Source organism: Brevibacillus soli (genome assembly GCF_044759095.2).
Taxonomy (GTDB): domain Bacteria; phylum Bacillota; class Bacilli; order Brevibacillales; family Brevibacillaceae; genus JBIYSM02.
In genome coordinates, this window is record NZ_JBIYSM020000034.1 from 1 (window position 1) to 52,585 (window position 52,585).

Below are 52,585 nucleotides of genomic sequence, written 5' to 3' on the forward strand. Positions count from 1 at the left end.
CAGGTACTTCTTTTTTCCGTAGTCGCTGGGGATTTTCCTTTGTTTAAGGACATTATTTCATACACCAGAATTTATAAATTTGGACATCCCATACAGCCGCTAGAAAAGTGTTCGGGGCCCCGCCCGGCGAAGAAAGGGACCCCACTCGGCTCAGCGATAGCTAACGCCGAGTGGGTTGAGGATAGCTAATGCCGGGTGGGTTTTCTTAGCCGTCCTTGAGGGCATACTACAGAAAACAGCGAGCGAAAAGGATGGTGTCTTGCGTGGACAAGGAGAAGATAGCCAAGTTTAAGCAGCGGTTGCAGGAGCAAAAGCGGGAGTTGGAAGAGCGTGTGCAGGCGCACTACGGAATGCGGGAACCAATGGCTAGCTCTCTTCAGGAGTTTAGCATGTATGACAACCACCCGGCCGATATCGGAAGTGAAATGTTCGAACGGGAAAAGGATCTCGCGCTGGACAGTCTGGACAGGGAAACACTGAAGGAGATCGACCAGGCCCTAACTCGAATGGAGGAAGGCACATACGGAATCTGTACCGTTTGCGGCCAACCGATTCCCGACGAGCGGCTGGAATCGCTGCCGCAGGCGCAAACCTGCAAGGAACATGCCCCTGCCCCAATCATCAACCAGTCCCGTCCGATCGAGGAAGAGTTTTTGCAGCCGCCGTTTGGCCGTACTTCCCTGGATGAAAAAGAAGGGCAAAACGGATTTGACGGTGAGGACGCCTGGCAAATCGTGGAGGCGTGGGGCACGTCCAGCACGCCGTTTTCCTTTGTAGACAACGACAAAACAGATTACAAGGAGATGTACATCGAGTCGGATGAACCGGACGGGTTCACCGAAGCCGTTGAACAGATCGGTTATACCGACATCCACGGCTACCACGGACCGGACAGCGTCAAATTCATGCGAAGCGGCACGTATGAAGAGTATATGCGAAAGGGGGAGGGAAAAGGAAACTTTCTCTCGTATGAGGACTATCTGGCGGAGCGGGCGGAACGAGAGGGTCGGAATGATCTTCTGTAGGCGAGGAGGCGTTCACTTTTGCAGATCGAGCGAATCGAAACGTATCCGCTGCTTTATCGGCTGCAGCAGCCCTACGGGGACGCCAACGGCTACAAAAAATACCGCACCTGTTATTTGATTCGCATCATCACGCGCTCCGGGGTGGATGGCTGGGGAGAGATTGTCGACTGGTTGCCGACGCTGCACAAAGGATTTGTAGAGCGAATCGTTCCGTATCTCCTGGGCAAACAGGCAACGGCACACTTGCCCCTGATTGACGTCGTCGGCAAATGGCACCAGCGGGCTGCGGCCGGGGTCAGTATGGCATTGACAGAGATTGTCGCCAAGCGAGCCGGTTTGTCTGTCTGCGAGTTGTGGGGGGGCCTGTTTCACGAAACGATCCCCGTTTACGCATCGTTTCAGTCCTACACCGACCAAGCGGACTGGCAGAGGCGCTCCTTGCAGCGGGTAATGCAGCAGGCGGAAGCGGGTTTTACGCAGATGAAAGTGAAGATCGGCGGGAGAGCGATGCAGGTGGATCAAGCACACATCGAGCTGCTCCGTGCCAGCTTGCCAGCGACCGTTCAGCTTGCTCTTGACGCCAATCAAAGCTACGATCTGTCTGCCGCGCGCAAGTGGGAGAGGGTGTTTTCCCGCTATGAAGACTGGATGTGGCTGGAAGAGCCGATGCCGATGGAGCGGGTGCTGGATTACGAAAAGCTGCGCCAAAGCATTTCGGTTGCGGTCGCCGGCGGAGAAAATCTGGTTCGCTGTGCGCAGTACCTGCCGCTGTTGAAACATGGAGCCGTGGACATCATCCAACCGGATCCGATGCACGCGGAGGGGATGGACGGCTTTCGGGCCAATTTGCAGTTGGCAAGACAATTCGGTTTGCGCGTATCTCCCCACGTGTTTGACGGGTCTTTGGCACGTTTGTACGCGCTGTTTGCCCAGGCTTGCCTGCCGCCATGGAGCAAAATGGACGCGGAACCGGTTGAACCGGTTGAGTGGGATGTGATGGAAAATCCGTTTACACAGCTGTTTGAACTTACCCCCGAAAACGGAAGGGTAAAAATACCGCAGGGTCCGGGAATCGGAGTGGAACCGAATTGGGACATCATCAACGCGACACGCTGGGACGGCAGTTCATACACGTAAGAAGTAAGGAGTAAACGATGGCACAAAACACGAAAAACCTAATTGGATTGACGGGTGTGCCGTTAGTCATGGTGCTCGGCAACTCCATGCTGATACCGGTGCTCCCAACAATGAAAGCAAAAATGGATTTGACGGGGTTCCAAACCAGTTTGCTGATCACTGCCTTTTCCATCGCAGCCGGTATCGTCATTCCTTTGGCGGGGTATTTGTCTGACCGCTTTGGGCGCAAAATCGTCGTGACACTGGCGCTCGGGCTGTACGGAGCAGGGGGATTGCTGGCCGGACTGGCGGCGCTGTGGTGGGACGACCCGTATTTCATGATCATGGCAGGCCGTGTTTTGCAGGGGATCGGAGCAGCCGGAACGGCCCCCATTGCGATGGCACTGGCGGGAGACCTGTTTAACGGGGCGTCGGAAAGCCGGGCGTTGGGATTGATGGAAACGTCCAACGGAATCGGCAAAGTGCTGAGCCCCATTATTGGCTCGCTGTTGGCTTTGATCGCCTGGTACATGGTATTTCTCGCCTTTCCCGTGATATGCGGAGCGGTTCTGCTGCTGTTCCTGTTTCTCGTAAAGGAAAAAAAGCAGAACAAGGAACCAATGCCGGTCAAACAGTACCTTCAATCGATCAAACAGGTATTTAAGCAGCACGGCAAGTGGCTCGTTCCGGCGTTTTTCATCGGCAGCATCTGCTTGTTTACCCTGTTTGGGGTCCTGTTTTACCTGTCCGATCTGCTGGAGGAAAAGTACAAAATCGACGGCGTGGCAAAAGGCGGCGTCCTGGCCATTCCTCTGCTGGCGATGAGCATCACGGCGTACCTCACCGGTATCATTATCAAGAAAAAGCTGAAATTGATGAGATTCTTCGTCATCATCGGCATGTTTCTTCTGGCTGCCTCGTACGTAATCGCCAGTTTTGTGAAGGGGGCGTTTCTCCTCATCGGCATTTTGGTGATAGGAAGCACAGGTACAGGGATGATTCTGCCCTGTCTCAACAGCATGATCATCGGGGCGGTGAAAAAGTCGGAGCGGGGGATGATCACTTCCCTGTACAGCGGTGTCCGCTTCATCGGCGTGGCGGTAGGTCCGCCTGTCTTCACCTGGCTGCTTGATTTTTCCCGCGACGTGATGTTCTACTCCATTGCCGGGTTGTCCGCCTTGTTTGGAGTGATGGCTGTTCTTTTTCTGAGACCCAAGCAGGCTCCTGTGGAGGAAGGCGCCGAGCAGGGAGGGGGCAGCGGACAATCAGCGGAGACGAACGCGTTTCATCAGATTGCCGAAATACTGGGAGTTAAGAGCGAGACCCAGGAAGAGAAACAGCGGGAAAAAGCTGTGGATACCTATGGTTTTGATCCCAACGCTCTGATTGATCGGCTGATGAACGGCAAGAAAAAAAAGGAGAAAAGCTGACAGGGCATCTCACCGCTACGGGTGGATGCCTTTTCGTGGTGTCGGGATTACGGGGTGACAAAGCGGTGGTGACGGAGATGAGCGAGTGTGAGCGGGTACACGTCATCGTACAGGTACCGGCTGAAATGCGGGTTGTCTTTTACGTATTGAGGAATGACGTCAAAAAGCAGCGCTTCTTCCACGTCTGCGCCCGCCGGCTCGGCCACCTGACGATCAACGCGGGCCACATAGATATCTTTCACAATCACGTCGTTTATGACATATTGGCCGATTTGCTCGATGGCCGACAAGGAGTAGCCTGTTTCTTCAAACGTTTCCCGCACCGCTGCCGCCAAACTGGTTTCACCCGGCTCCACTTTTCCGCCAGGGAGCTCGATGCCGCGCTGGCGGTGGCGGGTGAACAGCAATTTTCCTTCCAGAAAGGGAAAGACGAGGACGTGCCGTGCCGTGCGCTGACGAAAAACCTTCGGATCAAAGGTGAGTGTGACGGGCAGGCCGAAATCGTCGAAAAACGAATACATGAACTATGACTCCTTTGCTTGAAGGGATATGTGTTTCACGGCCTTCATTGCCTGACCTGCCGCCAGGGACAAGCTTGCATATGCGGCTCCGTTGGTCACGTCCCCGATGGCGTAGATCCAACCGGAGGCGGTCGCCTGACAAACATCCGTCACGACGTAACCGTCACCATATGTAGCCAAGCCATCCAGCCCCTCACTGTTTCCGCGAACGCCGATACGCGGCAGAACCCAATGAACGGCCAGTGTTGCCGGCGTTTCAGGCAGGCTGGAGCGGAGGACGAGAACGGCTTTGCCGTCTTGTTCTGTACATGCGGCAATTTCTGTCTCAAACAGCACCTGTACGTTGGAACAGGAGTTCAGGCGTTCCACCCATTGCGGCCGGGCACGGAAGCTGTTTCGCCGCACGAGCAGGTAGATGTTGCGAGCATATGGTGCCAGATTGCAGGCGCTCTCAACGGCCCTGTCCCCGCCGCCGACGATGGCGACGTCCTGACCGGAAACGGTCTCTCCCTGAGCCGTGGTGGAAAACCAGGGAACCAACACCTGCCCGCACGATTCAAGTGCCGGAATCGTGTTGGGGCGCACACCGGTGGCGACAATCAGAAAATCCGTCTGGTACGTCGCCTTGTTAGTTTTTACCTGGCGGTTGCGGGCGTCGACCGCCAGCAGTTTTTCCCCCAATCGGATGTCAAAGGAATGCAGGGTCCGGTGTCCCAGCAATTCTTTCAGAAGCGCAGTCCCATTGGGGTAAACGCAAGGAGGAAAATCCCATATTTCATTGTGGATCTGAAGCAGTTGCCCGCCCAGCTGTTGCGACTGTTCCAAGAGGACCGCGGACAGTCCGAGCCGATCGCACCAGATAGCGGCAGACATCCCGGCCATACCGCCCCCGACAATCAGCACCTGTACATGTTCCACATTTGTTTCCCCGCTTCCCAAATCGTTCCTGTATTGTTTGGTAACAGTTTTAGACTACCGTTTCCGGCTGGCAAGTTCAAGTGCGCGCTGTGCAGCTGGAATGAGGAAAAACAACCATTCCGTCAAGACGGAATGGTTGCATCTGCATGCTGTTTTTGTGACAGACGGCTGCACTCCTGGAACGCGTTGTGCTTGCAGCCGATGCACAAGCATGGATCCAACTTGGTCAGTGCGCTGTCAATGGCTTCAGCAGTGTGTTCAAACAGGTTTTCCTGTCCGATTTCCTGCAGCAGTCCCGAGCGTGTCAACAGTTTCCGCGGCTGATCTCTCAGGCCGGAGATCAGTATCTTACCCTGCTTTTTCTGTAGCCTGTTGAAAAAGCTGGAGAGGATGGATTCACCCGTCGTATCGATATAAGGCACCTTTCCCATGCGAAGCAGGACAATCCTGGGTTCTTTGAGGGAGGCCTCGGCTATCGCTTTCTCCAACATCCCGGTTGCCCCAAAAAATAGCGCTCCTTCTAAATTGTATATGGCGATTTGCGGACAGTCATGGTTTTCCGATACCACGTGGGGAACAACGCGTTTGTGCGCATCCGACAAGTCGGGGAGCGCCTTTTCCACATGAATTTCACTCATTTTTTTCGTAAACAGCAGAACGGCTAAAAGCAATCCTACCTCGACTGCCACAGTCAAGTTGACGAACACCGTCAGAAAGAATGTGACCAAGAGCAGGATCGTGTCGGTGGAGCGGGTTTTCAAAATGTGTACAAACTCTTTGCGTTCACTCATGTTCCAGGCCACGAACATCAGGATGGGCGCCATTGCGGCCAGTGGAATGAGAGAGGCGTATGGTGCAAACAAAAGTAAAGTGAGCAGAACGACAAGGCCGTGCACAATGCCGGAGACGGGGGACGTCCCGCCGTTTTTAATATTGGTGGCGGTGCGGGCAATGGCGCCAGTGGCTGGGATTCCGCCGAAAAACGGCGTCACGATGTTGGCGATGCCCTGTCCGATCAACTCCCGGTTGCTGTTGTGTTTTGTGCCGGTCATTTTGTCCGCTACCACCGCTGACAACAGGGATTCGATGCCTCCCAATGCCGCGATAATCAAAGCAGGTTTCCACAGAAGCACGATCTTTTCCCACGTGATCGCCGGGATGTGCAACTCAGGCAGCGAGCTTGGGATCGAACCGAACGTAGAACCGATAGTCGCCACCTGTCCCGAGAACAGATAGGAGGCTGCCAGGCTTGACAAAAGCAGCCCGACAAGGGAACCGGGTATTCTCGGGAAAAAACGGGTAAATAGAAGCAGTACGGCAAAACAAATGAAGGCGGTAATGACACTGTAAGGATTAAACAGAGGGAGGTTGATCGCGATCTCTTTCATATTGGCCAGAAATGACTCATGCTTGGGCAAATTCTCCAACCCCAAAAAGTTGCCCAGCTGTCCGGTAAAGATAATGACGGCAATACCGGCGGTAAACCCTACGGTTACGGGACGGGGAATGTAACGAATCAACGAGCCCAAACGAAAGATTCCCATCAAAAGCAGCATCACTCCGGCCATGAGACCGGCAATCAACAGGTTTTCATAACCGTAGGTCATCACGATGGACAGCAAGATGGGGACAAACGCCCCGGTCGGTCCCCCAATCTGGTATCGAGATCCCCCGAACATCGAGATCAGGATTCCCGCCACGATTGTCGTATAAATGCCGTACTCCGGTTTCACACCCGAGGCAATGGCAAAAGCCATCCCCAAAGGAATGGCAATGATACCGACGATGAATCCGGAAATCAGGTCCTTGCGCAGATGCCCCCAGGAATAATCTCGAAACCTGCTTTGTGAGTTGTCCCTTTTCATGAAGATTCCTTCTTTTTATGAGAATTGTCGATCGCTTTCATTATAATTTTTGTGCTAGGAAAATTTCAATTCAATCCTGCCGTTCTCCAGTGTCAGCTGAGCCTGAAACTTTTTCCCCTGCTTGGACACGAAGCCTTTTATCATGCCGGTCTGTCCCTTGGTAAGCAGGGTTTTGATCTGATTTTCTGTCAACGTCTTGCCGCAGATTACCGGCCAGATGGTGAATGAGCAGCGTTTTGCTTTCTTGTTGCTGCACTCCCAGCTTTTATAGGCCTTGATTACCGATCCGCCGCACAGGGGGCAGCTTCCGATTGCCAGTTCCGTCCTGGCCAATCGCTCCGGCTCTGCTTTTTGCACGTGCTCGACGATCACATGGGTCAGTTTTTTGATGTTTTCCATAAAAGAGCCGGGCGTGTAGGTTCCTTTCTGCACGTCGGCAATCCGTTTTTCCCACTGCCCTGTCAGCTCGGCAGACAGCAGCAGCTGAGGGCCGTTTTTTTCAATTAATCGGATCAGTTCTTTCCCTTTCTGTGTGGGGAGCAACGCCTTGTTTTTCACTTCAATGTAGCCGACCTGTTTCAGCCGTTCGATGATCCCTGCACGAGTGGCAGGTGTACCCAAGCCGTGTTCCTTCATCGCCTGCTTCAATTCGTGGTCTTCCAGCTCTTTTCCTGCGTGCTCCATCGCAGACAGCAGACTGTCTTCCGTATGCGGTTTCGGCGGCTGTGTCTTTCCCTGCTTGCAGAGGGTATCCGCACAGGTTACACGCTGGCCTACCGAAAGCTTGGGAATCGGGTCGTCACTCATCTCTTCGTCGGGATCGCGCTGCTTCTTTCTTTTCCTCGTACCGCTCTCCTGCTGCCAGGGTCCCTGCTCCACCAATCGCCATCCGTGGGAGATCAATTGTTTGGACTTGGACTGAAACGTTTCCTCGGCAACCACTGTCACGACGCTTACCTCCCGATAGACGGCAGGCGGGTAGAACTGGGCGAGAAAGCGGCGGGCGATCAAGTCGTACACCTTTTGCTCCAGATCCTTCAGCTGCTTGGCCGGTTCCGGGGTTGGGATAATCGCGTGGTGATCGCCGATCAGATCGTCCCGGACCACCCGTCTGTTGTTTGCCGTGACGAGAGAGCGGTTTGCCTGTTCAACCAGGGGCGAATAATGTGAATGCCGTCCCAGCTCTGCAAGAATGCTCGGAAGCGTCCGCACCAGATCGGAGGAGAGATAGGGTGAGTCGGTCCGCGGATACGTAATCAGTTTTCGCTCGTACAGCGTTTGGGCAGTTTTCAGCGTCTGCGCTGCGGTAAGATCGAACAGCCGGTTGCAGGTTCGCTGCAGCGAGGTGAGATCAAACAAGAGCGGAGGCCGTTCATTCGTCTCTTTATCTTCATACTGTAGGACAGAGCCGAGCTGCCCCTTCACTTTGCTTTCCAGCCGTTTCGCAGCTGCTTCGTCGTCGAAACGGCTGCCTTCCGGACAAAACCACTTGCCGCGATACCGATTTGCCCCGTCTGAAAATGTTGCATACAGCTCCCAGTACTCGCTGGATTCAAACTGATCAATCTCCTGCTGTCGCTTGACCAGCAGGGCAAGGGTGGGGGTCTGGACACGTCCGATGGAGAGCAGGTCCCCAAATTTGCAGGTGTATCCCCGCGACGCGTTGATCCCCACCAGCCAATCGCCTCGGGACCGACACTCCGCGGCGTAGTACAGGTTGTCGTATTCGCTTGCCGGCTTGAGTGCGGCGAATGCCTCGCGAATGGCTTCCTTGGTCAAGGAGGCTGTCCACAGACGCTTGGTCGGAAGGTGGGCCATCTTCAGGTAGTTGACGATGTAGCGAAAGACGAGCTCGCCTTCCCGCCCGCTGTCGCACGCATTAATCAGTCCGACGCTCTGCTTCATCAACTGTTCCAGCACTTTCAGCTGCTGTCTCGTTTTGAAATTGGCCTTCAGACGGAAGGAGGGGATGATGGGCAGCTGCCCAAGCGACCAACTCTTCCATTTTTTATCGTAGTCTTCCGGGTCGCACAGCTGCACCAGGTGACCGATGGCCCAGGAAAGGTAGTATCGGTCGCTTTCCAGATAGTTTTCACGTTTGCGAAAACCGCCCAGTGCATCGGCGATCGCCCTGGCTGCACTCGGCTTTTCCGCTATGATCAACACTTTTCCCATCCATGTTCCCTTTCTTCTGTATCTTTCAACTGTTTCACAGCGAAACATCCGTTCGCCAGCATATCTGTCATCGTAACGGGTTTCACTTGAATTGGCAAGAGGCCGATCACTCGACAGGCATCGTCGGCGGTGACGAAAAAGAGAGTGATCCTCGACAAAAGAACAAGGGAAGCACCCCCAGCGTTCGACAGTCTTCACTCAAAGCTTTAGCTATACTGAACCTGATCATGGGGAGAACAACTTCAGAGAGAAAAAGAAAGGAGCGCTTGACGTGTTAGAACGAATCCTACAGCTACGCTCACAGTCGATGCCCATCGCACAGATTGCAAAGGAATGCGGTCTTACTGTCGGTCAGGTAAAGTACCAGTTGCGCAAAACCAAGCGTCTTTCGTCAATCGAACGGGAGAACCAAAGCAGAAAGCTGCCCTCGTTTTATGCCAGGGATCGAATGAAGCTGATGGTTCAAGGCCCGTCGGTTCTCTATGTGTACTGGGAAATCACCTGGGCGCGGATGCGCATGGTTGCCTCTTATCTTCAGGCGGATTACCGCCAGATTCAGAAGGGCATCCGCCTCTACGATGTAACAGACCGGCTGTTTGACGGAGCCAATGCCCATCATTACCGCGATGTGACTGTATCGGATGAAGCGAGCTCCTGGTACATTTACGACGTCCAACCGGGCCGTACCTATATTGTCGATTTTGGGTTGTTTCACGATGGGAGATTTTGCCCCATCCTCCGTTCGGAGCCGGCAGCCACACCGCGCAACCAAAGGGCCGGCTGGGGAGAGCCGCTCATCGAACCGGCTGGCGATACGCGATATCCGGCGTGGTTTGAGAACTTTTCATCCTATTCTCTCTATACCAAATGAGATGAGGTGTCCTTCGTGCAGAAAGGCTATCTCTCCCTGGTGCTGCATGCCCATCTGCCTTATGTGCGGCACGAGGATCGAGACGATTACTTGGAAGAGCGCTGGGTGTATGAAGCGATGCTGGAGGCGTACATTCCCCTTCTGCTCGTGTTTGAAAGGCTGAAGCTAGACGGAATCGACTTTCGCATTACGCTGGCCGTTTCCCCGACACTCCTGTCTATGCTGGCAGATCCGTTGATTCAGAACCGCTTCAAAACGCACCTGGCAAAAACCGTGGAACTGGCCGGAAAAGAAGTAAAGCGGACGGCTGGCAAGCCACAGGAACATCGTGTAGCGAGAATGTATCTGGATCGTTTACGCGAAATCGCCTCGTATTTAAGCCGGCTGAACGGCAATCTGGTGCCTGCGCTGCGCCACCTGCAGGAGGGCGGACATGTCGAGTTGATTACCTGCGCGGCGACGCATGCCTTTCTGCCTCTTGTCGAAACGGAAGAAGCGATTCGGGCACAGCTGCTGGTGGGAATGGACACGCACGAACGGATTCTGGGCCAGCGCCCTCTGGGAATCTGGCTGCCGGAATGCGCGTACACCCCGGGTCTGGACCGTTTGTTGAAAGATTGCGGTCTGCGTTACTTTTTCGTCGACAGCCACACCTTTGAACACGCCACACCGGAACCGCGCCGCGGGCTGTACGCACCGCTCTTTACTCCCTATGACGTGGCGGCTTTTGCCAGGGACGCGGAATCTTGCCGACAGGTGTGGAGCTCGGCGGAAGGGTATCCGGGTGATTTCGATTACCGGGAATACTACCGCGACATCGGGTTTGACCTGGAGGAAACATACATATCTCCTTATATCCATCCGTCCGGTATCCGCGTACACACTGGTTTGAAATATCACCGAATCACGGGAAAAGACGTACCCAAAGAGATTTACAACCCCGACCGGGCACGGGAGAAGGCAGCGATCCACGCCGGCCATTTCATGTTCAACCGGGAGCGGCAGGTGGAGCGCGCTGCCGACTGGCTTGATCGCAAGCCGCTGGTCGTGGCCACGTATGACGCAGAGCTGTTCGGTCACTGGTGGTACGAGGGACCGCAGTTCCTTGACTTTCTCCTGCGCAAAGTGACAGGCGACTCCGAGGTGCTCAAGCTGATCACGCCGTCAGAATATTTGGCAGAATTTGAACAAAATGACCGTGCCCGCTTGCCGATGTCCTCGTGGGGGCGGAACGGTTACGCAGAAGTCTGGCTGAACGAGCGGAACGACTGGATCTACCGGCATCTCCATCAGGCGGAGCGGGAGTTGATTGAGGCGGTGGAAATCCTTGACACCGCGGATGACCCGTTGGAAAAAAGAGCGCTTAGGCAGGCTGCACGCGAACTGATGCTGGCGCAGAGCAGCGATTGGGCGTTTATCATGGACAATCAGACAATGGTGGATTACGCCGTCCGAAGAACGCACGACCACCTCGTCCGCTTCCGGGACATCCTCATACGCTTTGAGGCGGGGTCGCTTGAGGAGAACTTTATTTCTGCTCTGGAACGGGCTTATCCCATCTTCCCGGATCTGGATTTGGCGTACTATTTGCCGAAACGGGCGCATAGAGTGAATCTGTCGCGCAATCTCGTTGCTGCCGGTCAGGCAGAATTTCCGCAGTTGCGTGTATTGATGCTGAGTTGGGAGTTTCCTCCCCAGGTGGTGGGAGGATTGTCAAAGGCTGTTTACGATCTCTCCCGACATCTTGTCAGACAGAATGTGGAGGTGCACGTGCTGACCGGATACGCGCACGGTGCCCCAGAGCGGGAGGTGGTGGAAGGCATTCATGTCTACCGTCTATGCACATACCAGCCGGGTAATCAAACCGATTTCCTTGACTGGGTGTTTCAGCTGAACATGGCGATGCTTGACGAGCTGGACCACTTGATGCGGCTGGGATTTGAGCCTGATGTGATTCACGCCCACGACTGGCTGGTCGGATTTGCCGCTATGGAAGCGAAGCGCCGTTACCAGCTGCCGCTGGCTACGACGATCCATGCGTTGGAGCACGGCCGAAATCAAGGGATTCACACGCCTCTGCAGCAGCGGATCCACCAACTGGAAGGAGACCTCATCGCTATGTCCGATCACGTTTTCGTCTGCAGCCGGTATATGGCGGATGAACTCCGGCGGCTGTTCGGATTTCCGGTGGAGCGGACGCTGATTGTTCCCAACGGGATGGAGCTTCCTGACTGGAATACGGCCGAGGAGGAGAAGAACTTGCGAAGGCTGCGAGAGCAGATCGGCGCAGATTCGGGCAGGGTGGTCTTTTTTGTCGGACGCATGGTTCGCGAAAAAGGGGTGCAGCTGCTGCTGGAAGCGGCGCCGCACATTCTCCAACGTCACGGAGATGTCACCTTTGTCCTGGCCGGCAGAGGACCCATGCTGGAGGAGCTTGGCCGTCAGGCGCAGGAACTGGGAATCGCCGACCGAACCCGATTCCTTGGTTTTGTGGACGACGAACGCCGCAATCAGTTGTTCCGTCTCGCTGACGTGGCTGTCTTCCCCAGCTTGTACGAACCATTCGGGATTGTTGCCTTGGAAGCGATGGCCTTCGGCACACCGCTTCTGGTCGCGGATACGGGAGGGCTGCGCGAAATCGTTCGCCACACAGAGAACGGGGCGACGATGTATGCAGGCGACGTGCAATCGCTGATCAACCAGCTGTGCTGGTTGCTGGAACACCCGGAGCAATGCAGGAGCATGGCAGAACGGGCGCGACAGGAGATAGAACAGTACTACAACTGGGCTCATTTGGCGAGTCAATCGATAACCGCCTATCGTTCTTTAGGGCAGCAACGACTTTCCGCTATGAATAAAGGAGGAACTTGGTGATGAAGGCAGTAATCATGGCCGGAGGTAAAGGTACCCGTCTGCGTCCGTTGACAGCGAATACCCCCAAACCGATGGTACCGCTTCTCAATCGACCTTGCATGGAATATACCATTGACCTGTTAAAGCGACACGGTATTACGCAAATTGCCGTTACCCTCCAGTACATGCCGGAGATCATTAAAAACTACTTCGGAGACGGATCCCGCTTCGGTGTCTCCATCACGTACTTTGAAGAAACCACCCCGCTCGGGACAGCGGGAAGCGTGAAAAACTGCAGTGAGTTTCTCGATGAGCCGTTTCTGGTGATCAGCGGGGACACACTGACGGATATCGATTTGTCAAAAGCGATTCAATTCCACCAGGAGAACCGGGCGCTGGCCACGTTGATTTTGACTCAGGTGGAAACGCCGCTGGAATTTGGAGTCGTGTTGACGGACGAGGATGGCCGCATCGTCCGGTTTTTGGAAAAACCGAGCTGGGCGGAGGTCTTTAGCGACACGGTAAGCACCGGTATGTACGTATTTGAACCGGAAGTTCTCTCCTATATCGAAGAGGACAAGGAAACAGATTTCAGCAAGGAAGTATTCCCCGCTTTTCTCGCTGCCGACAAGCCGCTCTACGGCTGCAAGGCTGACGGGTACTGGTCGGATATCGGTTCCCTTGAGGTGTACCGGCAGGCACAGTTCGACATGCTGGACGGACGCGTACAGGTGGAGATCAAGGCTCGGGAGATTGCTCCGCGGATTTTCCTCGAGAATCACGTTCGCATCGACTCTTCGGTGCGGCTGGAGGGTCCCACCTACATTGGAGAGAAGACTCACCTGCAGGCAGGGGTATCTGTCGGTGCCTATTCCGTTCTCGGCAGAAACACTGTCATCTCCAGCGGAACCAGGCTGTCTCAGACGATTTTGTGGGAAAATGCGTTTTTGGCCAAAAAGGTGGAAGCGAATGGCGCAACCGTATGTCGCAGTGTCATCCTTGACGAGAGTGCCATCCTTGATGAAGGAGCGGTCGTCGGCGACCACTGCCGCATCGGGGCCAAGGCGATGTTGAAGGCAGGCGTAAAAATATGGCCGAACAAGGAAATTGAAGAAAACGCCACCGTAAACACGTCGTTAATCTACGGAGCGAAAATGACGAAAAGTCTGTTCAGCAGCCAGGGAATCAAAGGTACGGGCAATGTCGACATCACACCTGAGTTTGTCACCCGATTGGCGGCAGCGTACGCCTACCTGCTGAAACCAGGCAGCAAGATCGCGCTCTCTGCATGTTCCCATCCGTTTGCCCAGCTGCTGAAGCACAGCATCATGACCAGTCTGTGCTCCTCCGGAATCGATACGATTGACTTTGGTATCGGGCTTGCTCCGATTACCCGCTACGGCGTGCGCAGCTTCCAATGCCACGGCGGCATTCATGTCTGCATGAAGGAACCGCCCGAAGACAAACAGATTGTCATCCAGTTTGTCGATCACCTCGGTCTGCCGGTCTCCCGCGACTATGAGCGAAATATCGAAAATGCCTACTGGCAGGAGACGTTTGTGCGCTCACTGACAGATAATCTGGGACAACTCCATGTGGAACATCTGGTAAAGGAAGCGTATCAGCGCGCCCTGCTGAGTCAGGTCGATGCCAATCAGATTCAGCGCAAGCGGTTCAAATTGTTGATCGAGTGCGAACAGCGGTTTTTCCCGACGTTTTTGGCGCCGCTGTTTCACGCGCTGGGGGTGAGCGTTCAGTACGGAGCCATGCACGAAGGAGTTTTCAGGCAGCGTTCCGATCTGGGCATCCAGTTGGACAAAAACGGGGAGCAGTTCTATCTGTTCTCCGATAGCGGGGAGAGGCTGACGAACGAGCAGCTGCTGGCCCTACAGCTTATGGCCTGGAGAGGCAAAAGGCGGAGGATCGGACTCCCGGTGAGCGCTCCCATAGAGCTGGAGCATTTGGCCCGACTGCTGCAGATGGAGGTCGTGCGTACCAAGGTATCCCAGCGGGCGATGATGGAAGCGGCAGTGGACGAGCGATTCCATCCCTTGTTTGATGCCGTTCACAGCCTGGTGAGCATCCTGGCCTATCTGGCTGGTGAAGAAAAGCCGCTCAGTCAGGTATTGCAGCAGCTGCCGAACTGCCACATGGAGAAAAAGACCGTGTTCTGTCCATGGTCTTCGAAGGGAAAAGTAATGCGCAAGGTGTTGGAGGAGAGCAAAGGGAAGTCGCTTGAGCTGGTTGAAGGCATCAAGGTGTACGACTCAAACGGATGGGTGCTGATTTTGCCGGATACAGAAGACTCCCATGTCAAAATCATCTCACAGGGGTCAACTGCAGAGACGGCAGCGACACTTGCCTCTTCCTACGCGCAGCGGATAACGGAGTTTCAATAGAGGGGGTGAGGACATGCCGAGACCTCTCGTCGTAGGCAACGGAAAGCTGCTGATCAATTTTGACGACAAGCTGCATATGCGCGATCTCTACTATCCCTATGTCGGACAGCTCAACCACGTGGGCGGTCACTTCAGTAAAATGGGGGTCTGGGTACAAGGCAGATTCTCGTGGCTGGATGAAGACGGATGGACACGCAAGCTGGGATATAGGAAGGAATCGCTGGTCACCGATGTCGTTGCTCGCCACGAGCATCTGGGTCTAAGCCTGCACATGGAGGACGGCGTACACCAACGCGACACGATCTATCTGAAAAGAGTCCGTGTGAAAAACGAGTATTCCGAACGACGCGAGGTGCGGTTGTTTTTTAACCATGATTTAAGCTTGAATGAAACCGAGGTGGGGGATACGGCCGTGTACGATCCCCTGCTTCACGCGGTTTACCATTACAAGCGCAACGTTTACGTCATGGTAAACGGGAAGACCAACGAGGAGGGCATATTCCAGTACAGCGTGGGGATCAAGCGCTTCAACTACGCGGAAGGAACCTGGCGAGACGCGGAGGATGGCCTTTTGGAAGGAAACCCGATTGCCCAAGGGTCCGTGGACAGCACGATCTCCTTTAGGCTCATGCTTGAGCCCCAGGAAGAGAAATCGCTGTTTTACTGGATGTGTGTAGGGGCCTCCTTCCCGGCCGTAAAGGAATTGAACCGGTACGTGCTGGATAACGGCCCCGACCGGCTGCTGACGCGTATCGGCGTCTATTGGCAGCGCTGGGTCAACAAGGAGGAGCGGGACTTTGCGGACCTGCCGTCCGATATTGTTGCCCTGTTCAAACAAAGCCTGCTGGTCGTCAGCTCGCAGATCGACCACAACGGAGCGATTATTGCGGCCAACGACTCTGACATCCTGCAGTTCAACCGGGATCATTACAGCTACATGTGGCCCCGCGACGGCGCCCTGACCGCCTATGCCATGAGCACGGCGGGGTATTACGGTGCGGTTCAGCCATTTTACCAGTTCTGCCGCGACGCCTTGACGGATGAAGGATATCTGCTTCACAAGTACAATCCGGACGGCTCTGTAGGCTCCAGCTGGCACCCGTTCATTCAGGACGGAGAGGCCCAGCTGCCGATTCAGGAGGACGAGACCGCGCTGGTCCTGTACGCCTTGTGGGAACATTACAAGAACAGCAAGCAGATCGAATTTTGTCAGTCTCTCTATCCGTCTCTCATCCGTCCGGCAGCCCGTTTTTTGCTTGGCTATGTGCACCCGGATCTTCATCTGCCAAAGCCAAGCTACGATTTGTGGGAAGAGCGGCGCGGAATTTTTACCTTTACGTGCGCCACGGTGTTCGCCGGTTTGAAGGCGGCTGCCAGCTTCGCCAAGCTGTTCGGTGACGATCATCGTTTTTCGCGGTACAACGACGCTGCGGAACGGATCAAGAGCGCGATGCTGAAGCATCTGTACGACCCCGCCATCGGGAGATTCCTGCGCGGCATTTATCTTGACGGGGACGGACACATCCACAAGGACCAAACGGTGGAAAGCAGTTTGTTCGGATTGTTTTCCTTCGGCGTTTTGCCCGTCGACGATCCTCGTGTAGCAAACACCATGGAAGCGGTCAAGCGCAGCCTGCAGGTGCAGACTCCCGTTGGCGGCATTGCCCGGTACCAGGGGGACCACTATTTCCGCAAAGCGAACGACATAGGCAAAATCCCAGGCAACCCGTGGATCATCTGTACGCTTTGGATAGCCGAGTGGGAAATTGCAAAGGCAAAGGAGCCGGGGGAGCTGGCGGAACCGCGGGAATGGCTGGCTTGGGTGGTGCGTCATGCGCTTGAGAGCGGGGTCCTGCCCGAACAGGTGGATCCCTTTTCCGGCGGTCCCGTATCCGTTGCCCCGTTGACCTGGTCTCACTCCACTTTTGTTTTGACGGTGCTAAAATACCTGGAAAAAGTACGGTTGCTACAGCAGGATATAAAGAGGTGAAATGACGTGAGAAAAATAGCTTTTGGCACCGACGGCTGGCGTGCTGTGATGGCCGACCAGTTTACGGTGGAAAACGTGCGCATCGTGGCGCAGGCGATTGCCAGCTACACGTTGGAACAGCAGCAGCAGGAACAGGGCATTATCGTCGGGCACGACACCCGTTTTTTGGGACGCATGTTTGCGCAGGAAGTGGTAAGCGTCCTCGCTGCCAACAGGATCCGCGCCTATCTGGTGAACGAAGCCACGCCAACCCCGGTGGCTGCCTTTGGCGTAAAGCACTTTGCCGCGAGCGGCGCGGTGATGATAACCGCCAGTCACAATCCCCCCGAATACAACGGGATCAAATACATTCCGGATTACGCCGGACCCGCAACGCCGGAGATTACCGCCCGACTGGAAGAGTTGATCGCTCTGGTACAGGCGTCTGGAGATGTGCGGACGATGCCGCTTGATGAGGCGGCCAGCCGCAAAATCATGCAGTACATATTTCTGCGCCCGCACTATGAGGCGCACGTACGGAGAATGGTCAACTTCGACGTGCTGAAGCGGTCGGATTTGCGAGTGGTGGTCGATCCCATGCACGGGGCCGGCATCGGCTATGTCTCCAGTCTGCTGAGTGAGGCAGGTGTCAGCGTCAGCACCATCCGCGACTACGAAGATCCTTTGTTCGGGGGAGATTTGCCGGAGCCAAACGACCAGCATCTGTCCGAATTGAAGGCGAAAGTCGTCAAAAGCAAAGCGTCTCTAGGACTGGCCAATGACGGAGACGCCGACCGCTTTGGAGCCGTAGACCGATTCGGCCGGTACATCAGCCCCAATCACGTCCTGGTTTTGCTGGCGCGCCACCTGGTGAAAAACCGCGGACTAGAGGGAAGGATCGTGCGTACAGTAGCGACGACCCACATGCTGGACCGCATCGCCGAACGGTTTGGTCTGGAATTGACGGAAACACCCGTCGGCTTTAAATACATCGGTGCGGAGATGCTTAAAGGAGACGTACTGATTGGCGGAGAGGAAAGCGGCGGTGCCAGCATTCTCGGTCACATTCCTGAGAAAGACGGCATCCTGATCAACCTGCTGCTTGCGGAAATGTGCGCGTGGGAGCAAAAAGGGATCGATCAAATTCTGCCGGAAGCGCTGGATGAGTTCGGGGAGCTGTTTCACACCCGTCTGGACATCCGCTTCCCCGAAAAGGATCGCTGGATGGAGCAGCTGCTGGCAGAACCGCCCGCTCAAATCGGATCGTTTCCGGTGGAGGCTGTCGGTCGGAAAGACGGGATCAAACTGCTCTTGAAGGACGGTCACTGGGTGTTGATTCGTCCGTCGGGCACCGAGCCGCTCTTGCGAATATACTGCGAAGCGACGGCTGCGGCTGCGCTCGAAAAAATCAAGGAAGCGATTCGCGACTGGTTTATCGAGATCAATGTGTGACAATTAGCCGACCGGGATTGAACCGGTCGGCTGTTTATTCGTACAAGAGAGGTTGCAGACGGGGTCCGCAGATATTACTCGCATCGTTTGGAAATAACTGAAAAAGAGACATACGTATTTCCTTTTGTTAGAATGGAGAGAAAGTCTTTCTGAAGAGAGAAGATGAACGATGCGCATCCGAGATGATATCATGCAGTCCTTTTTGCATGAGGTAAAGATTGAGAGCATGTCTCCTGACGATCCGGTTGTCGTCCATGTAACTCCGGAACCATGGGAGCTTGTAGGCACGGGAAATTACGCTGCCGTCTTCGGTCATCCCGATTATCCCGATGTCGTGGTCAAGCTCTATGCTCCGGGTCGTCCGGGCTGGGAACAGGAAGTGGAAGTGTATCAAAAACTGGGTGAGACACGGTACTTTCCGGTCTGCTACCAGACTGGCCCGCGATACCTCGTGATCAAGCGGATGCGCGGCATTCCTCTGTTTGATTGCGTCCGGTACGGCATTCCCATTCCCCCCGAAGTGATTGAGGATGTGGAAGCAGCCTTGAAGGAGGCGCGGGCAAAAGGGTTGTTCCCGCATGATGTACATGGAAAGAACGTGCTGATGTATCAGGGGCGGGGATACCTGATCGATGTGTCCGACTATTACAAGGATATTCCCGATACCAAGTGGCGTGATTTGCGGAGGGCGTACTACCGGTTTTACCTTCCCTTCCTCAAGGACCGCGGGTGGAAGGTGCCCTTGTGGGTATTGAATGGCGTGCGAAAAGGATACCGGTACTATAAAAAGCTGAAGCGATTGTTTTGATCCTGAAGAGGGACTGTGGTAATATTTTGATTTGGTGTTTGATTTGCGTCGCTGGAAAGAGGAGGAAACCCGATTGATTTACTATGTAATCGCCTTGGCTCTCGTCGCACTGGATCAGTGGACCAAATATCTGGTCGTAAAACATATGGAGCTGGCAGAGTCCATCCCGCTCATCCCCGGAGTGTTTCATCTGACGTCCCATCGCAACATGGGAGCGGCGTTCGGCATTTTGCAAAATCAGCGTTGGCTGTTCGTCCTGATCACTGTTGCGGTGGTGGTGGGCATTGTCATTTCCCTGATGCGAATCGGCAAAACCCAGCCGCGTGTTTCACTGGCGCTTTCGCTGGTATTGGGGGGGGCAGTCGGCAACTTTATCGATCGTCTGCTGACCGGAAAAGTGGTCGACTTCCTCGACTTTACCTTGATCAACTTTCCGATCTTCAACGTGGCGGACGTTGCCATCACCGTAGGTGTAGCCCTGCTGCTCCTTGATATTGCCCTGGAGGGAAAGCGAAAGCCTATAGGTCGTTAATGGAATGACCGAGTCCTGACCATACTAGCCATACTAAGTGATATGAGGAGTACCCGATGAACGATACACAGCTGTTTGAACGTTACGATTGGATCGTGGAGACCCCGGATGCAGGAGAGAGGATTGACAAGTTTATCACCCTGCAAAATGAAGACTGGTCCCGTTCCCAGGTGCAAACCTGGATAAAGGAAGGTCGGGTGACCGTCAACGGGGACGCTGTCAAAAACAACTACAAGGTGGCGTCTGATGACGAGATCACACTGCGCGTGCCGCCGCCAAAAGAAATGCAGATCAAGCCGGAACCGATGCCGCTTCATATCGTGTATGAGGATGCGGACGTGGTGGTCGTCAACAAGCCGCGCGGGTTGGTCGTGCATCCGGCTCCCGGTCATTACAGCGGCACGCTGGTGAACGGACTGCTCGCCCACTGCAAGGACCTGTCCGGCATCAACGGTGTGTTGCGGCCGGGCATTGTTCATCGGATCGACAAGGACACTTCCGGTCTCTTGATGGTGGCGAAGAACGACAAGGCTCACCTGAGCTTGGCACAGCAGCTGAAGGATCATACCGTCGATCGGAAGTACGTGGCCATCGTGCACGGCGTGATCCCGCATGAGATGGGAACGGTCGACGCTCCGATCGGCCGCGATCCGAAAAACCGTCAGCAGATGGCTGTGGTGTTTGAAAACAGCAAACCGGCAGTGACCCATTTTATCGTGTTGGAACGGTTCAAGGAGTACACGCTGGTGGAATTAAAACTGGAAACAGGCCGCACTCATCAAATCCGCGTTCACATGAAGTACATCGGATATCCGTTGGCGGGCGATCCGAAATACGGTCCGAAGAATACCTTGGAGCTGAACGGGCAGGCGCTGCATGCCAAGACGCTCGGCTTCACTCATCCGAGAACGGGCGAGCGCCTTGTATTTGAAGCTCCGTTGCCGCAGGAGATGCTTGACGTGCTTCACGTGCTGCGGATGATGGAATGATGCGGGCAAAGAGTTTGCGACTCATCGGCGTCGTCGCGCTTGCTTTGCTTTGGGGACATCCGGGCGGGACGGTTCTCGCTTCGGAACAATCAGAGGCACCGCAGCGTGTCCATGCGGCCCCGTTCCCGGCACAGATTGCCTTTACAAACAACCACCACCTGTGGATCGTGGATGGAAGGAAACCGCATGCTGCTCCCCGGCAGTTGACCAGGCAGGGTTCCGTGGAAATCGTCGGCTGGTCGCACGATGGAGAGTGGCTGTTGTACCTGCATCACAGCACGGTGGAAGCCTACCAATCGCCCGGCTATTTATGGGCGGTGAAGGCGGACGGCACGGGAGCGTTTCAGGTTGACAGCCGTCCCATACAGGATTTGCCCGTATGGTCGCCAAACACTTTGCAAGTTGCCTATCGGGTGCAGGGAGAAGGCCCTGCGGATGCAGCGAAGTACACTTTTCGCGTGGTTGAAATCGCACCGGGTAAAGCGACAGAAGTCTTGACCATTTCGAATGAACCGATTGGTTTTAGCTGGATGCCCGACGGGAAAAGTCTGCTGATCTCCACGCCTGCGGCACGAAATCGGCCAATGCGGCTGGAGCAGGTGGACCTGGAAGGCAAGCGCTTGGCAGCATATCCGCTGGGCGATCCGCCAAAGGTTGAAGAAGGCATATACGGCTGGGCTGCAGACGGCCTGAAGCTGTCGCCCGACGGCCGGTACGTGGCTTACTACGTGTTGACGAACGCCGCGTCGCTGAATGCCGACGGTGTGGCGATCCAGCTGTTCAAACTGGATCCTGCCGCCAAACCGATTGACATAGGTGTAGGACTTGCCTATCCCGAATGGCTGGCATGGTCGCCGGACAGCAGGCAGCTCGCCTATATTTCCGGCGGGGGCAGGGAGGCTATGGCCAACAAACAGCTGAAGGTGGCTGTCATCGAAGGAAAAGTGACCGCTATTGGCCAGCCGGGAATGGTCGATTCCCTGCCGATCTGGCAGAGCGAAAATGCCCTCTATTTCGCCCGTGGCACCGCAACGGAATACAACTACCAGCCGCAAAAGCCGATGGTGCCCGGCCAGCGAATCTGGATGCGCACGTCTGAACGGGAACAAGTGGTAACGGAAGGCTCCAGCCAAACTGCCGACACCTATCCGAATCCTTCCCCGGACGGAAAAGCGCTGCTCTTTTTGCGCTTGGACCGGGCCGAGCACGGTTCACTCTTTGTAAAAACAACACAGGCCGGCGAGGAAGCGGAAGTGCTTTGCCATGTCACGGGCGGTATCGGGTATTACGGCAACTATTTGCCTGCGTGGATCCAAGTGTACTGGACAAGGTGAAAGTTGCAGTTGACACCGTTGCTTCATCGTGGCATAATCCTTATCAGATGAATGAGAACCTTTAAATCCAGTCCAGAGAGGCTGGCAAGGGCACGGAACTCAATAGTGAGGGGCAGACAATCAGTCTGATGCGTCTGCAGGCTTTTCACGGTTGAAGAACAGTGGCTTCTTGTCGGTTGGACAAGGAGCCTTACCTTTTTTCAGGGTGGTGAACTTACGAGCGTGATCGAAAAAAGTGTCATTATGGACGAAGCTGCGATACGACGTGCCCTAACCCGTATCGCCCACGAAATCATCGAGAAGAACAAAGGCGTGGAGAACTGTATCGTAGTCGGAATCAAAACCCGCGGCGTTTACCTCGCGGAGCGGCTGGTTGAGCGCATTGAACAGATTGAACAAGTGAAACTGCCCGCTGGCGAACTGGACATCACCTTCTACCGGGACGACCTGAAGCACAAGGCGGAGGACGCCGTGGTGCAGGGAGCGCAGCTGCCTGACGACATCACCGGCAAGACGGTGATTCTGGTGGACGACGTTCTCTACACGGGTCGGACGGTGCGAGCCGCCCTGGATGCGCTGATCGATCACGGCAGACCGATGATGATTCAACTGGCGGTACTGGTAGACCGCGGACATCGCGAACTGCCGATCCGACCTGATTACGTCGGCAAAAACGTACCTACCTCCCGCAACGAAATTGTGGCGGTTGAGCTGGTGGACGTGGACGGAGTCGATCAGGTGACGATCAGACAGATGACCGATTCATAACGATAACAACAGGGCAAACAGGGCGGAGAAGTTCGAGGCGTGGAAGTCGCGAGTAGCGGAGCGTAGTCAACCTACGTGAGCAACGGAGCGGCGACACAACGAAGAAATTCGACCACCATGTTTGTCCTGAAGATCCCTTTTAATCGTGATCCCGTGAGGTCACCAAGGGGAGCCATCTTCTTCCTGCAGAAGGAGTATGCCTCTTTGTGTCCTCACAAAGAGGTTTTTTTTTTCGCAAACATCCACGCAAACAAAAAAGAAAGCAGGGGGAACCCAATGAGTCAAAAAAAATTTGTAGATGTGCATGAAACACCTTCACTCGCCCGGCTGCTGCCGCTCAGCATCCAGCACCTGTTTGCGATGTTCGGCGCGACGGTCCTGGTGCCGATCCTGACCGGCCTCGATCCGGCGACAGCGCTCTTTTCCAGCGGGTTAGGCACGCTGATCTTCCTCGCGATCACAAAAGGGAAAATTCCCAACTATCTGGGATCGTCCTTTGCCTTCATCGGCCCGATTATTACGGTAAGCGCAGCCTACGGGGTAGGAACCGCGCTCCTGGGCTGCTTTCTCTCCGGTCTGGTCTACATCATTGTCGCGGCGATCGTGAAAAAAGCCGGGGTAACTTGGCTGGATCGCGTACTGCCGCCTGTAGTGATTGCCTCTGTGATCGTGGTCATCGGCTTGAGTCTGGCAGGAGTCGCTGTCGACATGGCAACCAAGGTAACGGTTGAAGGCAAGTCGGAAATCTCGCTTGCCTCCATCGAACTCTCGCTTGTCACGATGGTGGTAACGGTTCTGGCTGCCGTCATGCTGCGCGGATTCTTTGCACTCATTCCCATCCTCATCGGAATTGCCACCGGTTATGTATATACGCTGCTTCGCCATCCTGAACTAATCGACCTGAAAAAGGTGGCGGATGCACCCTGGATCATCGGTTTGGGCGACATGTTCACCCAGCACTTCAAGGTGAATGAAGTGGCTGCCGCCATCAGCAGCCCGTCTGCATGGGTGGCTGCCCTGATCATCGCACCGGTTGCTTTCGTGACATTGGCAGAGCACCTGGGTCACCTGCTGGTGACGAGCAAAGTAATGGACCGCGACCTGATGAAAGATCCCGGTCTGCACCGCAGCCTGCTCGGGGACGGTATCGCCACCGCGCTGGCGGGGTTGATCGGCGGTCCTCCGGCGACGACATACGGTGAGAACATCGGCGTCCTGGCCATCACTCGTGTGTTCAGCCGCGCCGTAATCGGTCTCGCAGCCGTGATGGCGATTCTCTTCGCCTTCGTCGGCAAAATCAGCGCGCTGTTGATGACCATTCCGGTCCCCGTGCTGGGCGGTGTCTCCATCATCCTGTTCGGAATTATCGCAGCGCAGGGTCTGCGCATGTACGTGGAAAACAAGGTGGACTTCTCCAACAAACGAAACATGATCATCGCAGCGGCGATCCTGGTCACCGGGATTGGCGGTTACAAAATCAGCTTCGCCGGAGTCACCTTCTGGCAATCCTTCCTGACCAACCTGACCATTGACAACATCGCCTTCTCCACCTTCCTCGGCATCCTGCTGCACGTCGTTCTGCCAGGAAAGGAATCGGCGATGGGAGAAGCGCACAAGGAACAAAAACAAATCGCATAATCGTTCCAAACGTCCTTTAAATCGGTCCCGTGAGGCTGGCAAGGAATGTAGGGAGTTTTCGTCCTGCAAAGGGAAGCTGTCGTGTAGCTTCTTGCCTGCCAGCCTGTGCACACGGGTTTTGATAGGCAAGAAGCTTTTTTGATGACTGTTTGGGGATGAAAATACGGAGGGTGAGCATCGTGAAGCATGTAATCGGGATGAAAGAGATGAGCAAACAACAGATCGAGTCACTGCTGGCGCGCGCCGCCGAGTGGGCGAAGCGGCCAAAGGCGCAAGCGGATACGCTGTCCGGCCGGTTCGTCGCCAACCTCTTTTTCGAAGCGAGCACACGGACGCGCTTCTCTTTTGAAGTGGCGCAGAAACGCCTGGGCGCACACGTCCTGAACTTTACAGCGGAAGCATCCTCCACAACCAAGGGAGAAACCATCTACGATACGCTGCGCACTCTCGAAGCAATGGGAGTCGAAACGGCAGTGATTCGCACCAGCCAAAACGGACTGTTGGAGGATCTGGTCGGGCGGGTAGGACTGCATCTGGTCAACGCCGGTGACGGTACCAATGAACACCCGACGCAGTGCCTGCTTGACCTCTTGACGATGAAGCAGCATTTTGGAAAAATTGCCGGCCTGCGGGTGGCGATTATCGGCGACCTGCGTCACAGCCGGGTGCTGGGTTCCCATCTGCACGCGCTGCCAAAGCTGGGAGCCGAGCTGGTGCTGGCCGGACCGCCCGGGATGATGCGCCGTGCGGAGGAGATTCCAGCGGGGGTAAGCGTGGTCGACATTGACGAGGCGGTGCGTACAGCTGATGTCGTGATGATGCTGCGGGTTCAGCTGGAACGGCATGCGGAAGCGGTGTTTGACTCAGCGGAATCTTATCATCAGATGTATGGCCTGACGCTGGAGCGGGCGAGGGCAATGAAGCCCGGAGCCGTGATCATGCACCCCGCACCGGTGAACCGCGGCGTGGAAATTCACACCGATCTGGTGGAATGCGAAAAATCGCTGATTTTTACACAGGTAGCAAACGGGGTAGCAGTGCGCATGGCCGTGCTGGAACAGATCATGGAGGGGAGAGAGAGCAAATGGGAATCATCCTTGGTAACGGTAAATGGTTAAATCAAGCCGGCGAGCTGACCAACGCAGAAATGCTGGTGGAGGACGGACGCATCACGGCGATTGCAACCCGGGTGGAGCGAAGCGGTCACGAGGTCATCGATTGCAACGGCGGGCTGATCTGTGCGGGCTTTATCGACATGCACGTCCACTTGCGCGAGCCGGGGTTTGAACACAAAGAGACGATCGCGACCGGAGCGGCGGCAGCCGTGCGCGGCGGTTTTACCACGATCGCCTGCATGCCGAACACGCGCCCGTCGATCGACAGCGCAGAGACGGTTCAGTATATTCTGGAAAAAGCCCGCGAAGCCGGATTGGCCCGCGTCCTGCCGTACGGGGCGATTACGGTTCGCCAGCTGGGCAAGGAGCTGACTGACTTTGCCGGATTACAGGAAGCGGGCATCGTCGGCGTAACCGATGACGGTGTGGGCGTACAATCCGCCGCGATGATGAAAAAGGCGATGCAGCGTGCGCATGAACTTGGCTTGTCCGTGATTGCACACTGTGAAGACGACGATCTGATTACGCCTGGAAGCGCCCTGCACGACGGTGTAACCGCGGCTCGCCACGGACTGCCGGGCATCCCGTCCGAATCGGAATCCATTCACGTCGGCCGCGACATTTTACTGGCGGAACAAACCGGGGTACACTACCACGTCTGCCATATCAGCGCCAAGGAGTCGGTCAGACTGGTTCGCGACGGGAAACGTGCCGGTATCAACGTGACGGCGGAAGTCACCCCCCATCACCTGCTGTTGTGTGACGAGGATATTCCCGAAGATCTGAACACCAACTGGAAAATGAACCCGCCGCTGCGTTCCCGCGAAGACCGGGCGGCACTGATTGCGGGATTGAAAGACGGCACCATCGACATCATCGCGACCGATCATGCGCCCCACACTGCGGAAGAAAAGGCAAACGGAATGGATCGCGCGCCGTTTGGTATCGTCGGTCTGGAGACAGCCTTCCCGCTCCTCTACACCAACCTGGTGCTTACAGGAGAAATCACCCTGGCCAAACTGATCGAGCTGATGACCGTAAAACCGGCCGAAATTTTCGGTTTGCCATACGGACGGCTGGAAGCAGGCGCAGTTGCCGACATCGTCGTACTCGACCTGGATACGGAGCGCACAATCGATCCGAACACATTTGCAAGCAAGGGGAAAAATACGCCGTTTGCCGGCTGGATCTGCAAGGGCTGGCCCACTGTCACAATGGTTGAAGGAAAAATTGTACATCGAGAAGGGGTATAAAGGAGGACGTGAAGATGCAAGCGAGACTCATCCTGGAAGACGGAACGGAATGCGTAGGCACAGCATTTGGAGCCACGACGGAAACGTTGGGAGAAGTGGTGTTCAACACCGGACTTACCGGTTATCAGGAGGTGTTGTCTGACCCGTCCTACTGCGGTCAAATCGTGACCATGACCTACCCGCTGATCGGCAATTACGGCATCAACCGGGACGACTTTGAGGCGGTCCGTCCGTTTATCCACGGGTTCGTGGTTCGGGAGCACTGCGACATGCCGAGCAACTGGCGCAACACCCAGACACTTGATGAACTCCTGAAATCGTACGACATACCGGGGATCGCCGGTGTCGACACGCGGATGCTTACGAGAAAAATCCGCTACCGCGGCACGATGAAGGGAATGATCACCACGAGCGACGCGCCGCTTATGGAATTGGTCTCTTCGCTGCGGGCTTCCTCGCTGATGACCGACCAGGTGTCCCGCGTCTCCACAAAAAACGTCTTCAGCTGTCCGGGCACAGGACACCGCGTCGTGCTGGTTGACTTCGGCTCCAAACACGGGATTCTGCGCGAGCTGGCCAAACGCGGCTGCGATGTTGTGGTTGTACCCTACCATGTAACCGCTGATGAGATTCGTCGCTTGCAGCCGGACGGCATCCTGCTCTCCAACGGCCCTGGGGACCCGAAAGACGTCCCGCAGGCGATCCGGATGATCCGCGAGATTCTCGGCGAGTACCCGCTTTTCGGCATCTGTCTGGGTCATCAGCTGTTCGCACTGGCATGCGGTGCCGACACCGAAAAAATGAAATTCGGCCATCGCGGTGGCAACCATCCGGTGAAGGAGCTGACTTCCGGCCGCACCTACATTACCTCCCAGAACCACAGCTACGCAGTCAAGGAAGAGTCGATCAAGGGAACGGAGCTGGAAATCACCCACACCGCCCTCAATGACGGTACGGTAGAAGGTTTGCGCAACGTGAAAAAACAGGCGTTTTCCGTCCAGTATCACCCGGAAGCGGCACCGGGTCCGTACGACTCCGGCTACCTGTTTGACCAATTCATCGAACTGATTGAAACCGCCAAGGAGGAGAAGAACCATGCCAAAACACGATAACCTGAAAAAAATTCTCGTCATCGGTTCCGGTCCGATCGTCATTGGTCAAGCGGCTGAGTTTGACTACGCAGGCACCCAGGCGTGCCAGGCTCTGAAGGAAGAGGGACTGGAGGTGGTCCTGATCAACTCCAACCCGGCCACCATCATGACCGACACCAACATGGCGGACAAAGTGTACATCGAGCCGATTACGACCGAGTTTGTGGCGCGCGTCATTCGCCAGGAAAAACCGGACGGCCTGCTGCCGACTTTGGGTGGCCAAACCGGTTTGAACATGGCAGTTTCACTGGCGGAGGCGGGTATTCTCGAGCAGGAAAACGTGAAGCTGCTCGGTACCAGCCTGGACTCCATCAAGCGCGCGGAAGACCGTGAACAGTTTCGCGCCCTGATGAACGAGCTTGGCGAGCCAGTACCGGAGTCCACGATTGTCAGCACAGTGGAGGAGGCAGTCGATTTTGCCAATGAAATCGGCTACCCGATCATCGTTCGTCCCGCCTACACCCTGGGCGGTACAGGCGGCGGTATTTGCGAGGACGAAGAAAGCCTGCGCGAGATCGTGGCGAGCGGACTGAAATACTCGCCCATCACCCAGTGCCTGATAGAAAAAAGCATCGCCGGCATGAAAGAGATCGAATACGAAGTCATGCGCGATGCAAACGACAACTGTATCGTGGTATGCAATATGGAAAACATCGACCCGGTCGGTGTTCACACAGGTGACTCCATCGTCGTGGCGCCGAGCCAAACGCTTTCCGACCGCGAGTACCAGATGCTTCGCTCGTCCGCGCTGAAGATCATCCGCGCGCTGGGCATCGAAGGCGGATGCAACGTACAGTACGCGCTCGACCCTAACAGCTATCAATACTATGTCATCGAAGTGAACCCGCGCGTGAGCCGCTCCTCTGCGCTGGCATCCAAGGCGACCGGCTATCCGATTGCGAAGATGGCGGCGAAAATTGCCATCGGCTACACGCTGGACGAATTGAAAAACCCGGTTACCGGCCAAACCTACGCCTGCTTCGAGCCGACCATCGACTACGTGGTAAGCAAGATTCCGCGCTGGCCGTTTGACAAGTTCCAATCGGCCAACCGTCGCCTGGGCACACAGATGAAGGCGACAGGGGAAGTAATGGCAATCGGACGGACTTTTGAAGAGTCCATCATGAAGGCCATCCGCTCACTCGAAGTCGGTACGTACCACCTCGAGCTGAAAGGGGCGGGCGCCATTGCCGAAGAGGAGCTGGAAGCACGCCTGATCGCGGCGGACGACGAACGTCTTTTCCTTCTGGCGGAAGCGCTGCGCCGCGGGTGGGGAATCGAGAAGCTGCACCAGTTGACCAAAATGGATCGGTTCTTCCTGCACAAACTGGAAAAACTGGTCTCCTTTGAAGAGACGCTCCGCGCAAAAGGCGCGACACCGGCTGCGCTGTACGAGGCAAAGCGCCTCGGCTTTACCGACCGGAAAATTGCCGAATTGACCGGACACAGCGAAGAGGAAATTCGCGCCATGCGCAAACAGCAAGGGTTGACACCTGTATACAAGATGGTAGACACCTGCGCGGCTGAATTTGAAGCGCAGACGCCGTACTACTATTCCACCTATGAACAGGAAGACGAGCGCATCGAGACCGGCAGGAAACGGGTGGTGGTGCTCGGTTCCGGCCCAATCCGCATCGGACAGGGCATCGAGTTTGACTACGCCACGGTGCATGCTGTATGGGCTCTGAAGGAAGCGGGGTACGAGGCGGTCATCGTCAACAACAACCCGGAGACCGTATCCACTGACTTCAACACATCCGATCGCCTTTACTTCGAGCCGCTGTACATCGAAGACGTGATGAACATCCTCGATGCCGAGAAACCGGAAGGAGTCATTGTGCAATTCGGCGGTCAAACCGCGATCAATCTGGCAGACAAACTGGCAGCGCGCGGCATACGCATCCTCGGCACCAGTCTGGAAAGTATCGATGCAGCGGAAAACCGCGAAAAGTTTGAAGCGCTGCTGCGAACTCTGGACATCGCGCAGCCGCCGGGCAAAACCGTCACCTCCGTGGAGGAAGCGGTAGTGGCAGCAGAGGGCCTCGGCTTCCCGGTGCTGGTTCGTCCATCCTACGTTCTCGGCGGCCGGGCCATGGAAATTGTGTACAACCAGGAAGAACTGCTGGAGTACATGGAAAAAGCGGTTCGAGTCAACCCGGAGCATCCGGTTCTGGTAGACCGCTACATGGTAGGTACCGAAGCGGAGGTAGATGCGATCTGCGACGGCGAAAACGTGCTGATTCCGGGCATTATGGAACACATTGAGCGGGCAGGGGTTCACTCCGGCGACTCGATCGCGGTATACCCGCCGCAGTCTCTCTCAAATGAGATCAAACAGGAACTGATCGAAATGACCGCCAAGCTGGCACGCGCCCTTAAGGTCAAAGGATTGATCAACATCCAGTTTGTCATCTCCCGCAACCGTCCGTATGTGATCGAGGTAAACCCTCGTTCGTCCCGCACGGTGCCGTTCCTGTCCAAAGTAACCGGCATCCCGATGGCAAACATCGCGACCAAGGCGATCCTCGGACATTCGATTGTCGAACAAGGCTTTACGCCAGGCTACCATCCGGAAGACGAGATGGTGTCCGTCAAAGTCCCGGTCTTCTCCTTCGCCAAGCTGCGCCGTGTAGACATCACGCTGGGGCCGGAAATGAAATCGACCGGGGAAGTGATGGGCCGTGAGCGTACGCTGGCCAAGGCTCTCTACAAAGGATTGCTGGCAGCCGGCATGAATATCCCGACTCACGGTTCGCTGCTCGTCACCGTCGCCGACAAGGACAAGGAAGAGGCACTGGATATCGTCAAGCGTTTCCATCTGCTGGGCTTCAAGCTGTTGGCTACCTCCGGCACTGCTGATTATCTGGAGCAGGCCGGACTGAGTGTGATACGCGTGAACAAATTGTCCGAAGGCACGCCGAACCTGCTGGACATGATCCACAAGGGCGAAGCCAACATTGTCTTGAACACATTGACGAAAGGCAAAACACCGCAGCGAGACGGCTTCCGCATCCGCCGCGAAGCCGTGGAAAACGGAGCGGTCTGCCTTACCTCGCTGGATACGGCAAAAGCGCTCCTGCACGTGCTGGAGACCATCACCTTCTCCACGGACGCGATGCCTAAGCAGCGTTTGGGGGCGAAGGTTGCCGTAACCGTATAGCGATGCAGACAAAAGGAGAGAGGGCCGTGCAACAGCAGATCACAGATATTCGGGAGCGCATGATTGTGGCGCTGGACTTTTCGACGATGGAGGATGTGAAGCGGTGCCTGGGGCAGCTGGAAGGGCAAGTCCGCTACGTAAAGGTAGGGATGGAACTGTTCTACGCGGAGGGGCCGGCCGTCGTTCGCTTCCTGAAGGAAAAAGGGTTCAAGGTCTTTCTCGATCTGAAAGCACACGACATCCCCAACACGGCCAAAGGGGCGATGAAAAGTCTGGCGCGCTTGGGCGTTGACATGGTGAACGTCCATGCCGCCGGCGGTGTCGCCATGATGGAAGCGGCTCGGGAAGGACTGGAGCAGGGGACGGCAGCGGGAGCGCCCCGCGCTTTGCTGATTGGTGTCACCATGCTGACGTCTACCAGCCGGGAGATGATGAATCAGCAGTTGGCCATTCCGGGTACAGTGGAAGACGTCGTGATCCACTATGCGATGATGACCAAGCAGGCCGGTTTGGATGGCGTGGTCGCCTCTCCGCTGGAGGTGCCGCTGATCAAACAGGCGGCCGGCGAATCATTCGTCACGGTTACTCCGGGGATTCGCCCCGCCGGAACGGACAACGGGGACCAAACCCGTGTTGCCACACCGGAACAGGCGTTTCGCTTGGGCAGCGACTACATCGTGATCGGCCGGGCCATCACCGCTGCCGACGATCCGGCCGCAGCCTGGCAGAGGATGGTTCATAGAGTGGAAGCCGACCAATAAAGGAGAGGATGGGGTCTTATGACAACGACAACGATCGCAAAACAAATTGCCGCACATCTGCTGGAGATTGGTGCCGTTCACCTGCGTCCGGAACAGCCGTTCACCTGGACGTCCGGCATCAAATCGCCGATCTACTGCGACAACCGTGTTACCATGTCGCATCCAGCGGTGCGCCGCCAGATCGCAGAAGCGTTTGCGGCTGCCATCCGTGAACGCTTCCCGCATGCGGAAGTGATTGCCGGAACGGCCACGGCTGGCATTCCCCATGCGGCATGGGTGGCGGAGTTGTTGAACCTGCCGATGATCTATGTACGTGACAAGGCAAAAGGACATGGCCGTCAAAATCAGATCGAAGGTGTGCTCGGTGAGGGACAGAAAGTAATCGTCATCGAAGACCTCATTTCCACCGGCGGCAGCTCGCTCAAGGCAGCCGAAGCGGTCAAAGCGGAAGGGGGCGACGTGCTGGGTGTCGTCGCCATCTTCACCTACCAGTTCGCGGCCGCAGAATCCTTGTTTGCTGATGCCGGTGTGCCCTGCACGACCCTGTCGAACTATTCGGCCCTCTTGGAGGTTGCCCGCGAGCGTGGAATGATCACCGCCGAACAGGAGCAGCTCCTCGCCGAATGGCGCAAGTCGCCGAAGACGTATTTTGCGTAAAAGGAAAGAGAGCACCGCGTGTGCTCTCTTTTGGTTGTATGTATAGTAGGTGCGGTTGTTTATGTGTTTACGCTGTTTTGAATGGCGTGTTCCCAGCTAGGAAAATAATAGAGTGCGTTCTTCATCAATTTGGGATGGGACTGCTTCACGGCCTTCTTGCTCAGGGTTTTACCGCTCTCTTTCATCTGCTTGATCTGGCTCACCACATCCGCAATGCTCATATCCGCTTCCATACCAATCATTCCTTTCCAGTAGGGTTATCCCTATTGTATCCACAAAGGAGAAAAAATTTACATTTTTCACCTGAATTTGTATCATTTGATCCATTCCTTGGAAACATCCTTCCCCTCCGCGTCGTCCCAGAAGTAGAACCTACAGGGGGGATTCATTTGAAACAGAGAACAAGAAAGAGACTTCTGTTCGTGACCAGTCTTTTGGTAGTACTGTGCATCCTCATGGCTGCCTGCAGCGCTCCTCATTCTCAGAGCGGAGCAGCCAAGACATCCAATCAAGCGGAAACGGAGGTATCGCATGACAGTGCGGCACCCGGTTCCAGCCACGCCAACTCAGCTCCCGCTCAACCGACCGCTGAAAATCCTTCCGTACCGAGCTCAGGTGTCATGTCTTCGCCCGCGATCTCCTCGCGCAAAATGATTTACAAGGCCAACGTTCAGGCAGAGGTTGAGAATTTTGCCAAAGCCCGTTCTTCGTTAACGTCACTCGTGACACGCTTTCAAGGATACATCCTCTCCTCGTCCGAATATGAATCGGATCAGGAAAAAGGCGGAGACATTGTCGTTCGCATCCCGCAAGCCGGTTTTTCTTCCTTTCTGGAAGAGCTCGACAAGCTGGCGACAAAAATCCCCGTCCGTTCCATAGAGGGGCAGGATGTGACGGAAGAATACGTCGACCTTTCCTCCCGCCTGAAAGCCCGCCAGGCAGTGGAAGCCCGTCTGCTGCAATTCATGGCGGATGCGAAGAAAACGGAAAACCTTTTGAAAATTTCAAGCGATTTGGCCGGTGTTCAGGAAGAAATAGAACGAATCAAGGGCCGCATGCGTTATCTTGATAAAAACGTCGCCTACTCTACCATTTCTCTCGTACTCGTGGAGAAGAAAGTCATTGCCAAGCTGGACGATGTGACAGATGCAAGCACCTGGGAGCATGCATGGCTCTCTTTTCATCAAAGCTTGCTGGCCATTCTCTCCTTCCTGAAATGGCTGATTGTGTTTATCGCCGGTTCCATTCCCGTCGTTCTCTTTCTCGCCATTCCAGGCATTCCCGTGATTCTCTTTTGGATGCGTCTCCGAAAACGAAATCAAACCCCGCCGCCACCACCATCCATCGATGAAACGCCATGAAAAAGGAAGTCCCGAATGTCACCATTTTTCAATCCATGATAAAGGAGGAGTAACATGGGTATGGAATACGATCCCTTCTTTCTGGGAGACATGCACGAGGTCCCTTTGCCTTGCCTAAATGGACAAACGGCGGAAGATGCGCTGGATGGCGGCAAGGTGTATCACTTTACCCACTTCTCGATCGTCATGAACAAACGGCGGAAATTTGCGGTTTATTCAGCTGCATGTGTGGATGAAAGCAAACGGGTTGACGTGCAGAGAGATAACAAGTCATGGCATTTTGATGAACGCATCGGTGCTGAGAATCAGGTCGGCCATGAGTTTTATGCGAAGAATGATTACGACAAAGGGCATTTGACGCGAAGAAGAGATGTCTGCTGGGGAGAGAGGGGAGAAGCGGAGAGGGCCAACTATGATTCGTTTTGCTACGCCAATATTGTGTTGCAGCACCATAACTTCAACACGGGAATATGGAATTGCCTGGAGGACTGGATCCTGGAAAGGCTGGACCATGATAAAAAAATGATCGTGATAACGGGGCCGATTTTCAAGGAAGAGGATGAAGAGTACTGCGGTGTTCACGGTTTGCCCGGATGCAAGATTCAGGTTCCCTACGGATTCTGGAAAAGCGTGTTTTATGTCGAGCCTAAGAACCGGTTAAAAAGCTTGTCGTTTTTAATCCGGCAGAGCCCGGACCCTGTAACCGAAGCGTGTGAGTACCGGCGGTTTGAAACCTATCAGGTACCGCTCGCGACCATCACCAAAGAAACGGAACTGCAATTCAAGCACAGCTTCTATGAGAGGAGTCCGTTGCAATGGATCAACCGGCCCTCCGCCATCATCATGAACAGCGAGTGAGTGGTCTTGCCATGGACATCCCATACAGCCACTAGGAAAGTGTTCGGGGCCCCGCCCGGCGAAGCGTTAGCTCATGCCGGGTGGGTTTTCTTGCGACGGATACAGTCCGCCGGTGTAAATCGCCGTCAAAGTCATCGCGATGTCATCGAGCGAAACCGTGTGTTCGTTTCGAACAATGTCCCACAGATACATCTCATGCGCATAAAACCAGCCGCGTGCAACCAGTTCCGGCTGAACATCGCTGCGAGCCAGGCCGTTTTGCTGGGAGTAGGTAATATCCTGAGCGATGCGTTGAATGAATTTTTCCCGAATTTCCGTCCACTTTTGCCGGGCCGCGGACGAGACGCCGATTGCCTCGGCAAACACCTGCAGCATGTTGCGCTCCGATTCCGCCATTTTTAAAAAGGTTGTCGTCTGGTTCAGGATCATTTTCTGTGCTTCTGCTTTGGAAGCGGGGAAAAAGGGCAGTTCGGCAATGGAGTAAAACGCCGCCATTACATCTTCCATCAGCACGATCAAGAGGTCGTCTTTTCCGGTGAAATGGACGTAGGCGGTGCCATAGCCTGTTTTCGCCCGCTTGATGATCTGGGAGATCGTCGATTTTTGAAATCCTTCTTCTAAAAACACGTGCCGCGCCGCCTCCAGCAGCTTTTGCCGCGTTTGCTGCGAGCGCAGGTGACGTCCGTCTGTCATCGTTTTCGAGTGTTCCACGGAATTCCCCTCCATCTTACTAGGATACAAGGAACGAAGGGAAAAAGAAAGGCGGGACGACCCGTAATGATAGAATATTGACACAATGTCAACTTTTCAGTAAGATAGCCTCAGTTACCTGTTGTGCCATTCAAAAAAGGAGGATTTTCATGCAGAGCGCTTCCTTCTCGCCGACGATTGAATACGCGCGGGAGCTAGACAGCCGGGATGATCTGGCCCGCTTCCGTGAAGAGTTTTATTTGCATCCCCACACCATTTATCTGGACGGGAATTCACTTGGTCTGTTGTCCAGGCGGGCTGAGCGGGCTTTGCTGAACGCGCTGGACGATTGGAAGCTGTTGGGTATCGACGGATGGACGCAAGGAAACCATCCGTGGTTTACTCTCGCAGAGAAGCTGGGAAAATGGAGTGCTCCGCTGGTCGGCGCCTTGCCGGATGAGGTAATTGTAAGCGGTTCCACGACAACGAACCTGCACCAGCTGGTTGCTACCTTCTATCAGCCGGTGGGAAAGCGGACAAAGATTCTTGCAGATGAGCTGAACTTCCCGTCCGACATCTATGCGCTGCAAAGTCAGCTTCGGCTGCACGGGTTTGACCCTGAGGAGCACCTGGTTCGGGTGAAAAGCCGCGACGGCCGTTTTCTTGAAGAAGAAGACATCATCGCAGCGATGACGGACGAAATCGCCCTGATCGTTCTTCCCACGGTCCTGTATCGCAGCGGACAGCTTCTGGACATCGAGCGCCTGACGAAGGAAGCGCATGCCCGCGGCATTCTGATCGGCTTTGACGGATGCCACTCTGTGGGCGCGATTCCCCATCGCTTCGATGAATGGGACGTGGACTTTGCCTACTGGTGCAATTACAAGTATCTGAACAGCGGACCGGGCGGAGTAGGGAGCCTGTACGTAAATCGCAAGCACTTCGGCACGCTACCCGGTCTCGCCGGCTGGTTCGGATCCCGCAAAGACAAGCAATTTGACATGGAGCACGTGTTTACGCCGGCAGAAACGGCCGGGGCGTATCAAATCGGCACGCCGCACATCCTGAGCATGGCGCCGCTGCTCGGTTCGCTGGAGATGTTTGCCGAAGCCGGCATGGAAAACATCCGCAGCAAATCCTTGCAGATCACACAATATCTGATGGATCTGGTCGACCACGAACTGGCAGGCATGGGCTTTACCATCGGCAATCTGCGGGAAAACAACCGCCGGGGCGGTCATGTCAGCCTGGAACACACGGAAGCCGCCCGCATTTGCAAGGCATTGAAGGAAAACGGCGTCGTCCCTGATTTTCGTGCTCCGAATGTCATCCGTCTGGCACCGATTGCCCTCTACAACTCATACAGTGAAGTGTGGAACGCCGTGCAGATTTTGAAAACCATCATGGTGGAAAAGAAGTACGAACAGTACGAAAACAAGCGCGGTGTTGTCGCATAGGAGGCGCACGATGAAGGTGATCGATATTTCCCGCCGCCTGGAAAAAGGCGTTCCCACCTGGCCAGGCGATACGACATTCGCCTATGAGGTCAGCTGGTCAAAGGAACAAAGCGGCTCGGTAAACGTGGGGAAGCTTACCATGAGCATCCATACCGGGACGCATATTGACGCCCCGTTTCACTTCGACAACCAGGGAAAAAGAACGCTCGACCTTCCTTTGGAGGTATACATGGGGCCGGCACGGGTCATCGACGTGTCCGGGAGACCCAGCATTGGGGCTGAGGACTTGGCTTCCTATGATCTCGAGGGGGTTACGCGGTTGCTGCTTCGCACCGGTTCCTGGGTGAATCCGGGGGAATTTCCGGCAGAGATCTGCTATTTGCGGGCAGACATTGCGCCGTTTCTGGCGGAAAAAGGCATCAAGCTGATCGGAGTGGATGTGCCGTCCGTCGATCCGCTTACCAGCAAGGAACTCTCCGCCCACCACGGGCTGCATGCTCACGACATCAACATCTTGGAAGGGATTATCCTGGACCATGTAGAGCCCGGTGACTACGAACTGATTGCCCTGCCGCTTCCGCTTGCCGAGGCGGACGGAAGCCCGGTTCGCGCCGTCCTCCGGTCACTGAATCCTGCGTAGAAGAGGGAGAGATTATGGAAAAAAAACAACTGACCGATTATGAAAAATACATTCGCACGGAAGAACTTTTGGCATTGCAAAAGGAAGAGGGGCATCTGGCTTGCGAAGACGAGCTGACTTTCCAGATGATTCACCAGATTGCCGAACTGCATTTCAAGCTGATCATCCAGTACTTAGGGATAGCCAAACGGCAGATGCTGGCAGGCGACGCGCAAGGAGCCGCGAATCAGTTGAGACGGGTCAACATGCACCTCAAACACTTGCCGGAAGTGTTCAACATGGTGAAGGTGATCAGCCCGATCGACTATCATACGATCCGTCTGGCACTTGGCCGAGGCAGCGGGCAGGATTCTCCCGGATTCAACCAGATTCTGCAGGCGGGACCGACCTTGTGGGAGCCGTTTGAACAGCTGCTGAGCGCGCAAAAACGGACGCCGCTTGCCGTTCACCAAAAGCCGCAGGAAAATATCGAGTTGTACCAGTTGATGCAGCAGATGATTCAGTTTGACGAAAGCTTCCAGAGCTTCCGTTACCAGCATCTCCAACTGGTTCGCCGAATGATCGGCCTCGAGACCAACAGCCTGAAAGGAGTGCCGGCTCAGGCGCTGCAAAAAGGCGTTCGCTATGAATTTTATCCGGTTTTGTGGAAGGCGATCAGCGAGCTGACCGACTGGACGGGCAGCAGCTACAACGCGCAGCCTTTGCAGGACTGATGTGGAGTGAGTCCTCTCATGTAGATTCGTCTACGTGGGAGGTTTTTTATAAGAATTTATAAATTTGGACATCCCATACAGCCACTAGGAAAGTGTTCGGGGCCCCGCCCGGCGAAAAAAGGGACCCCACTCGGCTCAGCGATAGCTACCGCCGAGTGGGGTGAGAATAGCTAATGCCGGGTGGGTTTTCTTATCGTGTAGGAAAGTTTAAGGGCTTCACCGTGTGAAAGCGTCCTGAAATAAACTTTCCGGAACGCATAAAAAGTTTCCTCTAACGAAGAACCAGCTTCTTCGAGAGGGCTTCAATCGAAGCTTTTTTTATCGCGATCAGATGAACGGCACGAATGACTGGATTGCCCAATATGATACAGGAGAGGAGGGAACGAAACGGATGCAAAAATTCTTTTTTCAACAGTATTTTCAGGGATTTACACATAAATCGTTTCAGGTTGCGTATTGGGACAACACGACAGAAGCTTATGGCGAAGGTGATCCCGAATTTACCATCAAGTTTACACAGAAAGTGTCGGTTGCAGATTTTCTGAAGAACCCGGTTCTATCCTTTGGCGAGGCGTACATGGATGGCATCATCGAGATTCAGGGCAAGATTGAGGATGTGATTGCCGCTGCTTATTCAAATAAAGACAAGTTATGGAGCGAAACCATCTCCAGGCTGCCCAAACTGACTTCCCTGCGCAAGCAAAAAGAAGATGTCCGGCACCACTATGATTTAGGCAACGAGTTTTACCGACTCTGGTTGGATGAGACCATGAGCTATTCCTGCGCGTATTTTCATCAGGAAGATGATTCGCTGGAGAAAGCCCAGCTTCAGAAAATCGATCACGTCCTGAAAAAGCTTCAGCTTCGTCCCGGAGAAAAACTGCTCGACATCGGCAGCGGTTGGGGATGGCTGATCATACGCGCTGCCCAGCAATACGGTGTAAAAGCAAAAGGGGTCACAGTAAGTGAGGAGCAGTATAAAAAAACGAAGGAACGGATTGCTGCCCTTGGCCTTAACGAAAGGGTGGAGGTGCAGCTGATCGATTATCGGGAACAGGCAGATACTCAGGAGACATTCGATAAAATATCGAGCGTAGGCATGTTCGAGCACGTGGGGAAGGAAAACTATCCCCTGTTCATGAAGGCAGTGGAAGTCCTGCTGAAAGACAAAGGGCTGGCGCTATTGCACACGATTACGCATCAAAAAGAAGAGCCGGCTGATCCCTGGATTGAAACATACATTTTCCCTGGCGGATACATCCCTTCCCTGAGAGAAATCGTCTCATTACTGCCGGAATACCGTTTCCATCTTCTTGATGTAGAGAACTTGAGCATGCATTATGCGAAAACGCTGGACTGTTGGTCGGAGCGTTTTGAAAGCCGTCGGGACAGCGTCCAAAGCATGTTTGACGAGCGCTTCGTTCGGATGTGGAGGCTTTATTTGCAATCGAGTGCGGCATCATTCCGCTTGGGGAGCCTCAGCATCCACCAGCTCCTTTTCTCAAAAGGGGTGAACAATGCCCTGCCGCTCACCAGGGAGTATCAGTATCGTTGAAACAGACCCGGACAGGGTCTAATTTTTTTGCTGTCACGGTATGGACGGCATATTCCGCAGCAGGCTGTATATGATGAATTATTGGTAAATTTTCTGTTCATTTTTTGTTCATTTTACCTGAGGAAGTGGACGACTTGTATATTGTCACGCTGGAAGCCGCCCGGCATGAACAAAGGATGCGAATCGGGTCAAAAGCCCTGCACCTGGCAGCTCTGCTGGCAGAAAATATCCGCATCCCTTCTGGCTTTGTCATCACGAGCACCGCGTTCGAAACTTTTTGGGCTGAAAACAATTTGTCAGCAATTACGGAAGAAGCGCATTTTCCGCAGAAGATCCTCCAAGCGAAGATCCCGGAAGCAATTCACGAGCAGATCGCCGTTTCATTAGAGGCGCTCCGCCGTTTCGCTCCCAAATTATCCGTCGCTGTCCGATCCTCTTCCTCCGCGGAAGATTTGCCGGATGCTTCCTTCGCCGGACAATACGAAACCATTTTGAACGTAACCGATCTTCCCCATTTGCTTGACAGCGTGAAACTTTGCTGGAGTTCGCTGTTCTCTCCGAGTGTAAAGCAGTATGTTTCCCGAAGAAACAATCGCATCGGGTCTGTTCCGATGGCGGTCTTGGTGCAGCAGATGATTTTTCCCGACGTATCGGGCGTCATTTTCAGCGTCAATCCGGTGAGCGGGAACCAAAATGAATTGGTACTCAATGCAAGTTACGGTTTGGGAGAAGCGATTGTGTCCGGACTGGTTACGCCGGATGCGTTTTTTGTAGACAGAAAGAGCCTGCAGATTCACAAGGAGCTGGGGGGAAAGGAAGTGAAAGTGGTAGCGGACAGCAGGGAGACGAAAACGGTGCAGACCGCGAGCGAAGAGCAGCAGCGCTTTTCCCTTACCGACGAACAGGTATCGTCGCTGGCAAAAGAGGCGCTATCCATCGAAGCGCTGTTCCGGTATCCCGTCGATCTCGAATTTGCCGTCAAGGACGGACAAATCTACATCCTGCAAGCAAGACCGATTACGACCTAAGGGGGAAGCGTGAACATGGATCTGGCAAACTTCCAAAGCAGGATCTGCTTGAGCGAAGAGGAGAAGCAAACCGGTTTTTGGGTGCAGGACGACGTCCATCTGGCCCATGCTGTCAGCCCTCTGTTTGCTTCGTTTCAACTGCCGGCGATGACAGAGGGGACGAAGATCGCATTTGAAAATCTGAAAATGCCGATCAGTCAATTTGTGATGAAGTTGTCCGACGGGAGAATCTATCAAGCGACGCTGCTCCATGAGGGAAACTTGGAGCAGCGCGTAAAAGAACATCAAGCCATCGTGGAGCCGTTACTGCCTCGGTTAAAGCCGCGTATGCTCGACTATGTGGAGAGTGAATTCATGCCGTTTTACGCTCGGCTCGAACAGTGGCGCAGCCAGCCGCTCACCTTGGCGGAAGCGCGGGAAAACGTGGCGGAGCTGTTCCAATTTTACCAGCGGGCATGGCAGCTTCATTTTGAGATTGTGATTCCCCGTGGATCGATTTCCATGGCGCTTGAGCAATCGTACGGCCAGCTTGCCCAGGATCCCGAAACGACGGCTGTCTATCGTCTGCTGACCGGCGTAATGAACAAGACTCTGGAGACGGATCAAGCTCTGTGGAAGCTGGCTGTACAGGTACAGCAGTCAGCGGCGCTCGCTCCTCTCTTTTCTGCGGTGCCGGCTGCAGAACTCGCGGAGCATCTCACGAGGAGTGAGGAAGGGAGAGCGTTTCTCTCAGAACTGTACGCGTTTCTGGAAGAATACGGCTATCGCACGGCCAACTCGCATGAATTTGTGGAGGAGACCTGGGTGGAAAACCCCGCCCATGCGCTGGCCATCATCTCCGCCTACATCGAAAAAGAATTCAATTTCGACCAGGAATTCGCGCAGACGGTTGCAGAGCGGGAAGCGAAGGTGCGTCAGGTCTTGGCCCGTATGCCGGAAGGGGAGGGGAAGAAAGCTTTCATCCAGCTCCACCAAGATGCGTTGGATTCATGGGGATTGGATGAGGATCACCACTTCTACATCGATGCCATGCTGCCGGCGAAAGCCCGCCTGTTCCTGCTTCATGTTGGAGAAATGCTGGCGGAGCAGGATGTGTTCAGGCAAGGGGAAGACATCTTTTTCCTTTATCTCGATGAATTGATGCAGGCATTGAGCCAACCGGTGTACCTATATGACAAGGTGAAACAGCGCAGGGAAGAACATGAAGCAAACAAGCGAAAACAAGTTCCTCCCTTCTACGGGACGCCGCCGCAAGGAGTCCCGAACGACCCGATGCTGGAGCGGGTGTTCGGCTCCAAGACTCCGGAAGTGAATGAATCAGAGCGGAAATTTGCGGGATATGGGGCTTCTCAAGGTGTGTATACGGGCGTGGTGAAAGTGGTTCGCGGGCCGGAGGATTTTGCCAAGATCGAAAAAGGGGACGTACTGGTCTGCAAGACGACGACTCCGCCGTGGACGGTGCTTTTTTCCGTGGCCGGCGCGGTGGTGACGGATGCGGGCGGAATTCTTTCCCATGCCGCCACAGTCGCACGCGAATACAAGCTTCCGTCTGTGGTGGGAACGAAGGTAGCCACCGCCATTTTGCGGGATGGAGACGTCGTGACGGTGGACGGCTCCAACGGGGTTGTTACCTTTGGAGAAAAGTAGGTACGGGATCGTGCTGCTTTCGATTCTGGCAGGGACTTTTCTGATCCCTGTCAATTCTACGATGATCGCGGTCGGGCTACCCACTATTACGGAGTCTTTACACAGCAGCCTGCCCCTTGTTTCCTGGGTAGTCACCGTCTATCTGATCGTAATGGCCGTGGTGCAGCCGATCGCTGGCAAGCTTGGCGATCTGTACGGCAACCGCAAGATGTTCTTGCTTGGCATGTCGCTCTTTTTGGGAGCGTCGGCAGCGGCCATCTTTTCCATGAATCTGTTCTGGCTGATTGGTTGCCGGGCGATTCAGGCGATGGGCGGCGCTCTGGCTGCCCCCAACGCGAGCGCAGTTGTTCGCTATGTCACGCCGAAAGAGAAGTTGGGAAGAACGCTTGGCCTGTTTGGATTGTCCATGGGAATCGGGGCGGCCCTCGGTCCGCTGGCAGGCGCTTTTCTCATCAGCCACTGGGGATGGCCCTCGATTTTTTGGGTGAACATCCCGTTTGCCCTGGTCTCTGTGATGGCCTCCTTTGCTGCCCTTCCCAAAGTGAAGAGCAAGACCACGTCATCCCTGGATGTGTACGGCTGCATCCTGCTGGCTGTCAGCCTGGTCACGCTGATCTTGCTGGTCACCCATCCCGAATGGCTGCATGTCGGTACGATTGCTCTTCTGCTTTTGGCCATATGGTTATTTATCCGGCAGGAGAAGAAGTGCGAGTCGCCGTTAATCCAGTTTGATTTGTTTAAAAACGGCATGTTTACCAGTGCCAATGTATCGATTTTGTTGGGCAACGGCATCATGTACAGCACAATCCTGGTCATGCCGATCCTGATGCAAAGGGAATTTGGGCTATCCATGCAGACGATCGGCTTTCTGCTGTTCCTCTTCTCGCTGTCCATGTCCCTGTCTTCCTGGATCGGCGGATATTTTTCCGACCGGGTGGGGCCGCGGCAGGCGGTCATGCTCTCCTTTATCGTCACGGCAGCGGGGCTGATAGCGTTTTGGGGAATGTATTGGGTACCGTCGTATTCCTATAGGGTGTTGGCCATGGTGATCGGCGGAATCGGCTGCGGAATCGGTTCCGCTCCCATGCAGGCCGCTTCGCTGCAGGCCGTACCGAAAGAGATGTCCGGCATCGCCTCCGGTATTTTTTCCACCTCCCGCTATCTGGGCGGGATAATCGCTACCGTACTGGTCAGCCTCTTGGTCGACTACCGCATCCTGTTTGCCATCCTGTTAGGGTTTGCAGCAGCGGGAATCCCCGCTTCGTTGGGATTGGGGAAACCGACAGCAAGCCGGCTCAAGGGAATACAGTGAAAAGAGGGTGTCCCGAAAGTAGATAAGACTACTTTAGAGGACACCCTCTGACGATTGCTCGCAAGAGAGATCCGGTTACGAGGAGGAAAATATTTCTAGGCGTAGCGACTAGCGAAGATTAGAAATGTTTTTCTCCCCACTTGCTAAGTCTATCTGAATTACGTCCTACCTCAGCTACAGGAGAGGTGATGTCTTTTCAATCACGTGCCAGGCCATCCCGCGTGCCTTCAGCCGTTCCAAAAACGGGATCGGATCGATCAGTTCGGGCGGGATGCAGCCCGTCATGGTCAGCAATCCCTCCGCCATCATATCCACCGCGACGACCGGCGGGATCCCTGTCTGCCAAATGGTTGCCTGAAATTCGGTCTGTTCGAACACCTCGTCATGATTGGCCATGGTGTAGACGTAAAGTTCTTTTCGCTTGTTGTCCTTGCGCCCTTTTACCAGCGCTCCCACGCAGGAATATCCGTGGATTTTGCCCGCCAGATCGGCCGGTTTCGGCATCGTCGTCACGACGACGTCGCGCGGTGCCACTTTCACGCCTTTCACAAGAATTTCTTCATCGCTGTCGAGTCCCAGGTGGCGCAGCACCTGCAGGGTATTGACAAAATTGGGGTGCAGCGCGTATTTGAAGTCGACGTATTTGCACCCTTTGGCTATACCGATCGTCTCGCCCAGGGTCGTCGCTTCTTCATGTTCCACGTTGTAACAGTCGAGCCAACCGATCGGCTCGGGGAATTCAAACTCTTCCTTGTTGGCAAAAGGCGTCGGGAAATACTGTTCTCCCAAGTCTTGCGTCCAGTAATTGGGTTTCGCCAAACATTCCTGAATGGCGGTTTGCGGGCTGAAATAGGAGCAAAAACCGTCGTAGTCGACAATGGAATTGTCCCCATCCCTGATGAGAATGGCATCCACTTCATCCAACTGGTCAACGGCATAGCGGGCGGCGATGTTGGAGAAACCGGGATCGCACCCCAGCCCCATGATGCCCAGAATGCCCGCCGCTTGAAACGCATCGTTCCATGCCAATTGTTTTCGGAGCCAGACCGGTCCGCTCGATGCGGTATCAATGTAGTTCGTTTTGGTATGGAGGCAAGCCTTCATGACCTGAAAGTTGTTTTCCGGCAGTCCGATGTGCAGCAGTACGTCAATGTCGCCCAGGATGGACTGCACGCTGGCAACGTCACCCGCGTCCACGCGCCTGACCTTTATTTCGGCGTCCGTTTCCCGCCGAAGCTCCGCGGCCAGCTCTTCCGCCGGTCCGATGGAGATATCAGCCAGGACCAGCTTTGTCACGTAACCCTTTTTCACCACTTCGCAGGCGCTTACTTGTCCAACTCCGCCAACACCTACAATCGCGACTCTCATAGAGTCCTCCTTCCATGATCGTGAAATCGCTGCGCGGGGCTTTGGCAAACCGGACCGAATCAATGGGTTCGCGCGGATTCATGTGAAAACCTCCCTTCCACTATGTGAAAAAATGGTATATTACATGTGTATTCACGTGCCCATCTGTCTCATACGTGGGAGACGTGGCGGCTTTTTTTGCCGATCTGGTCAAACCTTATAAAAATGAAGGAGAGAGGTAACTTGGGGAAACAGTATGTCATGGCCATAGACCAGGGTACGACCAGTTCACGGGCCATTCTCTTCAATCGGGAAGGAAACATTGTGAGGATCGCCCAAAAGGAGTTTACACAGATTTTCCCCAAGCCGGGCTGGGTGGAGCACGACGGGATGGAGATCTGGAGTTCCGTTGTCGGCGTCATCGGCGAAGTGCTGGCCAGCCACAACATCTCCGCCAGGGAAGTTGCAGCGATCGGGATCGCCAACCAGCGGGAGACGACAATGGTGTGGGACAAACACACGGGTTTGCCGGTTTACAACGCTATCGTCTGGCAGTCCCGTCAAACGGCAGAAATCTGCGAGCAGTTGAAAGGGAAAGGATTGAACGAACGGTTCCGCAGGAAAACCGGTCTCTTGATTGACGCCTACTTCTCCGGCACAAAAGTGAAGTGGATTCTCGACAACGTGGCAGGGGTGCGGGAGAGAGCAGAACGAGGCGACCTTTTGTTCGGCACCATGGATACATGGTTGATCTGGAAGCTGTCAGGCGGAAAGGCGCACGTCACCGATTATACCAATGCCTCGCGGACGCTCCTGTACAACATCTACGAACTGAAGTGGGACGACGAACTCCTCGAGCACCTGACCGTGCCGAAAACCATGCTGCCCGAAGTCCGCTCCAGCTCTGAGGTCTACGCGTACACGGAAGAGGACCTGTTCTTCGGCGAAGCGGTGCCGATTTCCGGGGCGGCTGGGGATCAGCAGGCGGCACTGTTCGGTCAGGCGTGCTTCGAAGAGGGCATGGCGAAGAACACGTATGGAACCGGCTGCTTCATGCTGATGAACACCGGTGAAAAAGCGGTTCGCTCCGAACACGGCCTCTTGACGACCATCGCCTGGGGCCTAGAGGGAAAAGTGGAGTACGCCCTGGAGGGAAGCATTTTCGTTGCGGGTTCCGCCATCCAGTGGCTGCGTGACGGACTGCGCATGCTGAAAAGCGCGTCCGACAGTGAGCGCTATGCGACGGCCGTGGAATCGTCCGATGGGGTCTATGTCGTGCCGGCCTTTGTGGGATTGGGCACACCGTATTGGGACAGCGATGTACGAGGCGCGATTTTCGGCCTGACGCGGGGAACGAGCAAGGAGCATTTTGTCCGCGCCACGCTGGAAGCGCTTGCGTACCAGACGAAAGACGTCCTGACGGCGATGGAAGCTGACTCCGGTATACGCTTGAAAAAACTGCGTGTGGACGGCGGCGCTGTGATGAACAATTTCCTCATGCAGTTCCAAAGCGACCTGCTGGGCGTTCCGGTTGACCGTCCGAAAGTAAACGAGACGACCGCTTTGGGCGCTGCCTATCTGGCCGGTCTTGCCATCGGCTTCTGGAAAGACAAACAGGAGATCGCCGACAACTGGGAAGTGGAACGCGCATTTGACGTTCAGATGGGCGACGAGCAGCGCGAAAGGCTCTACGCAGGCTGGAAAAAAGCAGTAACGGCGGCAATGGCCTTTACATAATCGGGAAGCTGTGATACTGACAGGAGTGATCACCATGAATCGTGAACAACAGATTGCCCGGCTGCAGAACCAACAACTCGATCTGCTGGTTGTCGGCGGAGGAATTACCGGAGCGGGCATTGCCCTGGACGCGCAGGTGCGTGGAATCCAAACAGGTCTCATGGAGATGCAGGACTTTGCGGCCGGTACCAGTTCTCGCTCAACCAAGCTGATTCACGGAGGCTTGCGATATCTGAAACAACTGGAATTCCGCCTGGTGGCCAAAGTGGGAAAAGAGCGCTCCATCGTATATGAAAACGCGCCCCATGTAACCCAACCGGAATGGATGCTGCTGCCGTTGATTGAAGGCGGCACCTACGGTCGGGTTTCCACGTCCCTCGGGCTTTACCTGTACGATCTGCTAGCCGGGGTCAAACGAAGCGAACGGCGGAAGATGCTGAACCGGGCGGCTACGCTGACAAAAGAGCCGCTTCTGCGCCGGGATAAGCTGAAGGCGGGCGGCTATTACGTGGAGTACAAAACAGACGACGCGCGCTTGACGCTGGAAACGATCAAGGAAGCGGCTGACAGAGGGGCGCTCGCGGTCAACTATGTCAAGGCGGAGGATTTTCTGTATAAAAACGGCAGGGCAATCGGCGTGCTCGCCAAGGATATGACCAATGGCCGTACCTTCGAGATTTTTGCCAAACAGATCATCAACGCGACCGGTCCCTGGGTGGATCAATTGCGGGAAAAGGACGGCTCGAAACAGGGGAAACAGCTGTACCATACCAAGGGGGTGCACATCGTCTTCGACCAGAAGCGCTTTCCGCTGAGGCAGGCGATCTATTTTGACACCCCGGACGGCCGGATGGCTTTTGCCATTCCACGGGGAAGGAAAACCTACGTGGGCACCACCGATACTCACTACACAGGAGATCTCGCCCATCCCGTCATGACGGCGGAAGACCGTGACTACCTGCTGGCGGCCATTGACTTCATGTTCCCTGATTTGGCGATCAAGGCGGAAGATATGGAAGCAAGCTGGGCCGGCATTCGCCCGTTGATTTACGAAGCAGGCAAATCGGCTTCCGAGATTTCGCGAAAAGACGAAATCTTTTTCTCGCCGACCGGCCTGATTAGCATCGCCGGGGGAAAACTGACCGGCTATCGCAAAATGGCCGAGAAAGTGGTCAACATCGCTGCCAAAAACCTCGGCGTATCTGCCAAATGCACGACAGACAAAATCGCGCTGTCTGGCGGGAAAGTGGGCGGGTCCAAAGGTTTTGCCGGATTTGTCCCAAAAAAGACGGCTGAAGGAATGGCGCTTGGTCTCTCACAAGAACAAGCGGAACGCCTCGTAAAACGGTACGGAGGGAACGCGGATCACCTGTTTGAGATCCTGCGGACACGGGGAAAAGAAGCGGCTGCCCATCAACTTTCGCTGGAGGTGTTTGCCTCGCTGGTCTACGGCATGGAAGCGGAGATGGTGGTGACGCCGGTTGATTACTTCCTGCGCCGCACCAGCAGCCTGTTGTTTGACCTCGGGTGGGCCAAACGCTGGAAGGAGCCCGTCCTCGCTTTCATGCAGGTGAAGTGCAAGTGGAGTCCGGATCAAGCTCGGCGTCATCGCCGCGAGTTGGAAAAAGAGATAGAGCAGATGCTCCCATAATCCCGTTCTTTACGTTTTTATATTGACTTTTCTGTTAAGTAAGCGTTAACATTTCGTAAAAATATGTAAATTTGATAAGGAGGATTTTATGGCTCAAGTGGCGGTTTCCAAACAAACCGGAACCAAAGCGTTGGTGGCCAGCCTGATCGGCAGCTCCATCGAATGGTTCGACTATTTTCTCTACGGGACAATGGCATCTTTGGTGTTTAACAAGTTGTTTTTCCCCAATACGGACCCCGTCGTAGGGTTACTGCTTTCATACCTGTCCTTTTCTCTGACTTTTTTCATTCGTCCATTGGGGGGAATCTTCTTCAGCCATATCGGTGACAAAATTGGCCGCAAAAAAACACTCGTGCTGACGCTCTCCCTGATGGGAACGGCAACCGTGCTGATCGGCTTGTTGCCGGACTATAGCACCATCGGCATCTGGGCCCCGATCCTGCTGTTTATCCTGCGTTTGATTCAGGGATTGGGGATCGGCGGCGAGTGGGGCGGCGCCCTGCTCTTGGCGGTGGAATACTCGGGCAAGAACGAGCGCGGTTTCTACGGCAGTGTACCGCAGATGGGCGTCACCATCGGGATGCTGCTCGGTACCCTCTCCGTCTCGTTGATGAGCCTGCTGCCGGAAGACCAATTCCTCTCCTGGGGCTGGCGCGTACCGTTTATTCTGAGTGCCATTCTCGTGTTTATCGGTCTGTGGATCCGCAATGGCATCGATGAAACCCCTGCGTTTCAGGAGGCGAAGCAAACCGGCCATATCGCCAAGGTTCCACTGGTCGACACGTTCCGTTACCACTGGAAGTCCGTGCTGATCGCGATTGGAGCCAAAGTGGTGGAAACAGGTCCGTTCTACATCTTCTCGACGTTCGTCATCGCATATGCCACAAAATATCTCGGCTATGACAAAGTGACAGCCCTCAATGCCGTCACCATGGCAACACTGGTTACCACCATCGTGATTCCGTTTATGGGCAAGTGGTCCGATAAAATTGGACGCAAGCCGCTATACATTGGCGGCACCATTGCGATGATGCTGTTTGCCTTCCCGTACTTTTACCTGCTTTCACTGAAATCGGCCGTGTGGCTCACCGTGGCGACCGTCATCGCTCTGGGTATTCTCTGGGCTCCTGTAACGGCCGTACTGGGAACACTGTTCTCGGAAATTTTCAGTACGCAGGTACGCTACACCGGTGTAACGGTCGGCTACCAGCTGGGCGCAGCGATTGCCGGAGGAACGGCTCCGCTGATTGCGACAGCCCTGCTGAGCGCCTACAACAACTCCTGGGTACCGGTGGCGCTGTACATCATCTTGACCGGTGTCATCTCGCTGATCGCGATTTCCGCTACCCGTGAAACCAAGGACGCCAACTTGTAAAGGTTTTCCGGAATCGCATGCATCGCCGCGTGCGATTCTTTTCTTTATCGTGTAGGAAAGTTTAAGGGCTTCACCGTGTGAAAGCGCCCTGAAATAAACTTTCCGGAACGCATAAAAAGTTTCCTCTAACGAAGAACCAGCTTCTTCGAGAGGGCTTCAATCGAAGCTTTTTTTATTGAAAAAATTCACTTCATAGCAGGAGTTAGGGGCACCGCCCGGCGAAGCAAATGGGGTCCCGCTCACATACCGGGCCCCACCCGACGCAGCGTAAGCTATAGTCGGGTGGGTGGAGCCTAGCTATGGCGGGTGGGTAAAAGAAAGGTGGGAGAGGGCATGCTGGTATTGTCCAGAGAGGAAATTCAAAAGCTGTATACAATGAAGGAGTGCCTGCAGGATGTGGAGGCGGCCTTTCGCTTTGCTGCCGAAGGCAAAACAGAGACTCCGGTTCGCACATCCGTTCCGCATGAGAAGCATGGAGCGACCACGCTCTACATGCCGTCGTACATTGAGGCGGTCGAGTATACGGCGGTTAAGGTGGTAAGTATCTTTCCCCACAACCAGGAGAAGGGGCTGCCTTCTTTGCAGGGGGTCACGCTGCTGACGGAAGCAAAGACCGGTCGGCACGTTGCGCTGATGGACGCTACCTATCTGACGGTGTTCCGTACGGGTGCGAGCAGCGGAGTTGCAACCAAGCTTCTGGCCAGGGAAGACGCGGACAGCTGCGCAGTGCTTGGGTGCGGAGCGCAGGCGGTGGGGCAGGTTCAAGCGGTGATGGAGGTGCGCGACATCAAGCGTCTTACTCTCTACAACCGGACGAAAGAACGAGCGTACAAATTGGCGGAAGAGATTCACACCCTCTATCCGGACTGGAAGGGATCCATAGAGATTGCATCAGACGCCAATCAGGCGGTGGACTCGGCTGACATCGTGGTCTGCAGCACGAAATCGACCGAACCGCTGTTTGACGGCGAACGTTTGCGGCCGGGCTCACACGTAAACGCAATCGGCGCGTATCAGCCGCACATGCAGGAGTTTGACGTGACTGCCTTGAAACGAAGCAGCAAGGTAGTGGTAGATACGCTGGAAGGGGCTTTACACGAGGCAGGCGATTTACTCATGCCCATCGAGCGGGGGGAATGGTCGATAGACCAACTGCACGCCGAGCTGGGTGACATTCTGTCGGGGCGCAAGCCGGGACGGGAGCGGGCTGAAGAGATTACACTCTACAAGTCGGTCGGCATCGCCTACCTGGACACGATGGTGGCGCGAGCCGTTTACGAAAAAGCCAAACAACTGGGCGCAGGCACACACGTACGCTTATGATGGCAAGGAGGAAAGGCAATGTCACTCGCTTTTGATCATCTCGTACATTTTTTGCGCAGATCCCCGCTGGAGGCGGCAGAGGAGATGCGCCGGATGGGTTTTCACGCGGTGGCGGGAGGACGCCACGAAGGCTGGGGGACGTACAATAGCCTCTGCTACTTTGATGTAAGCTACGTGGAATTTCTCGCTGTGGAACACTCGGAAACGGCAGAGCGCTCCGAAAACCCGCTGATTCAGCAGCTGGTTCGCGACCTTCCCCAAAGCGGAGAAGGACTGGGACAGATTGCGCTGCGAACGAGGGAAATCGAACGCCTGGCCGAACATTTGAAGCAAAACGGCTTGAACGTAATCGGTCCCGTACCGGGCAGCCGCCAGCGGGTGGATGGCTCCATCATTCGCTGGAGCATGTTGTTTGCCAAGAGTGATGACGTGCAGCATCCGCTGCCGTTTTTCATCCAGTGGGAGCAGAGCGACGAGGAGAGACGAATGGATTTGACCTCCCGCGACGTCATTGCCGCCCATCCCAACGGAGCACGGCGGATAGATCGGATCGCATGGGCCGTAGCTGACTTGGAGGATACGGCTGAACGCTGGCAGGAATGGTTCGGGCTCTGTGCCGGCGATCTCTATGAAGATCAGCGTCTGCAGGCAAGGTGCCGATTGCTTCATTGCCCCGGCGGAAACATTCTCCTGTGCAGCCCGCACGGTCAGGGCGTGACGGCTGAAGCATTGGCAAAGCGCGGGGAGCGGCCTTTCCTGGTGCGGCTGGCAGGTGCATCCTGTTCGGGGGAAGCAACGGTATTCGGAAGTAAGTATCAGTGGTAAAATGCTAAAAAGAGCCGAATGTTCGGCTTTTTTTAGTGTATAAGAATTTATCAATTTGGACATCCCATACAGCCGCTAGAAAAGTGTTCGGGGCCCCGCCCGGCGAAGAAGGGGACCCCACTCGGCACAGCGATAGCTAACGCCGAGTGGGTCGAGGATAGCTAGTTACTCCTGAAAAAATCGTTTTTTGGCAGAAGCATCTCATTGTGGTGAATCTCAGGGGGCTACCGTGTAACTGTATCCGTTAATCGTTGCTTATTTGGCCATTTGGGCTGCTCTTCTGAGGTTATGAGCCCAGATTCCGAA

The 52,585-nt window shown here is 55.0% G+C and carries 41 protein-coding genes; 34 read left to right on the top strand and 7 right to left on the bottom strand.

What is annotated here, in order from left to right; translation table 11 throughout:
- Positions 1–251: 251 nt before the first annotated feature.
- From ACE99V_RS14340 to ACE99V_RS14350, 3 genes are read left to right on the top strand one after another with little or no spacing between them, the layout of a single operon-like run.
- The gene (locus ACE99V_RS14340) at positions 252–1,025 is read left to right on the top strand and encodes a TraR/DksA C4-type zinc finger protein (RefSeq protein WP_400491859.1); all 774 of its coding nucleotides are present in this window, start codon (positions 252–254) and stop codon (positions 1,023–1,025) included.
- Between the two features lie 18 nt (positions 1,026–1,043).
- Positions 1,044–2,162 (top strand): mandelate racemase/muconate lactonizing enzyme family protein, encoded by a 1,119-nt coding sequence (locus tag ACE99V_RS14345; protein ID WP_400491861.1) that lies wholly within the window; start codon positions 1,044–1,046, stop codon positions 2,160–2,162.
- Between the two features lie 17 nt (positions 2,163–2,179).
- Entirely contained in the window at positions 2,180–3,571 is a 1,392-nt protein-coding gene (locus ACE99V_RS14350; RefSeq protein WP_400491862.1) for an MFS transporter, read from the top strand.
- 47 nt (positions 3,572–3,618) lie between these two features.
- Here the strand turns inward: ACE99V_RS14350 and ACE99V_RS14355 are convergent, their stop codons facing one another.
- The 4 genes from ACE99V_RS14355 to ACE99V_RS14370 form a co-directional block, all read right to left on the bottom strand.
- The gene (locus ACE99V_RS14355; protein WP_400491864.1) at positions 3,619–4,092 is read right to left on the bottom strand and encodes an NUDIX domain-containing protein; all 474 of its coding nucleotides are present in this window, start codon (positions 4,090–4,092) and stop codon (positions 3,619–3,621) included.
- Between the two features lie 3 nt (positions 4,093–4,095).
- Positions 4,096–5,010, bottom strand: a complete 915-nt coding sequence (locus ACE99V_RS14360) for an NAD(P)/FAD-dependent oxidoreductase (RefSeq protein ID WP_400491866.1) — start codon at positions 5,008–5,010, stop codon at positions 4,096–4,098.
- Positions 5,011–5,132: 122 nt separating this feature from the next.
- Entirely contained in the window at positions 5,133–6,875 is a 1,743-nt protein-coding gene (locus ACE99V_RS14365) for a SulP family inorganic anion transporter (protein ID WP_400491868.1), read from the bottom strand.
- Between the two features lie 54 nt (positions 6,876–6,929).
- Positions 6,930–9,050 (bottom strand): type IA DNA topoisomerase, encoded by a 2,121-nt coding sequence (locus tag ACE99V_RS14370; protein ID WP_400491870.1) that lies wholly within the window; start codon positions 9,048–9,050, stop codon positions 6,930–6,932.
- 271 nt (positions 9,051–9,321) lie between these two features.
- Between ACE99V_RS14370 and ACE99V_RS14375 the strand changes: the two genes are divergently transcribed.
- The 17 genes from ACE99V_RS14375 (at position 9,322) to pyrE (ending at position 32,760) form a co-directional block, all read left to right on the top strand.
- On the top strand, positions 9,322–9,921 hold the full coding sequence (locus ACE99V_RS14375; RefSeq protein ID WP_400491872.1) for a DUF4912 domain-containing protein: 600 nt from the start codon (positions 9,322–9,324) through the stop codon (positions 9,919–9,921).
- A 15-nt stretch (positions 9,922–9,936) separates the two neighbouring features.
- On the top strand, positions 9,937–12,795 hold the full coding sequence (locus ACE99V_RS14380; protein ID WP_400491874.1) for a 1,4-alpha-glucan branching protein domain-containing protein: 2,859 nt from the start codon (positions 9,937–9,939) through the stop codon (positions 12,793–12,795).
- A complete protein-coding gene (locus tag ACE99V_RS14385) occupies positions 12,795–15,173 on the top strand; it encodes a sugar phosphate nucleotidyltransferase (RefSeq protein WP_400491876.1) in 2,379 nt (792 codons plus the stop codon). The genes ACE99V_RS14380 and ACE99V_RS14385 overlap by 1 nt, the downstream gene beginning before the upstream one ends.
- A gap of 13 nt (positions 15,174–15,186) precedes the next feature.
- Positions 15,187–17,163, top strand: a complete 1,977-nt coding sequence (locus ACE99V_RS14390) for a glycoside hydrolase family 15 protein (RefSeq protein ID WP_400491878.1) — start codon at positions 15,187–15,189, stop codon at positions 17,161–17,163.
- A gap of 6 nt (positions 17,164–17,169) precedes the next feature.
- Positions 17,170–18,594, top strand: a complete 1,425-nt coding sequence (locus ACE99V_RS14395) for a phosphoglucomutase/phosphomannomutase family protein (RefSeq protein WP_400491879.1) — start codon at positions 17,170–17,172, stop codon at positions 18,592–18,594.
- Positions 18,595–18,763: 169 nt separating this feature from the next.
- Positions 18,764–19,402: a serine/threonine protein kinase gene (locus ACE99V_RS14400; protein WP_400491881.1), complete on the top strand. Its 639-nt coding sequence runs from the start codon at positions 18,764–18,766 to the stop codon at positions 19,400–19,402.
- Positions 19,403–19,475: 73 nt separating this feature from the next.
- A complete protein-coding gene (gene lspA, locus ACE99V_RS14405; RefSeq protein WP_400491883.1) occupies positions 19,476–19,934 on the top strand; it encodes a signal peptidase II in 459 nt (152 codons plus the stop codon).
- Between the two features lie 56 nt (positions 19,935–19,990).
- A complete protein-coding gene (locus ACE99V_RS14410; RefSeq protein ID WP_400491885.1) occupies positions 19,991–20,923 on the top strand; it encodes an RluA family pseudouridine synthase in 933 nt (310 codons plus the stop codon).
- Positions 20,920–22,257: a TolB-like translocation protein gene (locus tag ACE99V_RS14415; protein ID WP_400491887.1), complete on the top strand. Its 1,338-nt coding sequence runs from the start codon at positions 20,920–20,922 to the stop codon at positions 22,255–22,257. The genes ACE99V_RS14410 and ACE99V_RS14415 overlap by 4 nt, the downstream gene beginning before the upstream one ends.
- Positions 22,258–22,479: 222 nt before the next feature.
- Positions 22,480–23,025, top strand: a complete 546-nt coding sequence (gene pyrR, locus ACE99V_RS14420) for a bifunctional pyr operon transcriptional regulator/uracil phosphoribosyltransferase PyrR (protein ID WP_400491889.1) — start codon at positions 22,480–22,482, stop codon at positions 23,023–23,025.
- Positions 23,026–23,301: 276 nt separating this feature from the next.
- Positions 23,302–24,663, top strand: a complete 1,362-nt coding sequence (locus ACE99V_RS14425) for a solute carrier family 23 protein (protein ID WP_400491891.1) — start codon at positions 23,302–23,304, stop codon at positions 24,661–24,663.
- A gap of 179 nt (positions 24,664–24,842) precedes the next feature.
- Positions 24,843–25,781: an aspartate carbamoyltransferase catalytic subunit gene (locus ACE99V_RS14430; RefSeq protein ID WP_400491892.1), complete on the top strand. Its 939-nt coding sequence runs from the start codon at positions 24,843–24,845 to the stop codon at positions 25,779–25,781.
- Positions 25,748–27,031: a dihydroorotase gene (gene pyrC / locus ACE99V_RS14435; protein WP_400491894.1), complete on the top strand. Its 1,284-nt coding sequence runs from the start codon at positions 25,748–25,750 to the stop codon at positions 27,029–27,031. Before ACE99V_RS14430 ends, pyrC begins: the two co-directional genes overlap by 34 nt.
- A gap of 14 nt (positions 27,032–27,045) precedes the next feature.
- Positions 27,046–28,143, top strand: coding sequence for a carbamoyl phosphate synthase small subunit (locus ACE99V_RS14440; protein ID WP_400491895.1), 1,098 nt, complete (start codon positions 27,046–27,048; stop codon positions 28,141–28,143).
- A complete protein-coding gene (gene carB / locus ACE99V_RS14445; protein WP_400491897.1) occupies positions 28,127–31,342 on the top strand; it encodes a carbamoyl-phosphate synthase large subunit in 3,216 nt (1,071 codons plus the stop codon). The genes ACE99V_RS14440 and carB overlap by 17 nt, the downstream gene beginning before the upstream one ends.
- Before the next feature lie 47 nt (positions 31,343–31,389).
- Positions 31,390–32,103, top strand: a complete 714-nt coding sequence (gene pyrF, locus ACE99V_RS14450; protein ID WP_400491930.1) for an orotidine-5'-phosphate decarboxylase — start codon at positions 31,390–31,392, stop codon at positions 32,101–32,103.
- An 18-nt stretch (positions 32,104–32,121) separates the two neighbouring features.
- Positions 32,122–32,760, top strand: coding sequence for an orotate phosphoribosyltransferase (pyrE, locus tag ACE99V_RS14455; RefSeq protein ID WP_400491899.1), 639 nt, complete (start codon positions 32,122–32,124; stop codon positions 32,758–32,760).
- Positions 32,761–32,819: 59 nt separating this feature from the next.
- Here the strand turns inward: pyrE and ACE99V_RS14460 are convergent, their stop codons facing one another.
- Positions 32,820–32,993 carry a hypothetical protein gene (locus ACE99V_RS14460; protein ID WP_400491901.1) on the bottom strand — a complete coding sequence of 58 codons (174 nt, stop codon included), beginning with the start codon at positions 32,991–32,993 and terminating at the stop codon, positions 32,820–32,822.
- A 156-nt stretch (positions 32,994–33,149) separates the two neighbouring features.
- Between ACE99V_RS14460 and ACE99V_RS14465 the strand changes: the two genes are divergently transcribed.
- Positions 33,150–34,121 carry a DUF4349 domain-containing protein gene (locus ACE99V_RS14465; RefSeq protein WP_400491903.1) on the top strand — a complete coding sequence of 324 codons (972 nt, stop codon included), beginning with the start codon at positions 33,150–33,152 and terminating at the stop codon, positions 34,119–34,121.
- A 54-nt stretch (positions 34,122–34,175) separates the two neighbouring features.
- On the top strand, positions 34,176–34,979 hold the full coding sequence (locus ACE99V_RS14470; protein ID WP_400491905.1) for a DNA/RNA non-specific endonuclease: 804 nt from the start codon (positions 34,176–34,178) through the stop codon (positions 34,977–34,979).
- A gap of 66 nt (positions 34,980–35,045) precedes the next feature.
- On the opposite strand, the gene ACE99V_RS14475 is transcribed toward ACE99V_RS14470, so the two are convergent.
- Positions 35,046–35,705 carry a TetR/AcrR family transcriptional regulator gene (locus ACE99V_RS14475; RefSeq protein ID WP_400491931.1) on the bottom strand — a complete coding sequence of 220 codons (660 nt, stop codon included), beginning with the start codon at positions 35,703–35,705 and terminating at the stop codon, positions 35,046–35,048.
- A gap of 134 nt (positions 35,706–35,839) precedes the next feature.
- Here ACE99V_RS14475 and kynU point away from each other — a divergent pair, with 134 nt between their 5' ends.
- The 7 genes from kynU to ACE99V_RS14510 all read left to right on the top strand — a co-directional run bounded on the left by kynU (position 35,840) and on the right by ACE99V_RS14510 (position 44,021).
- Complete coding sequence (kynU, locus tag ACE99V_RS14480; protein ID WP_400491906.1) at positions 35,840–37,126, top strand: kynureninase; 1,287 nt, start codon at positions 35,840–35,842, stop codon at positions 37,124–37,126.
- Positions 37,127–37,136: 10 nt separating this feature from the next.
- Positions 37,137–37,766 carry an arylformamidase gene (gene kynB, locus ACE99V_RS14485; RefSeq protein ID WP_400491908.1) on the top strand — a complete coding sequence of 210 codons (630 nt, stop codon included), beginning with the start codon at positions 37,137–37,139 and terminating at the stop codon, positions 37,764–37,766.
- 14 nt (positions 37,767–37,780) lie between these two features.
- Complete coding sequence (locus tag ACE99V_RS14490; protein ID WP_400491910.1) at positions 37,781–38,479, top strand: tryptophan 2,3-dioxygenase family protein; 699 nt, start codon at positions 37,781–37,783, stop codon at positions 38,477–38,479.
- Between the two features lie 391 nt (positions 38,480–38,870).
- On the top strand, positions 38,871–40,034 hold the full coding sequence (locus ACE99V_RS14495; RefSeq protein ID WP_400491912.1) for a class I SAM-dependent methyltransferase: 1,164 nt from the start codon (positions 38,871–38,873) through the stop codon (positions 40,032–40,034).
- A 134-nt stretch (positions 40,035–40,168) separates the two neighbouring features.
- Positions 40,169–41,062: a PEP/pyruvate-binding domain-containing protein gene (locus ACE99V_RS14500; RefSeq protein ID WP_400491914.1), complete on the top strand. Its 894-nt coding sequence runs from the start codon at positions 40,169–40,171 to the stop codon at positions 41,060–41,062.
- Positions 41,063–41,077: 15 nt separating this feature from the next.
- Positions 41,078–42,709, top strand: coding sequence for a PEP-utilizing enzyme (locus ACE99V_RS14505; protein ID WP_400491916.1), 1,632 nt, complete (start codon positions 41,078–41,080; stop codon positions 42,707–42,709).
- Positions 42,696–44,021, top strand: coding sequence for an MFS transporter (locus ACE99V_RS14510; protein WP_400491918.1), 1,326 nt, complete (start codon positions 42,696–42,698; stop codon positions 44,019–44,021). The genes ACE99V_RS14505 and ACE99V_RS14510 overlap by 14 nt, the downstream gene beginning before the upstream one ends.
- A 174-nt stretch (positions 44,022–44,195) precedes the next feature.
- On the opposite strand, the gene ACE99V_RS14515 is transcribed toward ACE99V_RS14510, so the two are convergent.
- Entirely contained in the window at positions 44,196–45,389 is a 1,194-nt protein-coding gene (locus ACE99V_RS14515) for a saccharopine dehydrogenase family protein (RefSeq protein WP_400491920.1), read from the bottom strand.
- A 240-nt stretch (positions 45,390–45,629) separates the two neighbouring features.
- On the opposite strand from ACE99V_RS14515, the gene glpK reads away from it, so the two are divergent.
- The 5 genes from glpK (at position 45,630) to ACE99V_RS14540 (ending at position 52,279) form a co-directional block, all read left to right on the top strand.
- A complete protein-coding gene (glpK, locus tag ACE99V_RS14520; RefSeq protein ID WP_400491933.1) occupies positions 45,630–47,105 on the top strand; it encodes a glycerol kinase GlpK in 1,476 nt (491 codons plus the stop codon).
- Between the two features lie 34 nt (positions 47,106–47,139).
- On the top strand, positions 47,140–48,756 hold the full coding sequence (locus tag ACE99V_RS14525; RefSeq protein ID WP_400491922.1) for a glycerol-3-phosphate dehydrogenase/oxidase: 1,617 nt from the start codon (positions 47,140–47,142) through the stop codon (positions 48,754–48,756).
- A gap of 88 nt (positions 48,757–48,844) precedes the next feature.
- Positions 48,845–50,131: an MFS transporter gene (locus tag ACE99V_RS14530; protein WP_400491924.1), complete on the top strand. Its 1,287-nt coding sequence runs from the start codon at positions 48,845–48,847 to the stop codon at positions 50,129–50,131.
- A 333-nt stretch (positions 50,132–50,464) separates the two neighbouring features.
- Positions 50,465–51,454, top strand: coding sequence for an ornithine cyclodeaminase family protein (locus tag ACE99V_RS14535; RefSeq protein WP_400491926.1), 990 nt, complete (start codon positions 50,465–50,467; stop codon positions 51,452–51,454).
- An 18-nt stretch (positions 51,455–51,472) separates the two neighbouring features.
- Positions 51,473–52,279 (top strand): VOC family protein, encoded by an 807-nt coding sequence (locus ACE99V_RS14540; protein ID WP_400491928.1) that lies wholly within the window; start codon positions 51,473–51,475, stop codon positions 52,277–52,279.
- Positions 52,280–52,585: the final 306 nt, after the last annotated feature.

Bases quoted from the DNA above. Each gene is read 5' to 3' on its own strand.
- pyrC (WP_400491894.1), top strand. From the start codon at position 25,748: ATGGGAATCATCCTTGGTAACGGTAAATGGTTAAATCAAGCCGGCGAG.
- ACE99V_RS14495 (WP_400491912.1), top strand. From the start codon at position 38,871: ATGCAAAAATTCTTTTTTCAACAGTATTTTCAGGGATTTACACATAAA.
- carB (WP_400491897.1), top strand. From the start codon at position 28,127: ATGCCAAAACACGATAACCTGAAAAAAATTCTCGTCATCGGTTCCGGT.
- ACE99V_RS14515 (WP_400491920.1), bottom strand. From the start codon at position 45,389: ATGAGAGTCGCGATTGTAGGTGTTGGCGGAGTTGGACAAGTAAGCGCC.
- ACE99V_RS14355 (WP_400491864.1), bottom strand. From the start codon at position 4,092: ATGTATTCGTTTTTCGACGATTTCGGCCTGCCCGTCACACTCACCTTT.
- ACE99V_RS14440 (WP_400491895.1), top strand. From the start codon at position 27,046: ATGCAAGCGAGACTCATCCTGGAAGACGGAACGGAATGCGTAGGCACA.
- ACE99V_RS14365 (WP_400491868.1), bottom strand. From the start codon at position 6,875: ATGAAAAGGGACAACTCACAAAGCAGGTTTCGAGATTATTCCTGGGGG.
- ACE99V_RS14370 (WP_400491870.1), bottom strand. From the start codon at position 9,050: ATGGGAAAAGTGTTGATCATAGCGGAAAAGCCGAGTGCAGCCAGGGCG.
- ACE99V_RS14490 (WP_400491910.1), top strand. From the start codon at position 37,781: ATGGAAAAAAAACAACTGACCGATTATGAAAAATACATTCGCACGGAA.
- ACE99V_RS14340 (WP_400491859.1), top strand. From the start codon at position 252: ATGGTGTCTTGCGTGGACAAGGAGAAGATAGCCAAGTTTAAGCAGCGG.
- ACE99V_RS14470 (WP_400491905.1), top strand. From the start codon at position 34,176: ATGGGTATGGAATACGATCCCTTCTTTCTGGGAGACATGCACGAGGTC.
- ACE99V_RS14390 (WP_400491878.1), top strand. From the start codon at position 15,187: ATGCCGAGACCTCTCGTCGTAGGCAACGGAAAGCTGCTGATCAATTTT.
- ACE99V_RS14410 (WP_400491885.1), top strand. From the start codon at position 19,991: ATGAACGATACACAGCTGTTTGAACGTTACGATTGGATCGTGGAGACC.
- glpK (WP_400491933.1), top strand. From the start codon at position 45,630: ATGGCCATAGACCAGGGTACGACCAGTTCACGGGCCATTCTCTTCAAT.
- pyrE (WP_400491899.1), top strand. From the start codon at position 32,122: ATGACAACGACAACGATCGCAAAACAAATTGCCGCACATCTGCTGGAG.
- ACE99V_RS14385 (WP_400491876.1), top strand. From the start codon at position 12,795: ATGAAGGCAGTAATCATGGCCGGAGGTAAAGGTACCCGTCTGCGTCCG.
- kynU (WP_400491906.1), top strand. From the start codon at position 35,840: ATGCAGAGCGCTTCCTTCTCGCCGACGATTGAATACGCGCGGGAGCTA.
- ACE99V_RS14505 (WP_400491916.1), top strand. From the start codon at position 41,078: ATGGATCTGGCAAACTTCCAAAGCAGGATCTGCTTGAGCGAAGAGGAG.
- ACE99V_RS14475 (WP_400491931.1), bottom strand. From the start codon at position 35,705: ATGGAGGGGAATTCCGTGGAACACTCGAAAACGATGACAGACGGACGT.
- ACE99V_RS14540 (WP_400491928.1), top strand. From the start codon at position 51,473: ATGTCACTCGCTTTTGATCATCTCGTACATTTTTTGCGCAGATCCCCG.
- kynB (WP_400491908.1), top strand. From the start codon at position 37,137: ATGAAGGTGATCGATATTTCCCGCCGCCTGGAAAAAGGCGTTCCCACC.
- ACE99V_RS14415 (WP_400491887.1), top strand. From the start codon at position 20,920: ATGATGCGGGCAAAGAGTTTGCGACTCATCGGCGTCGTCGCGCTTGCT.
- ACE99V_RS14535 (WP_400491926.1), top strand. From the start codon at position 50,465: ATGCTGGTATTGTCCAGAGAGGAAATTCAAAAGCTGTATACAATGAAG.
- ACE99V_RS14425 (WP_400491891.1), top strand. From the start codon at position 23,302: ATGAGTCAAAAAAAATTTGTAGATGTGCATGAAACACCTTCACTCGCC.
- ACE99V_RS14350 (WP_400491862.1), top strand. From the start codon at position 2,180: ATGGCACAAAACACGAAAAACCTAATTGGATTGACGGGTGTGCCGTTA.
- ACE99V_RS14400 (WP_400491881.1), top strand. From the start codon at position 18,764: ATGCGCATCCGAGATGATATCATGCAGTCCTTTTTGCATGAGGTAAAG.
- ACE99V_RS14460 (WP_400491901.1), bottom strand. From the start codon at position 32,993: ATGGAAGCGGATATGAGCATTGCGGATGTGGTGAGCCAGATCAAGCAG.
- ACE99V_RS14525 (WP_400491922.1), top strand. From the start codon at position 47,140: ATGAATCGTGAACAACAGATTGCCCGGCTGCAGAACCAACAACTCGAT.
- ACE99V_RS14530 (WP_400491924.1), top strand. From the start codon at position 48,845: ATGGCTCAAGTGGCGGTTTCCAAACAAACCGGAACCAAAGCGTTGGTG.